This window comes from Rhodococcus sp. ACPA4 (assembly GCF_002300185.1).
GTDB classification, from domain to species: domain Bacteria; phylum Actinomycetota; class Actinomycetes; order Mycobacteriales; family Mycobacteriaceae; genus Rhodococcus_F; species Rhodococcus_F globerula.
In genome coordinates this window covers 1,094,914-1,152,584 of the sequence record NZ_NSDY01000001.1, presented here as the reverse complement: position 1 = coordinate 1,152,584, position 57,671 = coordinate 1,094,914, and the positions used below count along the sequence as shown (strand labels likewise).

The following is a 57,671-nucleotide window of genomic DNA, read 5'->3' as shown; positions in this document are numbered from 1 at the left end:
ATGCGGACGAATTCTGGGCGTTCACCGTCTACGCCCGCAGTCAGTTCGCCCTCAGCAACAGTGACGCGTTCTCAGCGTTGTCGTTGCTGCGCAGAACAGTCGCTGCCCACTCCGCGCAGTGCAACCCGACGTCCATTGCCGAGCCACTGATGCTGTCCACCGAGATGGATTTACTTCTGGCCCTCGGCGAAGGAAACCAGGCCGCGTCACTTGCAGAGGGCATCGCCGATCCTGGAAGCAACCCGTGGACCCTGGTGTCGGTCGCACGCGTCCGACAGCGTATGGGCCAGAACAAATCGGCGATCATCCTGTGCAATCAGTACCAGTGGAAGGGCGAGCCGTACCCGCGCGCACAGATGGAATCCCTTCTGGTTCAAGCAGTTGCACATTCGGAACTCGGTGAGCATCATCGTGCAATCGAGGCGTGGTCCTACGCCTGCGCTATCGCAGACCAGACCGGACTGTTGCGCCCCTTCTCGACCATCGCCGCCGAAGATATCGAGAAGCTGGAAGCGGCCGCATCCACGCAATCGAAGGCACTCGAGAAATTTACGAAAGTCTTTACCCCGGAATCGTTTCCGAAGTCCGTGCACATTGTCATCCTGACCGGTGGAGAACAACGGGTCCTCGCACTACTTGCCCTCGGCATGACCACCGTTTCGATGTCCAGGCAACTTCATGTCTCCGCCAACACGATCAAGTCGCAATTGCGTTCCCTGTACAAGAAACTCGACGCACACAATCGCGACGAGGCACTGGCGAAGGCACATGCATTACAGCTCCTCTGACGTTCGACATCGGTCGTCTCACGGACTCTGTTGTGCACCGCACCTGCAGAAACAGCACGGTCGTTGCACCTCCTCGAAAATGAGGAGTCGCAACGACCGTGCCTGACTTCTAGTGCTACTTGTCGCTTCCGTCGAATGCGTCCAGAATCCGCTGAGCAGCCAACGCCGCAGTCAACGATCCTTCGCGTACGCTTCGTTCGACATCGGCACGAATCGCGCGAACGTGCTCGTTGGCCGAAAGTCGGCGCAGCAGCTGGTCGTTCACCATCGTCCAGGTCCAGTCGACCTGTTGCTTCCGACGCTTCTCCTCGAACTGACCTGCTTCGGTCAACACCTCACGGTGCTTGGTGACAGTTCCCCAGAACTCGTCCAGGCCAAGACCTTCGAGACCGCTCATCGTGATGACGGGCGGCTTCCAGATAGCGTCGTGCGGGTAGATCAGACGAAGCGCTCCCGCAAGTTCGCGGGCAGCGCCCTGCGCCTCGCGCTCATGCTTGCCATCGGCCTTGTTGACCGCGACCAGATCTGCGAGTTCCAGAACACCCTTCTTGATGCCCTGCAACTGATCTCCGGTACGAGCGAGGGTCAGGAACGTGAAGCAGTCCACCATGTTGGCAACAGTGACTTCGGACTGCCCGACACCCACTGTCTCCACCAGGATGACGTCGAAACCAGCAGCTTCGAGAAGCACGATGGTCTCGCGGGTTGCCTTGGCAACACCCCCGAGCGTGCCGGACGTCGGTGATGGCCGGATGTACGCGTTCGGTTCGACGGTAAGCCGAGCCATGCGCGTCTTGTCGCCGAGAATCGAGCCGCCGGTGCGGGTGGACGACGGATCGACCGCCAACACCGCAACCCGATGTCCCTTGCCCAGCAAGTACATTCCGAGCGCGTCGATGAACGTCGACTTGCCGACGCCGGGAACGCCGGTGATGCCGATGCGGTGCGCTCCCCCGGCTTCGGGCAGCAACTTCAGCAGTAGTTGCTGCGCGAGCGCCCGGTGATCGTCGCGTGTGGATTCGACGAGGGTGATCGCCCGGGCGAGGCCGGCGCGCTGATTTGCGCGCACGGCCTCGGCAAGGGAATCAACAGATGGCCTAGCAGCCGGCGTCGGCGTGTCGATGGGCTGTGCCATCTTCAGTCAACCCCTTCTCAGCTGCGATCGTGGCCCAGTTGGACGGCCAGCTTCTCCAGCAATCCGCTGGCAGCGTCGGCGATGACGGTTCCGGGCGGGAAGATGGCAGCAGCGCCGGCTTCGTAGAGTTCGTCGAAGTCGCCGGGCGGGATGACTCCGCCGACCACGATCATGATGTCGGGACGACCGGCCGCAGCCAGCGCTTCCCGCAGCGCCGGCACCAAGGTGAGGTGACCGGCTGCCAACGACGACACACCGACTACGTGGACGTCGTTGTCGGCCGCCTGATTGGCGACCTCTTCGGGGGTCTGGAACAGCGGTCCGACGTCAACGTCGAATCCGATGTCCGCGAAGGCCGTGGAGATGACCTTCTGGCCACGGTCGTGACCGTCCTGGCCCATCTTCGCAACGAGGATGCGGGGACGACGTCCCTCGTCCTCGGCGAACTTCTCGACCAGTTCCATTGCCTTGCTGATGTTGCTCACCGATCCTGCCTCGTCTCGGTACACACCACTGATGGTGCGGATCTCGGCCTGGTGGCGTCCGTAAACCTTCTCGAGGGCATCGGAAATCTCGCCGACGGTAGCCATAGCGCGAGCGGCAACAACTGCGAGGGCGAGGAGATTGTTCTCCATGCCGCCTTCGGTGGATGCGGCAGCGCGGGTGAGGTTCGCGAGTGCGGCCTCGACGGCTTCCGGATCACGTTCCGCGCGAAGACGAACCAGCTTCTCGAGCTGTTCCTTGCGCACCTTGGAGTTCTCGACCTTGAGAACTTCGATGGTGTCGACCTCGTCGGGAACGTACTTGTTGACGCCGACGAGCGGCTGCCGACCGGAGTCGATGCGCGCCTGCGTGCGAGCGGCAGCTTCCTCGATACGCAGCTTCGGGATGCCTTCGTTGATGGCCTGAGCCATTCCGCCGGCTTCCTCGACCTCTTCGATGTGCTTACGTGCCCGGTTGGCGAGCTCGTTGGTGAGCCACTCGACGTAGTACGAGCCGCCCCACGGATCGATGGGCCGAACCGTACCGGACTCCTGCTGCAGCAGCAGCTGGGTGTTGCGGGCGATACGCGCGGAGAAGTCCGTCGGCAGTGCGATGGCCTCGTCGAGTGCGTTGGTGTGCAGTGACTGCGTGTGTCCCTGGGTGGCAGCCATGGCTTCGACGCAGGTACGCGGAACGTTGTTGAAGACGTCCTGCGCGGTCAGCGACCAGCCCGAGGTCTGCGAGTGGGTACGCAGCGAGAGCGACTTCGCGCTCTTGGGATCGAACTTGGCAACAAGCTCGGCCCACAGGAGGCGTCCGGCGCGGAGCTTGGCGACCTCCATGAAGAAGTTCATGCCGATGGCCCAGAAGAAGGACAGGCGCGGTGCGAACTTGTCGATGTCCATACCGGCGTCGAGGCCGGCGCGAATGTACTCGACGCCGTCAGCGAGGGTGTATGCCAGTTCCAGATCGGCCGTCGCTCCGGCTTCCTGGATGTGGTAACCCGAGATGGAGATGGAGTTGTACTTCGGCATTTCCGCACTCGAGTACGCAAAGATGTCCGAGATGATCCGCATCGAGGGCTTGGGCGGATAGATGTAGGTGTTGCGGACCATGAACTCTTTGAGGATGTCGTTCTGGATCGTTCCGGCCAGCTTGTCCGGAGTGACACCCTGCTCGCCTGCCGCAGCAACGTACAGCGCGAGAATCGGCAGCACAGCGCCGTTCATCGTCATCGAGACCGACACCTGTGAGAGGTCGATTCCGTCGAAGAGTTGACGCATGTCGAGGATGGAATCGATTGCGACACCGGCCATTCCGACGTCACCAGCAACGCGGGGGTGATCGGAGTCGTAGCCGCGGTGGGTCGCGAGGTCGAACGCGACCGACAGGCCCTTCTGACCGGCCGCGAGGTTGCGACGGTAGAACGCATTGGACTCGGCGGCAGTGGAGAAGCCGGCGTACTGGCGAATGGTCCACGGCTGGTTCACGTACATGGTCGGGTAGGGACCACGCAGGAACGGTGCAGCACCCGGGAAGCTGTCGAGCGGGTAACCGGACTCGGCGGCGGCCGCGCGGTCTGCACCGGTGTACACCGGCTTGACGTCGATACCCTCCGGCGTGGACCAGACAACCTGCTCAGCGGCGTAGTTGTTGGCGGTGGCACCCTCTTCGATGAGGGCCTGTGTCTGCTCGACCGACGGTGGTGTGGGTGCCGGAGACTGCGGGTCCTCGAGTGGGACCTCGGCGAAACTGCCGATCACGTGCTTGACCTCTCGTGTCGTCACTTGGAGCTTCCCGTCTCGATGAAGTCGAGCAGTTCGGTCAGAGCCGATACTGCGTCGATGCGGGCTGTGAGGAATCCGTCCGGACGCGAATCGCCCGCGGCATCGCCGACGGCCTTTTCCGGGCCGGCCAGCAGCACCTTGGTGATACCGGCAGCGCGCAATTCTGCGACGGCCGCTGCGGCGCTCTCGCCGTAACGCTTGTCCGTGCCACACAGCACGGCGACGGTGGCACCGGAAGCCTTGACTGCAGCGGAGATGGCTTCTGCGCCTACCTCGAGCGGGCCGGGGTTGACTGCGTCGATACCGCCCGAAGCGAGAAGGTTCGACGCAAACGTGGTGCGCACATTGTGTTCTGCAACCGAGCCCAGCGGCGCGAGCAGCGCAGTGGGGCGGGCGCCGCCGGCAGCGAGGAATGCGTCCGAGCGGTCACGAAGCGCTTCGAACGCAGCCGCGTACCGGGCGACGGACTGGCCGGGCTCGACGGCTTCGGCGGAAAGCGGTGTTTCGCCGAGGTTCGGGAACTCGTTGACACCGGTGACCGTGGTCTTGCGGTGTGCGATGTCGGAGTCACGCTTGGCCTTGGTAGCGGCGATGCGATCGGAGACGATTCCCGCTTCGAGTGCAGCCAGATATCCGCCGGCTGCTTCGATTTCCTGGAAGAACTCCCAGGCAGTCGCGGCGATCTGCTGTGTCAGGTCTTCGACATACCAGGAGCCGGCCGACGGATCGAGCACGCGGCCCAGGTGCGACTCCTCGAGGAGAAGCAACTGCGTGTTGCGCGCGATGCGTGAGGAGAAGGACTTGCTGACACCAAGGGTGCCGTCGGCCAGGGCGACGTCGAACGGAAGAACCGTCACCGCGTCTGCTCCACCGACACCGGCGCCGAATGCGGCGAGGGTGGTGCGCAGCATGTTCACCCAGGGATCACGCTGAGCCATCATCGCGGCGGACGTGACAGCGTGCTGTGGTGCGCCGCCGAAGTCGGATGCGCCGCAGACCTGAGCGATGCGGGCCCACACGAGACGTGCGGCGCGGAACTTCGCGATGGTCTGGAACTGATCGTCGGTGGCTGCGTAACGGAAAGCCAACTGCGCCAACGCAGCACCGATGGTCAGATCGCCGTCTGCGGTAAGCGCGCGGAGGTATTCGAGACCGGCTGCGACGGCCGCTCCGAGCTCCTCGGCGTCACCGGCGCCGGCATTGTGGAATGCCGTGCCGTCGACGGTGATGGCCCGCACCGATTCGGCGCGAGCGTCAGCGGCGACAGCTAGCTCGACTGCTTCTGTCAGCTCGACGTCGGCTGCGCCGGAGAAGGAACTCGTCAGAGGTGCCGTGCCGAGGTTGATGCGGATGCTTGCGCGATCGCTGACTCCGTCACCGGCTTCAGCGCGGGCATCGAGCACTGCCAGGATCGCGCGGGCGGCGGCGCTTGCTTCGGCGCCGGCATCGAGTGTGAGCGGAGCCAGATCGAGGAGCACGCCCTCGAGCGCCGCGTTCAGATCGTCGACGGAGACGCCACCGAGTCCGGCTTTGAGCCAGATCGCACTGACACCGTTCTCGAGTGCGTCGAGGATGGTCCGGTTGGTGTCTGCGGCGGAAGCGGTTCCGAACTGAGCCGAAACCAACCAGCCTGCATTGACGTCGCGATGAGCGTCGACTCCGCGGACGTACGGGAAGCTACCGGGCAGGGTCTGCTCGGGGCGCTCGTCGCGTGGGCTGTAGAGCGGTGCGACAGTGACGCCGTCGTATGTGACGGTTTCGAGCAGTTTCTGCGGCTCGGGGCCTAGTTCTGCGGCGTCGACTCGACGGGACTTGGCGAGCACTCCGGCGACGGAGCGTTGCCACTCCGCATATGCCTGCTCGACAGCCTCGGCTTCTGAAGCTAATGACACTGTGTCCGCTGCCTCTCGTTGTGCGTAAGCGTTATACCTGTTATCGGAACTGTTCATCGAATTGCTCGTTATGGCTGTGATGCTAACCCGCCTTCGGACGTGCTTATCGTGAGGATCACGTCACGTTCGCGGCGAAGGGGTCTGCTAAGGCCGCCCGACAACTTGCCTACCGGCTGGTACGGCGCGGATTGGCGTGTAGCCATGATCCTTACCTAGCGATTGTTCAGCACGTTTACGAGTTACCGGCGAGTCGGTACCACTGGGCGGGACCTCCCACGTCACCCCTACCCGAAGGGTAGTGGTTTTCATCACATCACGCTGGTAGGGGCACCCGGTTTCCGGACGACTGGGCCGCATACGTCGGGATTCCTCACGCGCACCGGTAACCTTGTGCCCTGTGATGGGGCGCCTGCTGGACCGAAGATTGATCGCGATTGCCCTGCTGGTGCTCGCACTCTTCGTGGCGGCACTCCTTGCGCCGCACCCGTCGGTATCTCAGGTCCGGGAGTGGGCGGATTCCATCGGACCGATGTTTCCGCTCGTGTTCTTTCTTGTTCATTCCCTGGTTACCGTCGCGCCCTTTCCTCGGACGGTTTTCACCCTCAGCGCCGGCGTGCTGTTCGGATCGGCGACAGGTATCGCTCTCACCGTCGCGGCAACCACGGTCAGTGCCATCCTGGCTCTGTATCTCGTCCGCGCCATCGGCCGAGAGGTGGTCTGGCAACGGATATCGAGTCCGACAATCAGGCGAGTGGACGAGCGGATCGAGAAACGCGGATGGCTGGCCGTTGGGTCCCTGCGCTTGATCGCGTTCGTCCCGTTTTCAGTGGTGAACTACTGCTGCGGCATTTCGTCGATCCGCCTGGTGCCCTACGTGATCGCCACAGTGGTGGGAATTCTGCCCGGCACGATCGGAATCGTCGTACTCGGCGATGCCCTGTCCGGCGAAGCCGACCCTCGCCTGCTTGTGCTGTCAGGAATCTGCATTGCCATTGGCATCGGAGGATTGCTGTTCGACGCCCGCAAGACATCCGTGGAACTGCACCAGCCGTCCGATGGCCAAACACTGACGGGTCAAACCCTGGAGGTTGATAGCGAGAAGTCAACTTCTAAAGATTGACATAGAGAAGTCAACCTCTTAATGTTGACTAATGTTCGTACTGACAGTCGACCAACGCGGTAGTCGCCGTGATGTCGACCGCGTCGACAAAGTCCTTCGCGATCTCGCGTCCGCCCCCCTCGTCCGAGGGTTCGAGCGGACAGCAGGCGACGAAATTCAAGCAGTCACCGACGATCCCCAACTCCTGGTGCACCTGGCGCTCGAACTACTGCGGCGCGAATACTGGAGTGTCGGAATCGGAATCGGCCCCGTCGAAGAACCACTTCCCGCCCAGACCCGCGCCGGGCGTGGTCCGGCATTCGAAGCGGCACGCATCGCCGTCGAACGTGCCAAGAAAGCCCCCGCGCGTATCTCCGTCGAGCAGGCCCCAGCCGACGGCGACCTCGCCGAACTTGCCGCGGACATCGACGGCGCCCTGACCATGCTTGGCACGATCGTGCTTCGGCAAACACCTGACGGACGTGCGGCTATCGCATTGATGGACGACGGCCTCACCCAGGTCGCCGCCGCCGAACGGCTCGGAATCACCAAGCAGGCCATGTCGAAACGCCTGCTCACCGCCGGCTGGCAAGCCGAACTTGCCGGCCGACGACTCGCACAGCGGCTACTTGTCCGAGCCCAGACCTACACTGCTCGCACCACACACTGACAGGGGCGCATTACATGGTTGTTCTGGCACTGATCGCGCTCGCAGTTGCAGCCGCAGCACCGCTGATTGCGGCTGCGCTGCCAAAACTGAGCGGCGGCCACGTCCAGGTTCCCGAATGGGTATCCGCCACCGTGGCTCTGCCTGCCCTCGGGGTTGCGGCGCTGGCCGCCAGTCGGACCACACCGGTCACGGGATTTGCGCTCGGAGCGACACTCGTCCTGTGCATTCTGGCTTCCGCAACGGCGGGTGCTCCCGTAGTTTTGGCTACGTTCAAGGTCGCGCGGCGCCAACCAGACGGCAGCCCCGCACCCAACGCGGGTCCATTGCGCGGTGGCCGCGTCATCGGAGTCCTCGAGCGCATCGCCGTCGCAGTGTCCATTCTGGCTGGTTGGCCGGAAGGTATCGCAATCGTGTTGGCGGTCAAGGGATTGGCCCGGTATCCCGAACTGCGTGAACCCCATGCCTCGGAACAGTTCATCATCGGAACATTCGCCAGCGTCCTCTGGGCGATTGCTGTCTGCGGAACAGGAAAAGCGCTGATCACATAGTTCTGGTGATCAGCGCTTTTCGAATTCATTTCAAATATTAGTGACGCGGTCCGCCGACGGGCGGCTAGTGACGCGGTCCGCCCTCCGGCGGCTGATCTTGATACGGGTACTTCTGCTGGAATTCTCCAGGTTCCGGCTCCTGCTGGAACTGTCCGGACCATTGGCTTTCACCTGGTGCCGGCAGCGCCGGGTCGGTGAACTGCGGGGCGCTTTCGCGCTGTGCGCGAACCGCTGCCGCAGGATCCTCTACCGGTGTCCGGGCCGCGATTTCCGCAGCGCGGACAGCTTCTGCGATAGCCGGGTCGGACTTTGTCTCGAACCATTCGGCTACCTCGTCGGAATCGTCCTCCGGGCTGGGCAGGTTCTCTTCCGCCGCGGGCGGTTCGTACCGGAACACGCCGTCATCGCCTGGTGCACCCAGTGTTTTTGCGAAGCCCTTGAGTGCGTCGCCGAAATCGCTCGGCACCAGCCACACTTTGTTCGCGTCACCCTGCGCCATCTGAGGCAACGTCTGAAGGTACTGGTATGCAAGCAGTTCCGGCGTCGGCTTACCCGACTTGATGGCGGCAAAGACCTTCTCGATTGCCTTGGCTTCACCTTGCGCCTGCAGATACTTGGCAGCGCGATCACCCTGCGCGCGAAGGATTTGCGACTGACGCTCGCCCTCGGCGTTGAGAACGGAGGCCTGCTTGTTGCCTTCAGCTGACAGGATCTGACTCTGCTTCGCACCCTCAGCGGTCTTGATCGCAGCTTCGCGGTGCCCCTCAGCCGTGAGAATCATGGCGCGCTTCTCGCGGTCGGCCTTCATCTGCTTTTCCATCGACTCCTGAATCGACGGCGGCGGATCGATGCTCTTGAGTTCCACTCGTGCGACCCGCAGGCCCCAGCGGCCGGTTGCTTCGTCGAGCACACCACGCAACTGACCGTTGATGGAGTCACGCGAGGTCAGCGTCTCTTCCAGCGTCATACCGCCGACGACGTTACGCAGAGTCGTCGTGGTCAACTGCTCGACCGCGGCAATGTAGTTGCTGATCTCGTACACCGCAGCCTGCGGATTGGTGACCTGGAAATACACCACGGTGTCGATGGACAACGTCAGGTTGTCCTGCGTGATCACCGGTTGCGGTGGGAAGGACACAACCCGTTCGCGCAGATCGACCTTTGCCCGCACCCGATCCGCGAAGGGGATCAGAAATGTGAGCTGACCCGACACTGTTTTCGAGTACCGACCGAGTCGCTCGATGACCGCGGCTTCCGCCTGCGGTACCAGTGCTACCGATTTCGCAACCACCAAGATCACGAAAAGCACCAAGACACCAAGAACTATAAGTGCTGCCATGTTTTTACGGTCCCCTCCAGACAACTGCTGTTGCCCCGTTGATTTCCATCACCGTCACCGTTGTCCCCGCTGGATACACGTCAGCGCTGTCGAGCGGGCGAGCTGTCCATATCTGACCGTCCAGCTTGACCTGGCCGGCATGCTCGCCGACCTCTTCGAGAACGACGGCACGTTTACCTTCGAGCGCTTGAATTCCCATCGGAGTGGGCGGCGGAGTCCCGAAGCGTCGCAACAGGAAAGGCCGAACACCGAGAATGAGCACTCCCGAGAACACGCCGAACATGACGGCGTCGACCCACACGGGAAAATCGGTGACCGAACTGACACCGGCAGTAGCAAGCGCCCCACCGGCGAGCATCAGCAGAAAGAAATCTCCTGCCAGTGCTTCCGCGCCGGCGAGCACAAGTGCCCCGACAAGCCAAAGAAGTGCAGCCACAACACCATCTAACCAGAGAGTGTGATCTGCGCCGCGCCTACGTCAGGTTCGGCTCGGTGACAAAATCGACAAGCTGTTCGACGGCTCCGATCAGCGGAGCTTCCAGATCGCGGAAGCTCTCGACCGCGTTGTAGACACGTCGCCACCCTTCCTGAGGTGTCCCCCAGCCGAGTTCGCGGCAAATCCCCGTCTTCCAGTCCTCACCGCGCGGAATCTTCGGCCAGGCAGCAATTCCGACGGACTTGGGCCGGACCGCTTCCCAGACGTCGATGTACGGATGGCCCGTCACCAACACGTTCGGGCCGAGGCCCTGCGTCAGTTGCGTTTCCTTCGAGCCGGTAACCAGGTGATCGACAAGAACACCGACTCGTCGCCCGGGACCTGGGCCGAACTCCGCAAGTCGCTCCCCCAGGTTGTCCAAGCCCTCGAGGTGTTCGACAACTACACCTTCGACGCGCAGGTCGTGTCCCCACACCCGTTCCACCAGGGCTGCGTCGTGGACACCCTCCACCCAGATCCGGCTGGGAAGTGCTGTGCGAGCGCGTAATCCTTCAACACGGGTCGATCCCGACGCGGACCTCGCCGACTTGGCAGACGTAGCCTTAGGTGCCGGTCGCACCAACGTCACGGGTGCGCCGTCGATGAGGAATGCAGCCTCACGCATCGCAAACAGTCGCTTCTGCGAACGGCCGTCCTCGAGCCGAACAAAATCACCGTCGTACGTGCGCTCGAATCCGACGACCGCGCCGCAGAATCCCGTTGCCGCATCCTCGACGACGAGGTCGCGCTCGGCCGCCACCTGGGGCACTTGACGCTTCTGGGTGCGGGCATGGCCCGCGAAGATGTCACCGTATCCGTTTCCACCGCTCACGCCGGATAACGCTAGGTGACAACGCCCAAGGGGCACAGGTTGCCACGCCGAACTAAACTCTTCTGTCATGAGTTCTCCCAGCGCAACGCTCACCGTGTGGGCAGCATCATGGCTCGCCGGCGACAGCGCCCCGGACGACGTCATCGATGCGCTCGTGGCGTGGGCGCCGATGCATTTGATCGGTGCCGCCGACGCGGATACCGCGTCGGCCCTCGGACTCGACTGGCCGGGTATCACCGACGGTGGCGCGCCGATGTTGCTCCGCGTGCTGCGACGCGCCGGGAACATCTCACCGACCGACTTACGATTGGCGCTACCTGCCCCGGGTGATGTGCGCGGTCTGCCTGCCGGTACCGGGTTCGCCGCAGCCGCGTTGGGCGCCGGTGAAGGTGTTCTGGTCGGCGCTGCGGGTTCTGCGGGAATCGGACTCGTTCCCGTGCATGAAGGTCCCGACGTTCTGCGCTGGACGGTGTACTCCGTGCCGACCGTGACGGGGCCGGCCGAGTATGTCGGTCTCGGAGAAGCCGAATATTCGATGCGCGAGGCCGTTCGCGACGCCGCCGCGGCACTGCTGTCGCTTCAGACCGTCCCCACCGGCACGCCGGGTGACGATGCCCGGGCAGCAATTGCCGATGCACTCTCCGACCTGGCGCATCACCGCTACCCCGATTCCCTTGCACCTCGGGCGCTGCGAGTCCTCGACAGCGCCGATCAGGTTGCCGCCATTTTGACTGTGGCCGAGCATGATTCGACCAACCAACCACCCAGCATCTCCGCTGTCCATACGCGAGAATCCTTGTTGCGGCCGCTGTGGGCCGCGGTGCGATCCGCCCGAACAGCAGCGGTGGCGAGTGCCTCCTCGCACCACCCGGCGGGCGAAAACTAGACAGCGACAGTCACCGATCACAACTTGCGAACGAATTTTCGACGTTTCTCAGCGAACCCGTTGCGATCACCGAACATGTCGCTCTTCATCTCCTCGAGCTCCCGCTGTTCGTACGGCGCGACCGGATCGAGTGCGAGCCGCGATCGTTTCTTCTCGAGCATCGCTTTCCGCCGATCCCCGACGAGAAGGTCTGTTGCGATCTTGTTCAGCCACGACTCGAAAAGCATCGGATCGCGAGGCCCGATGGCATCAACAAGTCCGATCTGTCGAGCCTGACCGATGCTGATGGGTTGACACTCCGAAAGCAGCCGCCGAGCCTGGTATTCACCAACCCGGACGGGAAGCGTGTACGTGTGCAATTCCGAGCCGAACAAACCCATCGTGGCGTAGTGCGGATTGAGAACTACACCGTCCCTGGCTGCGACAACGTCGGCGCCGAGCGGGAGCATGACGCCGCCGGCTCCGGCATTTCCGGTGAAGGCGGCAACGAGCACCTGGTCCACACAATTGACGATCTGGTTCGCGACCGCGTTGATGGCCTTGATGTTCGACCACGCTTCGCCGGCCTGATCGGCGGCGGCCTCGATCACATTGAGGTGAATACCGTTGCTGAATCCGCCGTAATCACCGGTCAACACCAGAACCTTGGTATCAAGTTCGATGGCCCAGCGCAGACGGTCGGCTAACCGTCGACACTGCGCAGTGCTCATCGCGCCGTTGTAGCTGCGGAAGGAGAGGTAGCCGATGTCGCCGTCCCGGTGGTAGTCGATACCCGGGTAGCGACTGTCTTGCACCTGCGGAACAAAGGTGCCTGGGCGAACCACGGCTGTCGCCGGGAGCTTGAAACCTGCCGGACCTTCAGGGCGCGCTTGGCCGATCCAGACGGTACCGGCGCCGGTGGCAACACGGATTGCCTCGTGGTGATACTCGAGAATGGTGCCGGGGTCGGCGTCGACATGCGCGTCCAGGTGCGCGTCGTAGACAAATACACGGTCGAGTCCCAATTCGGTGTTCACACCGGGAAAACCGTCCGCCGCATTGATCGCGCGCACGATGCTCGGCGCGTCCTGTGACCACGAGAAGGCGCGATCTGCTTGTTTCATGACCGGCCGCGTCGTCGCGGAGGCTACCGGCCGCGGTACCGATTCCGAGGTAAGCGGCACAAAATCCGGAGTTCCGAACCTGTCGACTACTTCCAGGATGCACTCCACCGCTGCGGCGGTAACCGCATCGTTGTAGACCGCAGATTTGGGGGCACCGGCGCACAGGTCGAAGGTTCGCCACGCCCACACCGGCCCACCGTCGAGTTCCTCGCGAGCTTGTAATGCCGTGACACCCCAGGTGCTCTCGCCATCCGCGATCGCCCAGTCCAGCGAAGAGGGACCTCGATCCCCTGGCGGTCCGGGATGGATGATGATCGTCGTCCATCTTCGCCAAATCTCTTCCGGTATATAAACTTTCAGATACGGGCAGATGATGAGATCGAAGTCGTCAGGTGCAGTGGCCACGAGCGCCGACTCCGCGTCCGACACCACTGCCGTCCGCACTCGATGGCCGGCCTCGCGCAACACCAGCGCCGCCCGCTGCGACAGCCCGTTGTCCGAGGTGACAAGAAGTAGCACCGTGCGCGTCGGCGTCGGCGACTCGCTTGGCTGGTTTCGGGCAAACAGGCCAGCAGCGACAGTGCGCAATCGCTGCCCGCTCACCCAACCGCCACGTTGCCTAGACGTTGCTGGTGGTGACATCACGTCATTCGAGGCAACCGTCAGCGACACAGCTGACGAGATCGCCCTGGGGGTCGAAACCATGAATTCCCCTGCTTGCATAGTCGGGTATCAACGGCGTAGACCAGGCTCCCCCAAGCACGACCAACGCACCGATAGGTTGAATTAGGTACTTGGGGACCATATACCTACAGTCGGTTTGTTTCAACAGCTACTATCAAGCAAACAGTTTGCCGGAACTGACGTCAGGGAGTTTTGTGGTTGATCGCAATATGCCGGTCGATTCGAATGTGCTCATCAAGCGTCGGGTACCGCAAGCCTGTGTCCTGCCCGTATCCCTGACGACGCAACCACGCCAGAACATCTCCCCAGAACCAGATGCCACCCGCCACCGAGTTGTAGGGAACCGGGAAGGGCGTCGACGCTTGCCGAACTCCGCGCACCCACTGCCCGACGGCTTGCCGCGTGACACCCGCACGATCTGCGATGTCCTGCCGGGACACCAGATCCGGATGAGTCCGCTCGGGTCGCACACCGGAGCCGGCAAGTTGGTCGACAAGAGTGATCGCGGTCGTCGCCGCCCGCATGCCTTCCGCGGTAAGAGTCAACAACTGCAGACCTTTTCGCTCCTCCACCCGTCCACCCAGGGACTTGGCGAGCATCTGTTCCTGCGAGAGTGTCAGCAAGGGAACGATAAACGTGAATTCGTAACGCTGGTACAGATCATCGGCCACTCCACCAACATAGCCGCACGCTGCACTGTTTCCAGATGGACACACCCCCAGGTGCGCGAGTCCCGCACAATAGTCAGATGATCGACGTCGACGACGCCCAGTTCGAGGACATGGTCAAACGCGCCTTGGACACCTTGCCGCCCAAACTCGGTCGCGAAATGGCCAATGTTGCGGTGACCGTTCAACTCGAAGGTGGCCCACCCGGACTGCTCGGTTTGTACCAGGGAATTCCGCTCACGAAGCGAACAACCACCTACGCCGGTGTACTTCCCGACCGCATCACCATCTACCGTCGGTCGATCTGCTCGATCTGCTCCACCGAAGACGAGGTTGTCGAGCAGGTACGACGCACAGTGATCCACGAGATCGGTCATCACTTCGGCATCGGAGATCCCCGTTTACGAGAGCTCGGTTGGTGACATCACACTCACATAGGCCACGAAAATGAGCTAGAGGTTGATAATCGCCGAATAGTCATGTCAGCTGTACCGACACGCCGCAACAACTGAACATCTACAGGAGTTCACATGGTCAACCTGATCCAGATCGCCCCGAAGAACACGCCGACCTTCGCCATGAGTCGTCAGAAGGCCGCCGAACTGTTGGGCATCTCGGTCGACAGCGTGGCCTTCCTCCTCAAGTCCCGGTACCTACCCGATTTGGATGCCGGCCGACTCATCACGATGGCAAACCAGCCGTGGATGTACACAGACGGCGACTATCCGGTCCTGCAGCAGGGCGCGTCCGAGCTTGCCCCCAAGAAGTTGGTCCCGCCGCGCAAGTACATCGGCGAGAGTGCAGCGCACTCCGACGCCGAGTGCGTGGAAGCAAACCAGGGAGTGTGGGCCGGATTCAACGTCGACCATGTTCTGGCCGCTCGTTTCCTGCCGGTCACACTGCGCAAGTTTCCGGTATCCGTCCTCCAGATCCACGAAGCAAACCGGGGCGACGAAGAGAAGGTGTCGTTTGTCGCAACGCTTGCCGGACGCGTCCGTGAACTAGGTGCGCCGTCGCTCAACTACATCGATCCGTCGCTGAGTGCCGAAGACCAGGCGATCGTCGCCGCCCTGCTGACCTCACGAAGCACGTCGACGGTGCCAGGCCCGTGCGGAAAGCTGAAGCAGCCCAACGCATAGCTCGAAGCGCTCAGCGCTTAGGCCGCTGCACTGCGGCACAACAGTTGACCGCGCAGGAAACGCCGTTGGTGGTCGAGCCGAGCAACGGCTCGACCCCGAGGCGGAGCGGCGGCTCACCGGCCAGACGTTCGGAAATGAGCGTCGGTACCAATTGAGCAAAACGTGGGTCCTGGCCCGGCGTCGCCGCCCGCACAAAATCCATTCCGAGTTCTGCGGCTTTGTCCCTGGCCTCGGTGTCGAGATCCCACACCACTTCGAGGTGGTCGGAGACAAACCCGACAGGACATACGATCACCGCGCGAACATCCTTGGTGGACAACATATCCAGATGATCGCAGATGTCAGGGTCGAGCCACGGCACCTGTGGCGGGCCGGATCGTGACTGCCACACAAGATCAAAATCATCGACGCCCACAGCGCCGGCAACCAGGCGCGAGGCTTCAGCGACCTGACGGCTGTACAGGTTGCCGCCCAACTCGGGCGGTCCGGCATTTCTGTCGGCGGCGATCGGTACCGAATGCGCCGTGAACACCAGCCGAGCGTCGTCGCGAGTCGCCTCGGGCAGAGCCGCGCGCGCCGCCCGGATTCCGTCGGCAAACGCGCCGATGACCAGGGGATGGTCGTAATACTGACGAAGTTTGGTCAATGTCGGTGCGCCGTCACCGACCGCTTCACGAGCACGGACGATGTCCTCGTGGTATTGACGGCACCCCGAGTACCCGCCCCACGCCGACGTGGCAAAGACGGCCGCGTTACGGATACCGTCGTCGCGCATCTGTGCCACAGTGTCCTCGACCATGGGGTGCCAGTTGCGGTTTCCGAAGTAGATCGGAAGATCCAGCCCCGCCGTTGCCAGTTCACCCCGGACTCGCTCGATCAAATCTCGATTGAGTGCATTGATCGGCGAGACACCACCGAAGTGCATGTAGTGCTCCACGACCGCATCAAGACGCTCAGGTGGGACTCCCCTTCCCCGCGTGACGTTTTCGAGAAAGGGTCGAACGTCCTCGGGTTTTTCGGGACCGCCGAACGACAACACGAGAAGAGCATCGAACTTGTCGTTCACACCAGCAGTCATGCCTTCAATCTTGCGCGATGCCGTTCTGCAGACAAAACCCGGGTACGCACTGTTGTAGTCGAACTAACTGCAGTAGAACTAACAAGGCGTTTCGCGTGGCGGATTGTCGCCGTCGTGCGTCCGAACTCTCGCCTCGGCATACGCGGCGAGGGTCGATTCGCCGATAGTTGCGGTGGCAGGGTGGAACTCGATGCTCACCCCATGCGCGGCGAGGAGTTCGTCGGTCCAGTAGTCGCGAATGCGCGGGTCGATCCCACTGAGGTGCAGCTGACCGCCAACCGCGTCGAGTCGACGAGCATAATCCGCGACGATGGTGAAGAACGTTGCGCTCACCGTCGTGCGCCCCCTCAGCCGCAGGATCACCACCGGCGACCTCGCACCGGCGGGATCCGGCAGATGCGCCGCAAGCGTGCGCGCTCCCGCGTAGAACAGGCTGCCGTACACGTCGAGTATCACGATCTCGTTGTCGGAGAGTTGTTTCGGTGCGCTCGCCTCGACCAGTTGGTTGCCGTCCACCCGCAGGCGGACCACCTTGAGGTCGATGGCTTCCTGGTTCAGCTGCAGGATCAGTGAGAGCGCGACCCCGATTCCCACCGCGGCTGTGACCGGCAGCAACAGCGTCGCCATCAGCGTTGTACCGAACACGACCCGGGAGGTATATCCGCTGCTCCAGATGGCCGACAGCTTGGCCGGATCCAGGGACCCGGCAGCTGCCACAATCAGGACAGCTGCGAGGGTTGGCATGGGCACTTGCCCGACCAGTCCCGCGAAGGCTGCGAGCAGGACAACCAGCCACAAGCCCGACCAGATCGCTGCCCAACGGGTACGGGCACCCGCTGTGCGATTGAGCGCAGTCTGCCCCACCGATCCTCCGACTGGCATCCCGCGGAGCAAGGATGCAGCGACGTTGCCGACACCTTGCGCGGTGAAGTCTCGATTGGCGGACGAGCGTGAGCCGTCCGGATTTGGGGCGGATTCGGCCACTCCGGCGCCTTGGACCAGCACAATGACCGCCACCGTCAGCGCGCCACTGAGCAGGGCGGGGCTCAGCACGGTCAGATCGGGAAGACCCGGGATCGGGAATCCAGTGGGGATAGTCGCGATGTCGGAAACGCGGCTCACCGAATCCCAACCCAACGCCACCACAAGAACGGTCGGCACGAGCAGCGCAACTAACGATGCGTACAACCGCAACCGGGTCTGTCCCAATGCCCACATGAGTATCAGGGCACTGACGCCCACCACCGCGGACCGCCAGTCGATCTCCCCCGGGTGCGTCAACACATTCACTGCCTTCGCGAGCGCAAACCCGCCTTCCGCGTCTACCCCCAACAGCGCCGGGATCTGACCGAACGCGATGTTGGCCGCAACCCCGAGCAGAAATGCGGTCATCACGGAATGTGAGACGAAGCGCGTGTATCTCCCCAGCCGCAAGACGGCGGCCACGATCATCACGCCACCGGCGACGAGGGTAAGCATCACCAGAGCCGCAGATCGGTCCTCATCAGGGATATCCGTCAGAGCCGACCCCGCCGCCAGTGCTGAGGCACTCGTGGTGGTGACCACCATCAGACGGGTACTGGTGGACAATCCTCCGAATACCCGGCCGGCCATGCTCGCATAAAGACCGTGCAGCGGACTCACTCCGGCGAGCACACCCGAGGCCATACCGTCAGGCACGCTACCGATCGCACCGGGAAGACCCGCGATCACATCGGCTCGGGTCATTCGCTCGCGCGGCAGCAGAGCACGTATGCGACCCAGAACTGCGCTCATGTAGCCCCGCGATACGACATATGGCGCCCTTCGTCCGGGAGGTGATTCGTGATCCCATCGTTGACCACGGGTGCACTCTCCCGCCTCATCCCGACCGGGTGAAGCGCCGCGGGCTTTCTCTTCGAGAACTCCCGCAGGATCACAGCGGCGTGAAGTTCTCCAATGCAGCCATCGCATCGAGTTGTTCGAGATAGTGCGCCAGTGATCGATGAACTGGGCGGAACGGGACCATTGTGACGCCTGCTTCGTCCATCTCGGCAAGCGTCTCTTCTACCTGATCAGGGTGCGCCGCTGGGTCCAGAGAGTCCGCACCGCAGATAACCTCGAAGCCCGCGGGACGCTCCGGAAATCCTGCCAACATTGTTCGGAGGGTCTCCATGTCCGGTGCGCCGGGCATCCACCCGTCGCCGAGCGTCACAGCCCGCCGCAACGCGCGCTTGCTGTGCCCACCGACCCAGAGCGGCACGCGCGGTTGAATCGCGTGGGGATCGATGATCAATCCGTCGAAATCGTAGAACTCGCCGTGATACTCCGGTTCGAGCTGTGACAGCGATGCACGTAGCGCGCGCATCGCGTCATCTGCGCGCGGGCCTCGTCCTTCGAACGGCACACCCAGTGCCTTGAACTCCGCCTCGACGGTCCCTACGCCCAAGCCCAGAACCACGCGCCCGCCGCTCATCCGGTCCAGAGTCCCGTATCGCTTGGCGATCTCGAGGGGATGGTGATAGCCGAGGACAAGGATGTTCGTCACAAGGCGTAGGCGCTCGGTCTTTCCCGCCAGATACGACAAGGTTGCCAGAGGATCCCAATAGCGCGTTCCGCGCCCATTGGGCAGCTGAGGCGACCATACGTCGGAGGGCATACCGATGTGTTCGCTACAGGTGACGAAATGGAAGCCGCACCGATCGGCATGCTGCGCAATCTCTGCGATTTCCTCGATCCCCGCGTCCAGTTCCCAATCCGCCGTCCGGCTTGGGATGACGCTCACGACCGGTGTACTGATGCCGATTCGCATCGATGCAACTCCTTCGACTGTGCACCGGCACGTAAGGGTAACGGCCGCTCTCGGAGCTGAACGTACCAGAAGAATGAACGCTGTTCATTGTGGTATCCAGGGCTCGTCTACCCGAGCGGTTGGGCACCTCGTTGTGCGAGCATGAGGGCCATCAGTCCGGATTCCTGACTCTGGGTGGTGATCATGTCGCGGGCGGATTGTTTGACCGGACCGTCGGCTAGAAGTTCGTCGGCCGCCTGGGCCATGACGATCCCGCCACGGTGATGACGCTCCATCAACTGCAGGAACAACACTTCCGCATCAACCCCCGTAGCTGAGGTGAGAGAGTCGAGTTCGGCCATGGTTGCCATCCCCGGCATCGACGCCTGACCGCGAGTTGCCTCTGATGTCACAACGCCATGGTGCGCAGCAAGGTCCGTCGAATTCGACGCGGTGTGCATCCATTCCATCGGAGTGCGACTACCCGGGGTCACGTTCACGAGTCGCAGCCAACCGAGCATCATCCCGATCTCGGTCCGCTGCGAATCGTCGATCTGTTGCGCGAGCCTACTCACCGCTGGATCGACATTCGTGTTCAGTCGCTGGGCGATGAACAGGGCCTGCTGGTGGTGCGCGACCATATCGTGAACAAACCCGATTTCGTTGTCGCTCAATATCTCTGCAGGCGCAGCCTGCTCCGTGAACATCAGCGGCCGCAGCGCCGCACCGAGCACAACCAGCATCACCGCAAGGCAACCGAACGCTGCGACGCGCACTACCCGCGTCGTCGTCATGAACCGACGGTCGAGTGCTGATCAGCCGGTGGCGAGTAGACGTCGGGATCCAGTTGCAACGCCATGAACCCGTTGTCCGCGCACGTCACCCACAGCTTGCTGCCGCGCCACTCCGGCGCCGAGAAGCACCAGTCCGTGGAGATGTCGCCTTGAGTGAGCATCCCGCTTCGCGCGCTGAGTGCTTGGTTCGGGTCGAATTGACCACTGAGAATCGACTGGCCGATCGCGGGCGCGCTCAATATCGGAACGCCCAAGATCGACGCCAATGCATGCGGTGAGTTTGTCAGCGCAAGATTGCCCCCCGTCTTCGCCGGCGGGTTGTAGTAGGCGATTTCCCGGACGTCGAACGGGTCGCGGACATCAAAAACCCTGATCCCGGACGATATCCACCCACACGCGAGAGCCGTGGGATTGTCCGGGCGGTCCGCTGCGCAGTAGTGCGATTCGTAAGCAAAGGCCGAACCGCCGGACGCTGACGCGAGCGAGGAGTCCTGATTCTCGGGAAGGTTGATTTCGAGCTTGATCGACGCGGCGATCTCCGGTCGGGCTGCGTCGGAGACATCGATGAGTTTGACGCCGCCCGAACCGCCCTCGTCGACGGTGAACAGATACGGTGCGCCGTCGTAGTTCACCGGAATACTGTGCTGCGTCGCCCATCCGTCGGTCCACGAAAGCTGAGAGAGCTGGCGAACCTGAGGATTGGGATCGCGTCGCTGCACCGCACTGACGTCGAGTACGTGGATGCCGCCCATATTGTTCGACAGGTACAGCTGATTCCCGTCGTCACTGACGCCGATTCCGTGGGTCGAGAGACCGATCAGGTCCTGCCACACCACCTTCGGGGTGGAGGGGTCGGTGAGGTCGACAGCGCTCACAATGCCGGGAGCGGTACCGGAAGACCAGTAGGTGTTGCCGTCCGGGGAGAACCCGCCCTCATGCGATGTAATGGGAAGGAGCATCCCCAGATTCGTTCCCGGTCCCGGATTGAGCAGTTTCGGATGAGCGCAATCGGAGATGTCGTATACCGACATCATGCCAACGCCGGTCAACAGGGGAACTCCCGTTCCCACCAAGAGTTTTCGCTGCGTGTTGACCTTGAGGCTCTCCCACGTTCCCGCGAGCATGGCAGGTTCGGTCAGCGTTGCAGTGAGTTTCGGGTTTGCCGGGTCGGAGGCATCGATAACCTGCACGCCTTGTGCGGGTCCGAGGAGATTTCCGGGGAAGAAGCTGCCGACATACGCGCAGTTCTCGAAACTGGTTGAGGTGATTCCGCCGCCGCGGCCTTCGTACCCGCCCAACCGAGAGATATTGCAGCTGTATCCCGTTCGACTGCGTCCGCTGTTACGGTCTTCAGCTGGTACATCGCCCTGCAATCCGGTTTCCGGCTGAGAATCCTCGTTACAACTCGCGCGCTCGACCGCATCGCTGCCGACGGTATGGGATTCGTACACCGTACCTGGACTGGATTCCGGCGCCGCTGCGGCGCCGACCACTGGAAGTAGCAGTACGGCCGCCGCGGCAACAATCGCGGACCTCACCGTTCGACGACCGCTCAACGGTTTCATCTTTGCCCAACCCCCTGTGTATCGGGCGTCGGCGATACACGACCGTATCCATCCCACCTACCGACGTCCTGACCGAATGTCCGGTTCCCTGGGGAAGTGTGCGTGATGCACGCCACTCTCGTCAAGAGTGAACGCGACTCTCCATCAGATACCGGAGGTCTCAGGTATTTACCAAGTCAGCGTCGAACTTCAACGAATCGTTCGGGTTGATCGGGAACGATTCGAGGTCAGGGCATGCCAGGATCTCTTTCGCGGCGGCCCGACTGCACCCCACGAGAGTCGAATCAAAATCGACCTCTGTGGCAATGCACCACGAATGGTCCTGCGGCCACACGAGATTTGCTGACGGCGTCCAGGGCTTTGCACCGATCAGGTCGGGGATAGTCGACGCTTCACGAAGGGATCCTGACAGCACAACATAGTCCCGTCCAGGGTGCCGCAGCCGCGGTCCGGAGATCAGTTCCCGGGCGAGCGAAACAACGGGTGCGGGGCGAGATTGTTTCTTTCCGGCACTGTAGATCGCCGTAGCTCCGGCATGAAAGAAGCCATTGCCCTCCCACACCGCGAAGTACGCATCGTCCGGTGAATTCGTATGGCCCGCAAGAAGATCGACAAGATGCTGATTGTCGGGCGGATCGAGTGAACCGATATCCGGCTCACCGCCGTCCCAGAGCTCGCTGCGCGGATTCACGGAATCAGGGGCGTCGATCAAACGCCACCATTGCACAAGCGGATGAACCCGCCGACCGGTTACGGCGGCAACATCACGCCAGCGGACCACGTGAGTGCCGTCGACGTCGACGGGATGGAGGACTCGAACGTACGCGTCGAAACCCGAAGGTACAACTGCTGTCAGCGCACCCGACAACCGTGGTTTGATCCAGTCACCGACCGCCACGTCGTCGACTGGTTCCATCATCGATGTCCCCCGTGTTGATGTTCCCGTGTTCGCCTTCACCTGGACGTAGCTCGTCGAGCAGGCAAAGGCGAACCGGATTCAAACTACTAACCCACCATTGCGTGGAAACCGCCGTCGACGTAAATGATCGACGCGGTTGTGCCCGGCAGCCAATCCGAGAGAACGGTGCAGACCGTCTTCGCAACGGTTTCACGATCTTCGACGTCCCAGCCGATGGGCGCCGCACTGTCCCAGCCGGTGTTGAGCTTGTCCAACTCGGCACCCGGGCCGGTGCTGTCGCCGGCAATTGCCTTGGCTGCGAGCGTCTTGATCGGGCCGGACGCAACAAGATTGGAGCGGATGCCACGAACGCCGACCTCTTTGGCGACGTACCGGTTCACGGCCTCGAGGGTTGCCTTGGAAACACCCATCCAGTTGTAGAACGGCATCGCACGCGACGGATCGAAGTCCATACCGACGATGGAACCCTTGTCGTTCAGAACCGGCAGCAGCGCCTTTGCGAGGGCACTGTACGAGTAGGCGGACACCTCGAGAGCAACGGCAACGTCACTCCACGGCGCGTCCATGAACGGGCTGCCCAGGCACGAGCGCGGGGCAAAGCCGATGGAGTGGACAACGCCGTCGATGCCCTCCGGAGCCAACTCACGGACACGATCGGCCAAAGTGGCCAGATCTTCCGGGTTCTGGACGTCGAGGGAGATGGCCGGCGGCACCGACTGCGGTAGGCGCTGAGCAATGCGGTCGATCAGACGCAGACGATCAAAACCCGTGATCAGCACCTTGGCGCCCTGCTCCTGCGCAACCTTCGCCACATGGAATGCGATGGACGAATCGGTGATGATGCCGGTAACGAGAATGGTCTTACCCTCGAGCAAGCCGCCCATGAGTTGTCCTCCTGAAGTGAGACGTACGAAGTGAAAGGAAAGTGTGGAAGCGGGGACTAGTGCCCCATACCCAGTCCACCGTCAACCGGAATGACGGCGCCGGACACGTACGCCGAATCGTCGGAGGCCAGGAAACTCACCACTGCCGCAACATCTTCCGGCTTGCCGGTGCGCTGAAGCGGAATGTGTTCGGTGGCCTTGTCTTTCACGTCGTCGCCCAGTGCTGCGGTCATGTCGGTCTCGATGAAGCCGGGGGCAACCACGTTGGCCGTGATCGAGCGGGAGCCAAGTTCACGGGTCAAGGACCGGGCGATACCGACGATGCCCGCCTTGGAGGCCGCGTAGTTGACCTGCCCGGGGCCACCGGCAAGCCCCACAACCGATCCGAGGAAGATGAAGCGTCCGAAACGCGCTCGCAGCATCGATCGTGTCGCCCGCTTCGCAACCCGGAACGTACCCGTCAGGTTTGCGTCGATAACACTGGTGAACTGATCTTCCGACATGCGCATGATCAGGGTGTCGTCGGTGACACCGGCGTTGGCGACGATGACCTCGACGGGGCCCTGATGTGCCTCGACCTCTTTGAACGCGCGGTCGATCGACTCGGAGTCGGTGACGTCGCAGACAACACCGAAAAGGCCTTCGGGTGCACCGCTGCCGCGGTGTGTGACGGCGACCTTGTGTCCGTCTGCGGCCAAACGCTGCGCGACAGCCAGGCCGATACCGCGGTTACCGCCGGTAACCAGAACCGAGCGTGGAGTGGTGACGGTCCGTTCTGACACCACTGGGGTGGAAGGGGTAGACATGGCGATCAACCTATCAATTCCAGGGCCGAGTTCCGGCAGTAGTCGGACAAACGAAAATGGTGCAGGGTCATGGCAGCCGTTGGCGAGTGACCAAGGCAACGGTCAAACCTGCGGTGGCAAACAGAACTCCGAGAATCAGCCACGGCTTGCTTGCATCGCCACGGGTGGTCTCGAATCCGATCTGCTCTTCCAGCGTGTCGTACACCGCCCGCAACTCTTCGAGGCTGGATGCGGTGAAAAAACTTCCCCCGGACAGATTCGCGATTTCCTTCAGCGACGCGTCGTCAACAGGAACCGGAATGCGATCACCCTCGATTTCGACCCGACCGTATGTCGTGCCGAACGAAATCGTCGAGATCGGAACACCTTTGTCTTTGGCCTGACGTGCTGCGGTGAATCCGCCGCGCGGGTCATCCGAATTGTCGGGGACCGTCTGCTTACCGTCGGAGAGCAAGACGATCCGTGCGGGCGGAGCCTGATCACTCCCGCCGAGAACGGCGGACAACGTGTCGATCGACTGCAGTGACGTGAAGATCGCTTCGCCGGTCGCGGTCCGCTCGCTGAGCTTGAGATTGTCGATGGCAACTTTGGTCGCGTCGCGATTTGTCGTGGGAGACACCAACACCGAAGCAGTTCCGGCAAACGCGACCAGCCCCAAGTTGATGCCAGGCGTCAAACCGTCGGCAAACGACTTGGCCGCCTCCTGAGCGGCCGCGAGACGTGTCGGTTCCACATCGGTGGCCTGCATCGACAGCGACACGTCGATCACCAGGATGACGGTTGCCCGGTTCCGCGGAACCTTCTTGTCCGCTGTGGGGCCGGCCAACGCTACCGTGAAGAACACCAACGAGATCACCATCAAGATGGCGGAAACGTGGCGCCACCGGCCCGGTCGTGACGGCGCCACCTTCTCGAGGAGATCGAAGTTGGTGAACCGCAACGTATGTCTCTGACGCTGCTTCTGCACATAGACGTAACCGGCTACCAATGCGGCGATGACGACCAGGAACAGCAGCCACCACGGCGCAGTGAATTGAGAAAGACTCACGAACGAACGCCCCCAGTTCCGGCGCCGACACCGAAGCTGTGTCGGCGTGCCGAGATGAATCGAACCACGTCGGCGATCCAGTCACGATCGGTGTGCAGTGACATGAGCGGTGCCCCGCACCGGCGCAGTGCCTGCTGAACCTCGATGCGATGCTCAGCGGCCGCGCGCGCAAAATCCGCGCGCAACTGCGGAGTGGTCGAGAACTCGCGTGTGCGACCGGATTCCGGGTCATGCAACACGACGTCACCGACATCGGGCAGTTCGAGGTCGCGCGGATCCACCACTTCGATCCCGAGCACGTCATGACGACCGGCAATGGCACGCAACGGACGTTCCCAATCCGTCGGGCCCAGGAAGTCACTGATCACGACGGCCAAGCCGCGCCGACGCTGTGGGCGTCGTAGCGCCTCGATTGCGCCCACCAGATCTCCGCGCACACCGTCCGGCGCATGGGGGGTGGTCGCGATCTTACGAAGCATCGCCTGAGCGTGGACGCGGCCTCCCCTGGCCGGAATCCGTGTCATCTGCGCCCCGGTGGAAATGATTGCGCCGACGCGATTGCCGCCCGAACTTGTCAGGTGCGTCACCGCAGCAGCGGCTGCCACAACCAAATCGCGCTTCTCACAACCTGCGGTACCGAAATCGAGGCTCGCGGACAGGTCGATCACCAACCACGTCTCGAGTTCGCGATCGGCTACCGACTGCCGCACATGTGGGTGCGTCGTACGAGCGGTGACAGACCAATCCATCTGTCGCACATCGTCACCGGGCTGATACTCGCGAGCCTCGCCGGGTTCGGAACCGGGACCGGGGATGAGCCCGAGATGATCACCGTGCAACACCCCGTCGAGCCGGCGGCGGACCGTCAACTCCAGTGTTCGCAACGCAGCGGTCAGTCGTGGGTCACGAAGTTCACCGGACTCGAACGACGGCGGTGCACCGGCATGACCGGGAAGGTGACTTTCCGTCACTGCGGGCGACTCATCGGATCAGGGCTCATGAACTGCGCGCCGTTTCCCGCGGGATTGAACTGCGGTGCGCCCTGCTGAGGTTGCTGCATCGGCTGGCCTACCGGCTGTCCCGGTACCGGTTGTGGTCCCGCGACAGTGGGCACCGGGCGCGCGGCGATCTGAGGCAGACCGACCGTCTGCAGGACCCGCGTGATGACGGCGTCCGGAGTGACCTCGTCGGCGAGTGCGTCGTACGACAACACGAGCCGGTGGCGCAACACGTCCGGGATGACCTCGACGACGTCCTGCGGGACAACGTAATCGCGGCCACGCACGAGGGCGAGCGCTCGGGAGGCTGCAATGATGCCGAGTGTTGCACGCGGCGACGCACCGTAGGCGATCCAGCCGGCAACGTCGTCGAGGCCGAATTCCCTCGGCGTACGGGTGGCCGCGATGACCCGAACCACGTAATCGACCAGCGCATGGTGGACAAAGACGGTGCTCGCGACGCGCTGGAGTCGAACCAACTCTTCGGGACCGAGAATCTGGTGGGGTTCCGGCGCGGCGACGCCCATCCGGTACACGATTTCGCGTTCTTCTTCGACGGTCGGGTAATCGACCAGGATCTTGAACAGGAAGCGGTCACGCTGCGCTTCCGGGAGGGGATACACGCCCTCGTTCTCGATCGGGTTCTGCGTCGCCATGACCAGGAACGGGTCCGGCATGTGGTAACGCTTGCCACCGATGGAGACGTGACGCTCGGCCATGACTTCGAGCAACGCAGACTGCACCTTTGCCGGTGCACGGTTGATCTCGTCGGCCAGAACGAAGTTTGCGACCACTGGTCCCAGTTCGGTGTCGAACTCTTCGCGTCCCTGTCGGTAGATACGCGTACCGATCAAGTCGGTGGGTACGAGGTCGGGGGTGAACTGCACACGGGAGAACGATCCGCCGACCACCTTCGCAAAGGTTTCGACGGCCAGCGTCTTCGCGACACCGGGAACACCCTCGAGCAGGACGTGTCCCTTGGCCAGTAGCCCGACGAGTATCCGCTCGACCAGTCGATCCTGGCCGACGATGACCCGTTTGACCTCGTAGATCGCTCGTTCCAGTGTCTGGACGTCGGTGGCGAGCGACGGAGCTGCCCCGTCGGAATTTCCACTCGCCTTGTCTACGTCGACCGATCCGATCGAATCTTCACGTGAGGTCACCAAGAATCCATCGCTTTCACCTAGAAAAGTTCCGACAGTAACGTGTTCCCCGCCAACTATTCCAGGTAGTTGCTCGTGATGCCGCAACACCACGTCAACACATGCAACGAACCGGGCATCGAAGCATGAACGGGTTCAGCCTTCTCGCGAGTTCAGGACACCAGCCGCACGGCGTACGGTGTCATTCCACCCCAGCGAACGGGGGAAACTTTCACACTGGATCCGGACTGCGGTGCTTCGAGCATCTGCCCGTCACCGAGGTACAGCGCCACATGCTGACTCGCGTTCGGACCGTAGAAGATCATGTCGCCGCGTTTCATCTCGGACGACGGAACCTGCTTGCCCGCGGTGTACTGGTAGCCGGTGTAATGCGGCAACGAGATACCGATTCCGGCAAACGCGTAGATCATCAGACCTGAGCAGTCGAACCCGATCTTGTTGAAGTCGCCGTAGCTGTCCGCGACTCCGCCGTCGCGAATACCGCGGGTCGGCCCGTTCTCGTCGCCGCCGCCCCAGGCGTACTGGATGCCGATCTGCGACATACCGCGGTCGATGACGGATTCGATTGCGGCGCTTCCGGACACCGAAGGCACTGTCGGCTTGGGAGTTGCCGGTTTCGGAGTTGTGGGCTTCGGTGTTACCACCGGAGTGTCCGAATCCGAATCGGTGCTCGTGTCCGTCGACGTCTCGTCGTCGTCATCGGGGATGACTGTCGGCGTCGGATCTTCGACGGCAGTGTGAGGGCGCTGAGCAGCAGCCAACGCAGCGGCACGGTCCTTGGCGGCCTGATCGGCGGCAGCCCTGGCGGCGGCTTCCTCAGCCGCTTGCTTGGCGGCCGCTTCGAGTGCGGCCTGATGAGCTTCTTCGGCTTTTCGCTGTTCGTCCCACGTCGCGTATGCCTGGCGCTGCCCCTGCAAACCGGCAACAGCGTTGCGCGCCGCATCGAGTTGAGCTTGCGCGGAATTGCGCTCCGCTTCGATGGACGCCTTCTTGGCTACCTGCTGGTCGAGTGCATTGCGGGCGATCGCGATTGCCTGCTCGGCAAGTGCCTGAAGATTGGCGGCAATTTCGGCGGCCGCGTCGGCGTCGAGCTTGGCTTGCCTGGTCGCCGAGTCCTTGTTCGCCTGTTCGGTCCGGGCGCGCTGCAAACCGTCGAGCACGGCGCGTTGGGTGTTCGAGAGAAGTTTGAGGACCTGCGCTCGATCGAGGACGTCGCCCGGGCCCTTGGCGTCGAGGAACGACGAGATGGACGCGGTATTGGTGCCTTGGACGTAACTCGATCGGGCGTACTTGTCGAAATCGCTCTGCGCTACGTCGATCTGTGCGCCGGCGTCCCGAAGTGCTTGTTTGGTGATGCCGACGGCTTGGGCTGCGGCATCGGCGGCGCCTCGAGCGTTCTGCAGGTCGACGAGTGTCTTGTTGACGTCTTCGCGTTTGACGGCAACTTCGTTGTCGAGTGCGGACAACTGCTCATTTGCCGCGGCAACCTGGTTGATGAGAGCGCTGACCGTGCTGACGCTCGATGAAACCTGCGAATCTGCGGACGCGATTTCGGAGTCACTGGGATTGGGCGGAGGGGGCGGGACCGACGCTCCGACACCCGGGTTTCCGACAACCAGGGCAGTGACGATGCCCGCACCGATTACCAGCTGTGCCAGGCGGGACGACGCTCGGGAAGGTTTACGACGGCCGAATCCGCCTCGTGTTACTTGGCTCACAAATAACTCTCCCTCGCGTGTACGCCACGGGCCCGCTGGGTCGCCGATCCGTGCGGGGAGGGAATGCGCAGGAAGCTATGACGCCACGTGGCGCCACCAACAAGATGCAGCGAAGTAGCTACCGCTTGTCGCTAACCCGCCGTTCGGGGGCAACGCTCGGCGCCGCCCGGTTTCGGGTGGCGTCGCGCGTAGTCCGTCGAACAACAGCCATCTTTCTGCGACACTTCTTCCCCAAAAAGTGCCAGTTGTACCGTACGACACTTGAGAGAACTTTGGAAACTTTAGCCCCAAATAACACATCGGGTATTTCACCAGGTGGATTGCTGTATCCAGACGAAAAAGCAGGTACTCACCACAAATGCTGGTGAATACCTGCTAGTCGATATTCAGGAACGTGCGCGCTGGACTAAGCAGATCCGGCGTGTCCGACGGCCAGTTCCGAAGGTTCGCTCACCTGCTCGGTGACCGCGGGTTCGGGGCTCCGACGCCATTTGACGGCAAAAGTAATTGCCGCCGCGATCGCCACAATCGCCACCAAAAGGACCGTGTACAAGGCCCACGCCGGACCCGGTTGGACAATCTCATGGGAAAAGCGATCGGCGATCGCAGCAGAACTGTCCCCGAACGAGCGATCCTGCGCGGTCTCGAGCTGTACTCGACTGATCGAATCGCTGGAACTGCCCATCCAGTCCGGACTCATCACCAAGACCGTGCCGCCCTCGGATTCGCCGACCGTCGTCGCCAGATCCCGGAGGTCGGTGTCGCGGGAAGGATTGGCGTCGAGGACGATCACGCTCAAATCGATCCCGCGCTCACGTGCGTCGGCGACGACATTCACCAGTGCAGGGACATCGGCAGCCGGTGCGGAAACCCCATTCTGCGCAACGTCGGCAACCACGTCGTCGACATCGACGTCCGATGGGACTGCGGCATGCAGAGGTAGTGCGGCGTGCAGCGGACCGCTCGCATGCAAGGGCGTGAAGACCAAATGTGTAGGAGCAGACATCTCTCATCCGGGTGCAGTTCGGTGCTCGTTCACACGCGAGTGTGCGAATGAATCCGAGGTCGTTATCGGGCGGTCTGACCGCGACGGGCCTGAATGCACCCTACTTGAGGTTGAGTGCGAAGCCCGCGAGTCTTCGACACTCCGCGCAATCCGTTGTGGGTCAGCTCACCCAGTCCACCCTGCGTTGCGCAGGTCCTGAGACTGCGTGAAGATTGTTTCGGTCAAGTTGCCCCGAAGTCTCACAGGACAAGCGTACTGTTAGACTTCAGACCGAGAGGTACCTCGCCTCGACCGAGTCCACTTCAGCTCCGATGTTCGGACAGTTCTCACGTGAACTGTGCGATTGGCGTGAGCTGTCACCGGATACGCCGAGTTGTAAGTACCTCGCTTCAGCTGCCGACACAGCCCCGTCGGTGGCGACCCTCATAGACGAGTGGAGCAGACGTGAGCACCAGTATTGATTCGTTCGGAGCAAAGGGAACCCTCGAGGTCGGTGAGAACTCTTACGAGATCTTCCGCCTCTCGGCCGTCCCCGGCACCGAGAAATTGCCTTATTCCTTGAAGGTTCTCGCCGAGAACCTTCTCCGCACCGAAGACGGTGCCAACATCACCGCGGATCACATCCGCGCCATCGCAAGCTGGGATCCCTCAGCTGAGCCGAGCATCGAAATCCAGTTCACGCCTGCCCGCGTGATCATGCAGGACTTCACCGGCGTTCCTTGCATCGTCGACCTCGCCACCATGCGTGAGGCCGTCACCACCCTCGGTGGCGACCCGAACAAGGTCAACCCGCTCTCCCCCGCCGACATGGTCATCGACCACTCGGTCATCCTCGACGTCTTCGGCCAGGCCGACGCTCTCGAGCGCAACGTCGACCTCGAATACGAGCGCAACGGCGAGCGTTACCAGTTCCTCCGTTGGGGCCAGGGAGCATTCGACGACTTCAAGGTCGTCCCCCCGGGAATGGGAATCGTTCACCAGGTCAACATCGAGTACCTGGCACCCACCGTCATGTCCCGTAACGGACAGGCATACCCCGACACCTGTGTCGGCACCGACTCGCACACCACGATGGTCAACGGCCTCGGCGTGCTCGGCTGGGGCGTCGGCGGCATCGAGGCCGAGGCAGCAATGCTCGGTCAGCCCGTCTCCATGCTCATCCCCCGCGTTGTCGGCTTCAAGCTCTCCGGTGAGATCAAGCCAGGCGTCACCGCAACCGACGTCGTGCTCACCGCCACCGAGATGCTCCGTAAGCACGGCGTCGTCGGCAAGTTCGTCGAGTTCTACGGCAAGGGTGTCGCCGAGGTTCCGCTCGCGAACCGCGCAACCCTTGGCAACATGAGCCCCGAATTCGGTTCCACCGCAGCGATCTTCCCGATCGACAGCGAAACGATCGACTACCTGCGCCTCACCGGCCGCAGCGACGAGCAGCTCGCTCTCGTCGAGTCGTACGCCAAGGAACAGGGCCTGTGGCACAACCCGGACCAGGAGCCCGTCTTCTCCGAGTACATCGAGCTCGATCTGGGAACCGTTGTTCCCTCGATCGCCGGCCCGAAGCGCCCGCAGGACCGAATTCTGTTGTCGGACTCCAAGCCTGCGTTCCGCAAGGACATCCACAACTACGTGGAAGACAACCAGCCGACCGAGCACACGCAGCTCGACGAGGCCGTCGAAGAGTCCTTCCCCGCTTCCGACCCCGCAGTGCTCTCCTTCGCTGACGACGGAGCGGTCGACGTTCTCTCGGCTGCGAACGGTGCGCATGGCCGTCCGAGCAAGCCGGTAGTCGTCAAGTCCGACGCCGGTGAATTCGTTCTGGACCACGGCGCCGTGGTTGTTGCCGGCATCACGTCCTGCACCAACACGTCCAACCCGTCGGTCATGCTCGGCGCTGCACTGCTCGCACGCAACGCCGTCGAAAAGGGCCTTGCCACCAAGCCGTGGGTCAAGACCAACATGGCTCCCGGTTCGCAGGTCGTCACCGACTACTACGAGAAGGCCGGCCTGTGGCCGTACCTCGAGAAGCTCGGCTACTACCTCGGCGGTTACGGCTGCACCACGTGCATCGGTAACACCGGCCCGCTGCCCGAGGCAGTCTCGAAGGCCATCAACGACAACGATCTCTCGGTCACCGCGGTGCTCTCGGGTAACCGTAACTTCGAGGGTCGCATCTCCCCCGACGTCAAGATGAACTACTTGGCTTCCCCGCCGCTCGTGATTGCCTACGGCCTCGCCGGAACCATGGACTTCGACTTCGAGACCGATTCGCTCGGTAACGACACCGACGGAAACCCCGTCTACCTCAAGGACATCTGGCCGTCCACGCAGGAAATCGAAGAGACGATCAAGTCCTCGATCGACCAGGACATGTTCCGCAAGTCGTACGCAACCATCTTTGCGGGCGACAGCCGCTGGCAGAACCTCGAAACACCGAAGGGCGACACCTTCGAGTGGGACGCGAACTCCACCTACGTGCGGAAGCCACCCTACTTCGACGGCATGACGATGGATCCGGCTCCGGTCAAGGACATCAAGGGCGCTCGCGTCCTCGCACTGCTCGGCGACTCGGTCACCACCGACCACATCAGCCCGGCAGGTCCGATCAAGGTCGGCACCCCCGCGGCGCAGTACCTCGACTCCCATGGCGTCGAGCGTGCGGATTACAACTCGCTCGGATCGCGTCGCGGTAACCACGAGGTCATGATTCGCGGAACGTTCGCGAACATCCGTCTGCGTAACCAGCTTCTTGATGACGTCTCGGGTGGATACACGCGCGACTTCACGCAGGAAGGCGCACCGCAGGCATTCATCTACGACGCGTCGCAGAACTACCAGGCAGCCGGCATCCCGCTGGTCGTCCTGGGCGGCAAGGAGTACGGCTCCGGATCCTCGCGTGACTGGGCTGCCAAGGGCACGAGCCTGCTCGGCGTCAAGGCCGTCATCACCGAGTCGTTCGAGCGCATCCACCGCTCCAACCTCATCGGCATGGGCGTTGTCCCGCTGCAGTTCCCGGTCGGCGAGTCCGCAGGGTCGCTCAAGCTCGACGGCACCGAGACCTTCGACATCGAAGGCGTCGAGAAGCTCAACGAGGGCGTCACCCCGAAGACCATGAAGGTCACGGCAACGCGCGAGAACGGCGAGAAGGTCGTGTTCGACGCAGTCGTACGCATCGATACCCCCGGTGAAGCGGATTACTACCGCAACGGTGGCATCTTGCAGTACGTGCTCCGCAACATGATCCGAGGCTAGTTCGCCAGCCTGCCTTTTCCGCACGGCGGACTCAGCGACCTTGCTGAGTCCGCCGTGTGCGTTTGGTATCGGTTCACGGGTGGTGCCAACTCCGAACAAAGAGTCGGCATCGTGGAGATGCGCGAGACGAGGACAAGAACGTGCCCAAGGTCAGTGAAGACCATCTCGCGGCACGGCGCAGTCAGATCCTTGACGGTGCCCGCCGCTGCTTTGCGGAATACGGCTACGACGGCGCCACAGTCAGAAGACTGGAAGATGTCACCGGGTTGTCCCGAGGCGCGATCTTTCATCACTTCAAGGACAAGGACGGACTTTTCCTCGCGTTGGCGAGCGAGGACGCGAGCCGCATGGCCGACGTCGTCGCCGAAGAGGGCCTTGTGCAGGTGATGCGCGACATGCTCGCTCAGCCCGACCAATTCGATTGGCTTGGCACACGCTTGGAAATTGCCCGGCGACTGCGGACCGATGCGGATTTCCGTGCCAAATGGTCACAGCGGTCGGCGGAACTCACCGAGGCGACCAGCGCTCGTCTGGCCTTCCAGAAATCTGCCGGGCGATTGCGTGACGACGTACCCACCGACGTACTGATCGGCTATCTCGATCTGGTGATGGACGGTCTGGTGGCCCGAATCGCGTCGGGCCACGCCGGCAACAATCTGTCGGCGGTCCTCGATCTGGTCGAGGAATCGGTGCGTCGACAGGACTGAGGGACTGCGCCCCTGTGCGCCTTTTCGGTAGTGGGAGCTACCAGAAAGGCGCACAGGCGGTTACGCCAGCTGAATCAGCTCGAGGTATTCCTGCGACCAGTGATCCTCGTTGCCGTCGGGCAGAAGGATGACGCGCTCGGGGTTGAGAGCCTCAGCCGCACCCGGATCGTGAGTCACCAGGACAACGGCGCCGGTGTAGCTGCGAAGCGCGTCCAGGACCTGCTCACGGGAGATCGGGTCGAGGTTGTTGGTGGGCTCGTCGAGCAGCAGGACGTTTGCAGCGGACGACACGAGGCCGGCCAGTGCCAGACGGGTCTTCTCACCACCGGAGAGTGTGCCTGCCGGCTGTTCGAGCTGCGGGCCCGTGAACATGAATGCACCCAGGAGCGAACGCAGTTCCTGCTCCCCCGTGTCCGGAGCGGCGTGACGGATGTTCTCCCACACCGAATCGTTGTCGTCGAGGGTGTCGTGCTCCTGCGCGAAGTAACCGATCTTGAGTCCGTGACCCGCGATCAGCTCACCTGCATCGGCTTTCTCGGCGTTCGCGAGGATGCGCAGCAGTGTCGTCTTGCCTGCACCGTTGAGTCCGAGGATGACAACGCGGGATCCGCGGTCGATCGCCAGGTCGACGCCGGTGAAGATTTCGAGTGAGCCGTACACCTTGGTGAGGTTCTTGCCCATGAGCGGAGTCTTGCCGCATGCTGCGGGCTCGGGGAAACGGATCTTCGCGACCTTGTCGGACACGCGCTCGGCATCGAGGTTGGCCATCAACTTGTCTGCGCGCTTTGCCATGTTCTGAGCGGCAACAGCCTTGGTTGCCTTGGCACCCATCTTGGCTGCCTGGATGCGCAGAGCGCCGGCCTTCTTCTCGGCGTTGGCGCGCTCGCGGCGTCGACGCTGCTCGTCGGTTGCACGGGCGTCGAGGTACTTCTTCCAGTTCATGTTGTAGATGTCGGCTTCACTGCGCACGGCGTCGAGGAACCAGACACGGTTGACGACGTCGTTGAGCAGATCAACATCGTGACTGATGACCACAAGGCCACCCTCGTGATTCTGGAGGAATCCGCGCAGCCACGTGATGGAGTCCGCGTCGAGGTGGTTGGTGGGCTCGTCGAGGAGCAGAGTCGTGTCCGAGCGCGCGCCGCTGCCATCGGACGCGGCAAAGAGAATTCGAGCCAACTCGACGCGTCGACGCTGACCACCGGACAGCGTGCTCAGTGGCTGGCCGAGGATGCGATCTTCGAGGCCGAGGCTGCTGGTGATGCGAGCAGCTTCACTCTCGGCTTCGTAGCCGCCCAGGGAGGAAAAGCGGTCTTCGAGCTGACCGTACTTCTTGACTGCCTTGTCCTGTGATTCCTGGTCGAGAACCTCGCCCATGAGAATCTGCTGCTTCTCCATGTCACGGAGCATCGTGTCGAGGCCACGGGCCGAGAGGACACGATCCTTGGCGAGCACGCTCAGGTCGCCCTCTTTGGGGTCCTGCGGCAGGTAGCCGAGGTCGCCGGTCCGGACGACCTTGCCCGCGTACGGCTCGCCCTCACCGGCGAGGAGACGCAGTGTGGTGGTCTTGCCTGCACCGTTACGACCGACCAATCCGATGCGATCACCGGGCTGAATTCGCAAGGACGGACCGGGCGCCGTGAGAAGGGTGCGGACACCGGCACGAACTTCGAGGTCAGTGGCGGTAATCAAGCAGAACTCCTCAGAACTAAAGACAACTACGGGCAAACGTGTCCTGACGGCAGACACAAGAACTTCCAATTTTACCGTGAGCTGGGGCCATCTCCGACCAGCGGCATGTGAATCCGCTAACAGTGGGAGATCTGCGATGTAGATGGAATCCTCGGGGGATGACAACCCGAACAACCGCCGCAGACGTCGTCATCGTGGGCGGCGGGCCGGCCGGGCGGGCGCTGGCGACGAGATGCGTCGCCCACAATCTGTCGGTCATTTTGATCGATCCGCACCCCACGCGAGCGTGGACGGCAACGTATGCGGCCTGGCTCGACGAGCTTCCGGCGTGGTTGCCGGACGCGGCCATTTCGAGTCGTATCGGTCGCCCGTCAGCGTGGGCGCAGCGACCCACAACGCTCGATCGCACTTACTGCGTATTGAATACATCGATACTGCAATCAATACTGTCGACCGGATCTGCGCAGGTCATAGCCGGGAGAGCCACTAATGTGACTACCCACTCCCTCACCTGCGCTGACGGGACCCGTATCGGCGCACAGGTCGTGGTCGATGCCCGTGGAACACCACCAACTCCCAGAACGGCACAGCAAACCGCCTTCGGAATCGTGGTCGATCGCGCCGCCGCGGAGCCGGCACTCGACGGCAACGCAGCCTGGTTCATGGACTGGCGACGAGACAACGGCACCGCGGAAACCGCAGAGCCGTCGTTCCTCTACGCCGTCCCCCTCGACGCCAACCGGACGCTCCTCGAGGAGACGTGTCTTGTAGGTCGACCGCCCCTACCGCTCGGCGAGCTGAAACGGCGACTGCACATTCGGCTCGGCAATCGCGGCGTCACCGTTGCGGAAGACGCCCCCGTCGAACGTGTCCGGTTCGCTGTGGAATCGCCACCGCGTCGGCGCGGTGATCCCTTCCGATTCGGCGCACGCGGCGGACTGATGCATCCCGGCACCGGGTACAGCGTCGCCACGGCTCTGAACGAAGCAGACGCTGTTGCATCCGCGATTGCCCGCGGCGACGACCCTCAGAACGCACTGTGGCCGCGAGCGGCTCGAGCTGTCGCAGCACTGCGGCGAGTAGGCCTGAGCGCACTTCTCACGCTCGAAGCCGCTGACGTCGAAACGTTCTTTGCGACGTTTTTTGCGCTGCCCGTCGAACAGCAACGGGCCTATCTGTCGGATCGCCGCGATACGGTCGCTACGGCGAAGGTCATGACGTCACTATTCGCCGCCTCACCGTGGCGGGTGAGGCGAACATTGATGGGCGCGCCGCTTTCAGCGTTGAGGTCGAAATAACGGCGGTCCAAGTAACGGTCGTTGATAGCGTCACTACATATCGCCTCACCGATCACTGGAGTTTCCTTGTTCATTCTTTATGCCGTTGTTGCTGTGATTCTGACTGCCACTCTCGCCGGATCTGCCTATCTCGACATCACGCGCGAAGAAAAACTGGTCGACACCCTGACCGGATTGGGCGTTCCCGAAGAATGGATTCCCGGACTCGGCGTCATCAAGCTCGTCGGCATCGTCGGCCTATTGGTCGGGCTTGTTGTCCCCGTGATCGGCATTGCCGCCGCCATCGGACTGATCCTGTATTTCATCGGCGCCGTCGCCGCTCACCTGCGATCGGGCGACCAGAACATCGTGCCTCCGGCGATGCTCGGGCTCCTCGCCGTTGCCGCCTTGGTGCTGCGTATCGCGTCGTCCTGACCCGCCGACGCGGTGATCGCGAACAACAATTCGACATCGCACCCATTGTTTTCTCTCGCGCAATTGCGTTGCAGCGACCATCATGGGAACCATGCGATCGATTTGGAAAGGCTCGATAGCGTTCGGTCTGGTCAATGTTCCGGTCAAGGTGTACTCCGCAACAGAAGATCACGACATCAAGTTCCACCAGGTCCACGCCAAGGACGGCGGCCGGATCAAATACAACCGCGTGTGCTCGGAGTGCGGAAACACTGTGCAATTTGCCGATATCGACAAGGCATACGACGCCGAAGACGGGACGCGCGTTGTCCTGACCGACGAGGATTTCACGAAGCTGCCGGCTGCGGAAAAGCATGAAATTCCGGTGCTCGAGTTTGTCGCGAACGAGCAGATCGACCCCATCCTTTTCGAGAAGAGTTACTTCCTCGAACCGGACTCCGCGTCACCGAAGGCATACGTCCTTCTCTCGACGGTGCTCACGGAGAGCGATCGCACTGCGCTTGTCCACTTCACACTCCGGCAGAAAACGCGTCTGGCGGCGTTGCGCGCCAGGGACGGCGTCCTGGTAATTCAGACCCTGCTGTGGCCGGACGAGGTTCGCGCTGCCGAGTTCCCCTCGCTCGACGGCGCGGAGAAGCCGAAGCCGAAGGAACTCAAGATGGCGCAGACACTGGTAGACAGCATGGCGGGCGATTTCGACCCGACCGAATTCACCGACGACTATCAGCTTCAGCTTCGCGAACTGCTCGAGAACATGATCGAGAGCGGCGGCAAGAAGGTCATCCCCGCAGCCGAGGTCGAACAAGGCGGCGAGGACGCCGACGTCGTCGATCTGGTGGCAGCACTGCAACGAAGCGTCGACGAGGCAAAATCCAACGCGTCGAAGACCAAGACCCGCAAGCGCGCCTGAGCACCTACCGCCGAATGTCCTGTTCGTCGATCAAGGCATCGAGTTCAGCGTCGACGTCGGTGCTTCGATCACCACCCGACGCAACGGCCAGTTTCACCGCGGGCCCGATCGCCGCCAGCCCGACGTCGGTGAACATGTCCGCGTGTGAGGTGGGGACCGGACGGTCCACGATCACGCCGGTTATGAACGGTCGCCACGCCGACGCAGTGCGCAGTGGGTCGACGGTGTCCGTGTGTGCCGAGAAGAACAGCAGATCACCGACGAATCTGCCGGGGCGATACCGATGTGCAAGGTGCGCCCCGGCGCAGTACTCGTCGTACAGTCGCTCGATCGTGTTGCTGGAGGCCAACGGATGATCCCCGATACTGCGACGGAGTAACACTTCCGCCGCCGCGGGAGTCAACTCCACCGCATCAGGGACCGCTATCCCCAGCCCCGCGACCAATTCCGCGAGTGTGGGTTGTGCTCCGTCCATTGAAGGATCCTCGAGCACGAAACTGTCCAACAGGACCAGTTCGGCAACGCTCTCCCCCAATGCCTGCAGCTGCACGGCAGCAGCGTGCGCGATCAGTCCCCCGATCGACCATCCGAGTAGGTGATATGGACCGTGCGGCTGGACTCGGCGGATCTCCGCGACATATCGCGCCGCAAAATCTTCGATCATCTCTGCCCGGAATTCCGGGTCCGTGAGGATCGGCGACTGCAGGCCGTACAACGGTCGGGCTGGATCGACGTACTGAGCCAACCCGCCGTAGCACCAGGCCAAGCCGATCGCGGGATGGACGCAGAACAGCGGTTCGGCTTCCCCTGAGGTTCGGATAGGCAGCAGAACCGACAGTGCTGACGCATCCGGCTCGGACGAGGCTGATGCATCCGGCTCGGACGAGTCGGCGTCGGCAAGCTTGCGGGCCAGCGCCTCCGGCGTCGGATCCGAGAACAACCACCCAACGGGAACTGCGCTCCCGGTCCTCACCTCGATCGCAGCTACCAGACGTGTTGCCATCAGCGAGTTTCCGCCGAGATCGAAGAAGCTCGAATCTGCGTGGACCATGTCGACGTCGAGTTCGAGTACGTCGGCGAATGCCGCGCACAGAGCGATCTCCGCGGAACCCTCCGGCCTGCGGCCGCCGTCGTCGTCCCACGTGGGAGTCGGGAGCGCGGAGCGATCGACCTTGCCTGCCGGCGACGTCGGGATCGAGTCGATCGTCACGAAGGCGGACGGCACCATATGCGTCGGCAACAAGCGAGCGGCATGGCGGCGCAACATTGCCGAATCGATACTTCCGCCGACGGCAGGGACTACGTACGCCACGATCCTGGAATCGCTGCCGGCCCCAACGACGGCCGCGACGGCTGCACGGACCGACGGTTCCGACGCCACGACCGTGTCGATTTCTCCCAGCTCGATACGGAACCCACGCACCTTGACCTGGTGGTCCGCACGTCCGAGGTAGTTCAACGAACCGCCGCGGTCGCTGCGCACCAGATCGCCGGTGCGGTACATCCGCGCACCTGCCTGGCCGTGCGGGTCGGCAACAAACCGTGTTGCCGTCAACGCGGGACTACCGAGATACCCCCGCGCAAGTCCGGCCCCGTTGACGTACAACTCCCCGACGAGTCGCCCGGGTACCGAGTGGAGGCGCGAATCGAGAACACGCGCGGCGACGCCCCGGATCGGGCCACCGATCGACACCGGATCCCCGACGCTCAACTCGTCGCTGATCGTGACCGCGACCGTGGCCTCGGTCGGACCGTAGGCGTTGAACATCCGTCGCCGTGGGGCCCACTGGGATACGAGCTCGGCTGAGCACGTATCGCCGCCGACGATCACTACGTCGAGCTGATCGAGTCCGCTGGGATCAACCGTCGCCAGGGCTGCGGGGGTGACAAACGCGTGCGTGACGGCGCAGCGCTGCATCACATCTCGCAGTTCGGCGCCGCCGTACACCGTCGCGGGTGCAATCACCATGGTTGCGCCTGCGCCGACGGCAAGCAGCAGTTCGAGAATCGACGCGTCGAAGCTGGGAGACGCAAAACTCAGGGTGCGGGAATCAGCGCTCACGCCGAATCGCTCGCGTTGTTCCTCCGCAAAAGCTGACAGTCCCGCGTGGGTGACCAACACGCCCTTCGGTTTTCCGGTGGAACCGGACGTGTAGATCAGGTAGGCCGGGTGATCGAGCTCAACCGACACCGGACTCACGTCTGCGCCGCCGACGGTAAGTTCGAGCGACTCGAGTGTCACCCACCGCGATGTGTCCGGCAGGTCGGCGACATAGTCACCGGCTGTCAGTCCGAGAACGGCCCCGCTGTCGCGAAGCATGTGTTCGATGCGTTCGGCCGGATACGCCGGATCTACCGGCAGGAACGCCGCGCCGGTCTTGGCTACAGCCCACACTGCGATCACGTAGTCGACGGAGCGCGGAAGTGCAATCGCGACAATCATTTCCGGGGCAGCGCCACTCGCTACCAGCACGCGGCACAGAGCGTCGGACCGGCGATCGAGTTCGCCGTACGTCAGAGCGTCGGATCCCGCCGCGTCGATCAATGCCAAAGCCAACGGATCGGACGCAGCTCGGGCAAGAAGCTGCGGCAACGTCGCGGGGTCGCCTGCTACGTCACCGCGCACAGCACTGGACTCATTCGGTCCGAGGAGGTCCACGTCGCCGACTACGACGGTCGGATCGGCAGTCACCTCGGCGACAAGCGTCTCCAACATCGTTGCAAACGACGCAGCGGTATCTGCGTCGAACAGATCCGTTGCATAGGTCAGGGACGCGGTGTACCCGGCGCCCTCTTGCGCTGTCTGTTCCACGACCGTGAATTGCAGATCGAACTTCGCGACGTCGGGCGTGATCTCCTCCGCGCGGACGCTCAGTCCGGGCAGTTTCCACGCCACCTGATGAGCGGCGTGGAAGGAGAACATCGTCTGGAACAACGGATGACGGTCGGTTGTACGCGTCGGCGCAACAACCTCCACAACCTGTTCGAAAGGAATGTCCGTGTGGGCAAATGCATCCAGGTCAACGGCGCGAACAGTGCGTAGTACGTCGACGAAGGTCGCAGCGGGATCGACAATCGTGCGCAGTCCGACGGTGTTGACGAACATTCCGACCAGATCGTCGAGAACTCGGTGGCCACGTCCGGCGACCGGCGAGCCGATCACGACGTCGCTGCTGCGACTCACGCGAGACAGCAGCACGGCGTACGCCGCGTGCAACACCATGAACGGTGTCGCTGCGTTAGATCCGGCAAGGGCTTCCACTGCGGTGCGAATGTGCGACGGCAGCGTGACGGTGACGTGCGCACCGGCCAGCGATTGAGTGAGCGGGCGCGGCCGATCGACGGGGAGATCGACCAACTCGGGTGCCCCGCGCAAGGTTTCCCGCCAGTACGACGCCTGTGCGCCGAGCACACTATCGGGGTCGTCCGCGCCGCCGAGCGCCTGGCGTTGCCACAGGGCGAAGTCGGCGTAGTGCACGTCGAGTGGTGTGAAGTGCGGAGCATGTCCGGAGCATCGTGCAATGTAGGCGGTGAACACGTCCCTCATCAAGGGCGCGACGGACCATCCGTCAGCGGCAATGTGGTGCACGACGATGACAAGAGTGTGGCGATCCGGTGCGGTCTCCATCAGTAGTGCGCGGATGGGTGCTTCGGAGGTGACGTCGAAGCCGCGAGAAGCAAATTCGGCGGCAATCGACACCGCCCCACGGGCGCCTTCCGTCTCGAATTCCACCGCGGTGACGTTGCTCTGCACCACCTGATGCGGCCCGGTATCCGAGTCGGGGAACACCGTTCGCAAGATCTCGTGACGCTCGATCACATCGAGCACCGCAGCTTCGAGAGCCGGCACGTCGAGGCTGCCGTCGAGTGAGATTGCCGCCGGAACGTTGTACGCGGGTGAGGCCGGATCGAGTTGGTTGAGGAACCAGATGCGTGATTGCGCGTACGACAGTGGAATTCGTTCGGGGCGCTTGCTGACAGTGATCGGCGGCAGCGCCAGGACCGAAGCCGTTGAATCCAGCGCAGCTGCGAGGTCTCGGATTTCTGGGTGTTCGAACAGCATGCGGACCGGAACGTGGCGGCCCAGTGATTCGCCGAGACGCGCAACCAGCCTGGTCGCGAGCAGTGAGTTGCCGCCGAGATCGAAGAAATTGTCCTGGGCGCCGATGTCCTCGGTACCGAGCAGTTCTCCGAACGCGTCGGCGACCACCAGTTCGGTTGCCGTGACCAGGGGCACCACCGTTCGCTCGATCGTGCCAAGCACCGGGGCCGGTAGTGCGGCGCGGTCCAGCTTTCCGACGGGGGTGAGTGGAACGTGGCCGATCGGAGTGATCGCCGATGGCACCATGAACGCCGGTAGGGACCGGCGCGCATGGCTCAGAAGCTCTTCCACCGCAACTGTTTCCGTCGACAGCACCACGTACGACGCCAATATCGTCTCACCGGCCGGACCGTCCACACCCACCGTGACGGCAAATTCGACGCCGGGATGGCTGCTGAGAACCGAATCGATTTCGCCGAGTTCGATGCGGAACCCACGAACTTTCACCTGATGATCGGACCGCCCGACGTAGTCGATGGTTCCGCCGGCAGTCCACCGCACCAGGTCGCCGGTCCGGTACATACGAGTTCCACTGGGACCGAATGGCGCCGCCACAAATCGCGATGCGGTCAGCGCAGGCTGATCGTGGTATCCGCGGGCCAGTCCGAGACCGGCGATGTAGAGCTCACCCGTCACACCGACCGGCACCGGATTTCCGGATCCGTCGAGAACGACAGCCGACACCCCGCGGACCGGTCCGCCGATAGTGACCGGCTCCCCCACTGCCAACGCGTCGCTGATGCACACCATGACCGTAGTTTCAGTGGGGCCGTAGCCGTTGAACAACCGACGGCCCGGCGCCCATCGCTGCACCAGTTCGGGCGGGCATGCCTCGCCGCCGACAACGATCGATTGAAGTACATCGAGCCCGGTCGGATCGACCGAGGCAAGCGCTGCCGGGGTGATGAAGGCGTGCGTGACGCCTTCACAGGCGATGAGCTCGGCCAGATCTTCACCGCCGTACACATCGGGTGAGGCAATCACCATCGTGGCGCCGGTATCGATGGCAAGCAGTAGTTCGAGGATAGAAGCGTCGAAGCTCGGTGACGAAAAATGAAGGGTCCGCGAGGAGGCAGAGATGCCGTATCGCTGCGTTTGTTCTGCGGCTAGCGCACTCAGTCCGCGGTGAGTGACGCTGACACCCTTGGGTTTACCAGTCGAGCCCGACGTGTAGATGATGTATGCAAGGTTGTCGGCTCGGATAGGTGCTGCTGGAACCACCAGTTCGCGCGAATCAGCGACAATCTCATCCATTGTCAACCACGGCACGGATCGTGGAAGCGACTCGAGCACAGATGTTGTCGTCAATCCGCGTGAAGCCCCGGAATCGGTGAGCATGTGCAGGATTCGATCCGCCGGATATCGCGGATCGACGGGAACAAACGCCGCACCGGTCAATGCCACGGCCCACAACGAAACTATCGAGTCGACGGATCTCGGAATCGCAATCGCCACAATGTCTTCGGAGCCGATTCCTTCGGTGGTCAACCGATGCGCGACCGCTGACGCACGGGAATAGAGTTCACGGTAGCGCAGGGTCACATTTCCCGATCGGAGCGCAACCGAATGTCCGGCCTCCGTTGCCTTCTGGGTGAAGATGTCCGCCAAGGTGCGCGAACCGACCCAGGCCGGCCCGCGAACCGGCATCAGCGACGCCCGCTCGTCGGCGGTGAGCAGTTCGATATCGGCGATCGTGGTACTCGGATCGGCGATTACGGCCCGCGCTACCGACTCGAACCGCGCGGCAATCCGAACTGCTGTGTCCTCGTCGAACAAAGCGTGCGCGAAACGCAGGGAGCCGGTGATCTCCGGGTTGTCGGAATCACCCGCCACGAGCGTCAGTTCGAGATCGAATTTCGCTGTCGCAGGTTCGAGTGGCTCCGCATGCAGATGGGCGCCATGCACACTCACCTGCGGAGACACAAGATTCTGGTGGTACGACAGCATGACCTGGAACACCGGATGACGCGGCGTCGACCGGTCGAGATCGAGTGCGTCCACCAGCACGTCGAAGGGCAGATCGGCGTGTTCGAATGCGGCGAGGTCGCTCTCGCGTACGGCGTCGAGCAGGTCCGTGAACGGCGCCCGGTGATCAACCGCTGTGCGCAGCGGCAGGGAGTTGACGAACATTCCGATCAGCGCATCGAGTTCGGGGCGCCCACGGCCGGCAACCGGTGTTCCGATCACCACGTCGTCGGTCGCGCCGAGGCGTGCAAGAACAAGTGCAAACATCGCGTGCAGGACCATGAACTGCGTTGTTCCGGTGTCACGGGCCAGAACGCCGATGCGCCTGCCTGCATCGGAGTCGAGGATGACCGGGACGGAACCGACCGCGGTGGTGGACTCGGATCCTCGTGGACGATCCTTGGGTAGGCGCAATTCGTCCGGCGCGCCGGCCATTGCCGCCGTCCAGAATTTCAGCTCACGAGAAACCACGCTTTCCGGATCGTGTGCATCACCGAGAACGGTGTGCTGCCACAGCGCGTAATCGGCGTACTGCACGTCCAGCGGCATAAATACCGGTGAGTCCCCCACTGCGCGAGCCGAATACGCAGCAACGAAATCCGCAGCAAAAGGGGTCAACGACCAACCGTCGAAGGCAATGTGGTGGATAACCACCACCAGACGATGCACGTCCGGGCCTTCGCGTACCAGCAGCGCCCGTAGCGGAAGGTCCGCACTCAGGTCGAAACGTCGACCTGTGAACTCGTCCACCGTGGTGTCGGCACTACCGGTGCACTGCTCCACCGCAAGATTCACGTCGGCCCGCGCGCGAATGATCTGAACGGGACCGTCAGCGTCATCGACATAAACGGTTCTCAGTGCTTCGTGACGTGCGATGACATCGGACAATGCCGCTTCGAGGGCGTCGACCGACACGTTTCCGGTAATCCGAATCGAGAACGGAATGTTGTAAGCCGGCGATGCCGGATCGAACCGGTTGACGAACCACAGTCGCTGTTGCGCGGCCGAAAGCGGCACGCGATCAGGGCGGACAACGGCCGTGAGAGCCGGGCGATCGTCCGAGGCTGCGACGCACGAAGCGAGACGCAGTGCCAGACCTTCGACGGTGGGGTTCTCGAAGATCGACCGCACCTCTACCGCAATACCCGTCGCGGCGGTCAATCGTGCGGTGACCTGCGTGGCGATCAGCGAGTTGCCACCGAGATCGAAGAAACTGTCGCTTGCTCGCACGGCGGTCACATCCAGAAGCGCTGCAAAGACTTCCGCTACTGCCTGCTCCAGACCCGGCTCCGGCGCGCGCCCGGTACCGAGGATTTCACGCGCGAGCGGCGTGGGTAGCGCCCGGCGGTCCAGCTTTCCTACCGGCGTCAGCGGTATGGCGTCGATGGCGGTGATGGACGACGGAATCATGTAGCGGGGCAAGGTTTCCCCGAGCAACCCGAACAGAGCCTCGGTGTCGCGGTTCTCGCCGTCGCGGTTCTCGTCACTGAACAGCACGTACGACGCCAGTGCGGTCCCCACGGAGGTTTCGACGGCGATTGTTGTTGCGAACTGTACAAGTGGAGATTCCATCAACGCGGCGTCGATCTCACCGAGTTCGATGCGGAATCCGCGGATCTTGAGTTGATGGTCGCTGCGCCCCACGTAGCGAAGTGTGAGGTCCTTGGTCCAACGAACGAGGTCTCCGGTTCGGTACATCCGTGCACCGTCGGTCGAATACGGATGTGCGACAAAACGATCCGATGTCAATCCGGCACGTCGATGGTAGCCGCGAGCCAGCCCCGCTCCACCGATGTACAGCTCGCCGACGCCGCCGACCGGCACCGGTTGCAGCCGCGAGTCCAGGACAACGGCGTCGACACCGCGGATGGGTCCGCCGATGGTGATCGACTCACCGGGTTCGATCTGGTCGCTGATCGCCACCATCACCGTGGTTTCGGTGGGCCCGTACCCGTTGTGCAGCCGGCGTCCCCGGCCCCAACTCTCGACGAGTTCCGGTGTGCAGACGTCGCCGCCGACAACAACACATTCAAGGTCGGAGATACCGGCGGGATCTACCGTCGCGAGTGCTGCGGGTGTGACGAAGGCATGGGTCACCGCGCTCGTTCGAAGGAACTTCCCAAGCGCCTCGCCGCCGTAGATGTCGGCCGGCGCGATCACCATCGTCGCGCCGGTGGACCCCGCGAGCAGAAGTTCGAGTACGGCACCGTCGAAGCTCGGTGACGCAAAATGTAGGGTCCGGGAATTCTCGGTGATCCGATATCGATCCTGCTGTTCCCGCGCAAGATTGGCCAGGCCGGAGTGCGTCACGACGGTGCCTTTCGGCACACCGGTCGATCCGGACGTGTAGATGATGTACGCAGCAGACGCTGGTGTGGTCGATGTGGAGTGCTCGTCGGGGCCGATCGGAGAGTCCGGATACGCCGCGACCTCCGCCGCGATGTCGGGGTCGCGAAAGTCGATCCACGCGGCGACGCTGCCACCTGCGGCAGCGTCGACTGATTTGATGCCGATGCGCGCTCCGGAGTCTTCGAGCATGTGCGCCACCCGATCTTCCGGGTACCGCGGGTCGACGGGAACGAAGACTCCACCGGATTTGGCGACTGCCCACACTGCAAGAACCGAGTCGACCGACCGCGCAACCGCCAGCGCTACCGGTACCTCGCCGCACACGCCCAGGTCCATGAGGTATCGAGCGATCCGATTGGATTCACTGTCAAGCTCGCGGTACGACAGTGCGCGCTCACCGTCGTCGACGGCAATCCGGTCGGGATATGCCTCTGCCGTGCCGCCGATAATCTGCGCTAGCGTCGCATCGGGCAACCCTGCCTGACCGCGTCGTGGCAGTACGGCGGCGCTTTCACCGTCACTGAGCGTGTGAAGATCACCGACCCGGGTTGCCGGGTCGGTAACGGCGGACTCCACGAGCGTCACGAAGTTCTCGGCCATCGCTTCGATGGTCGACGCGTCGAACAGGTCGGTGGAATAGGTGAGGGTGGCGTCGATTCCGTCTGGTCGGGAAATCCCCTCGATCTCGGCTTCGTGTCGTTCGGCGATCGTCAATTCGAGATCGAACTTGGTCAGGCCGGTATCGACCGCTCGAGCCGTCATCGAGATCCCGGCGATTTCCCCGGTGTTGGTGGTCGCAATCCGCGAGGTGATTGCCACCTGGAACACCGGATTGTGCGACGACGAACGATCGAGTTCCAGTGCGTCCACCACAACGTCGAATGGCACGTCTGCGTTGTCGAAAGCGTCGAGGTCGATACTTCTGACCTGTTCGAGGTACTCGTGGAATGTCATGCCACGGTCGATGACCGTGCGCAGAGCGAGTGTGTTGACGAACATACCGACGATGGGATCCAGAGACCTGTCCCCTCGACCCGCGACCGGCGTTCCGACGACGATGTCGTCCGTACCGCTGTACTTGGCCAGTAGCAGAGCAAAGCACGCATGCAGAGCGATGAACGGCGTGGCGCCGTGGTCTGCGGCCAGGGCCGTCAGTTTCTGATGGACGGGCGCATCAATCCTGAAGTCCACGTGCGAACCGCGCAGCGACGGCGCGATCGGGCGAGGACGATCGATCGGCAGATCAAGTTGTTCGGGTGCGTATGCGAGTTGGCGAGTCCAGAACGCAATCTGTTCGGATGCAAGCGAATTCGGGTCGGCGACTTCGCCAAGGTGCTGACGATGCCACAGGGCGTAGTCGGCGTACTGGACGGTTAGCGGTTCCCACATCGGAGCGTGGCCGGTGACCCGAGCGGCGTAGGCGCCGGTGAGATCGGCGGCCAGCGGAGCAAGTGACCAACCGTCCGCCACCATGTGATGCAGGACAACCACCAGGACATATTCGTCGGTATCGGCAACCTGGATCAGCAGGAACCGCACCGAAGATTCACGCACCAGATCAAAACCGGCCGAAGCAAATTCGAAGATCCGGTCTTCGAGCAAGCGCGGTTCGACGTCGATGGATTCCAGTGCCTCGAAACTGTCACCGGGATCAAGAATCTCCTGAACTGCCTGGTCGGCGCGTTGAGGAAACACGGTGCGCAGCGATTCGTGACGAGTGACGACATCGATCAGAGCTTGCTGCAGCGCAGCGGTGTCGACATTGCCCCGCAGCGATATCGCAAACGGAATGTTGTACGCACCCGACTCCGGTGCCACTCGCCCGAGGAACCACAGACGCTGTTGTGCGGGCGCGAGCGGTAGCGTCTGCGGACGTGGTTCAACCCGCAGGGCACCGCTGTCCGGCGTCTGAGTTGCGTGTCCTACGCTCGCGGCAATTCCGGAAACAGTCGGGTGGTCGAACAACGCCCGCAAGGGCATTCGCACGCCCGTTGCCTCGGCCACCCGGGCAACCACCGTCGTCGCGGCCAATGAGTTTCCGCCGAGATGGAAGAAGTTGTCGTCGAGCCCGAGTGGGCCACTGCCAAGAATGTCGGCAAGAACAGCGGCAACCGCAATTTCGGTCGCAGTAGTCGGTGACCGGAACGCAGCCTGGGAACCCAGGATCGGTGACGGCAGGCTGCGTCGGTCAAGTTTTCCGTTGGTGGTCAAAGGAATTGCGTCGATCACCATGAACGCGTCGGGAACCATGTACGTCGGGAGCATTCCAGCAGCATGCATTCGCAACGCCTGGTCGTCGACGGCGTCGGCTGTGGTCACATACGTGACCAGAACATCACCGGCCGGTGTGGGTGCCACCACCGTCACGGCGTCGTTTACTCCAGGCGCAGCGAGGATTACGGCGTCGATCTCACCGAGTTCTATCCGGAAACCACGAATTTTGACTTGAGCGTCATCGCGACCGAGATACTCGAGCCGGCCGGGTTCAACCCAGTGAGCCCGGTCTCCGGATCGGTACAGCCGCCCTCCGCCGGCGTTGAACGGGTCGGCGACAAACCTGCAGGCCGTCAGGTCCGGACGCCCGAGGTAACCGCGAGCGAGCTGGCCGCCGGCAACGTAGATCTCCCCCGCAACACCCACTGGGACGGGTGAGAGGTGGTCGTCGAGCAGGTAGACCCGAAGCCCGTCGATGGCGTCACCGATCTGGCTGCCGGCCGCTGAGCGTGCGTGTGTACTGCCCAGTTCGAGACGAGTGACGTGCACCGTCGTTTCGGTGATCCCGTACATGTTGACAAGAGTCGGTGCCGAGTCGCTGTGATTGTCGTACCAGCGCCCGAGGCGACGCAGGTCCAGTGCTTCACCGCCGAAGATCACGTACCGGAGCGCAGTCGGAGACACTGCACGCGTGTCCGCCTCGATGTACTGGTAGAACGCCGACGGTGTCTGATTCAGCACGGTGACGCCTTCTTCGGCGACAAGGGCACGGAAGGCATCGGGATCACGCGAAAGGTCGTGGTCGACAAGTACCAGCGTTCCGCCGTTCAGCAGCGCTCCCCACAATTCCCACACCGAGAAGTCGAAGGCAAACGAGTGGAACATCGTCCACACATCGGTGTGGTCGAACCCGAAATCACGACTTGTGTTCTCGAACAGTCGCATCACCGCTGCATGAGTTACGGGGACGCCTTTCGGCCTCCCGGTCGAGCCCGACGTGTAGATGACGTTGGCCAGGTTGTCGGCGCTGTGAAAACCCGAGAGGTCGCCGAGAGTGTCGGCGGAGAATTCGGCGGATTCGACCCCGACCACCACCGCGCCAGAAATCTCGGCGTCGGAAATGATGCACACCGGCTTCGCGTCGTCGATCACAAAACTCACCCGATCAGCCGGGTGCGCACGATCGAGTGGGAGATAAGCACCGCCGGCCTTCAACACGGCTACTACGGCGACGATCATGTCGAGCGATTTCGTCAGCATGATGCCGACCAGTGATTCGGGCCGCACACCCTCCTGGATCAGCTTGCGTGCCAGCCGGTTCGATCGCTCGTCCAGCACTCGATACGACATCCGCTCGGTGCCGCACACCACCGCAACAGCGTGTGGCAGGTTCCGCACTTGACCGGCAAGGACGTCGGTCAGTGTACGAACCGGAGTTGGCGGCCGCACCGGCCGTACGAGCGCACCTCGCTCGTCGGCTCGCAGTAGCGCAACAGCCCCCAAAGCCAAGCGAGGTGTCGTCACCAGCGCGGTCAGGATTCGGTTGAAGCGGTCTGCGAGATCCTCGGCAGCTCGCTTCGAACCGAGCCAGTCCACAACCCCGGTGACAGTCCGGTCGCCGCTGCCGTCACTGCCAGCCGGGACCGTCAGCGAGACAACAAGGTCCGGGTCGGTGGCGATGTCGGACCCGATGGGCACCCCTACTATCAGCCCGGGAAACCGTGGGTGCGCGTCGAGCGCTTCGTCGAAACACAGCATCGCCCGGAACAAAGGTCCACGCTCCACCGTGCGGCCGTCCCCGAGGGCTGCGGTGACCGATGTCAGAAGGGTGTCCGCACGATCGAATGCTTCGACGGTGACACCATCCACGATCTCGACCAATTCCGCGAGCGTCGCGGAGGTCGACGCCTCGGTTCTCAGGACCAATTGATTGGCGAACATCGATACAAAATCGTCGGGACTCGGCGAACCGTATCCACGCACCGATACCCCGATTGACACTTCTTCGGCCGAGCCGTGGCGTCGTAGCAGGCCAACCATCGCGGACTGCAGCAGCACGAACACACTCGTATCCGTCGCTGCGGCCATCGACTCGAGACACCGGAACACATCGGATTCGATCGCGACGGGCGCCTGAGATCGAATCCCGTCCGCCGACACCGGCAGCCCCAGTTCTTCTGCAGGTGTCGAAAGTTTCCGCGCCCAGTATTCGATATTTTGCGAATGGCGAACATTGTCGACCCAGCTCCGTGCCCCGTGAAAATCTATATCCGACAATCGGGTATCAGGACCAGCGGCGCAGAACAATTCGAGGAAATCGAGGAACCCACAATGGTGGGCGGTGAGGGTCTCGTCGGTATAGAGATCCGGGTTGGCCGCAAAATCGATCTGGATGTCGGTGGTGGACGGCTGGTAGACGTTGACCGATAGATCCTCCACCGGGCCCGTCGAGATCACCCGGAGTTCACCGGCGGCGGCGCCAAGAGTAATGCCGGAATGAAACAGCATCAGATTGATCAGTGGTCCGTGAAATCCTCGACCATCTGCCATGGCCCCAGTACCCGCGTTGAGATCTCGTCGCAGATCCTCGTGTCGATACTTCTGATGACGCAACGCGCCGGTGAGTTCCAGTTTCACCTCGCGGAGCACGTCACCGACGCAGTAGTTCGGGTCGACCGTCGCCCGCAGCGGTACAACGTTCGACATCATTCCGCCGGACCGTCTGGCAGCCTTTGTCGTGCGTCCGGACACGGGCAGACTCAGGACCACATCTCTGGTGCCGATCGTGCGGGCCAGGAACGCGGCCAAGGCTCCGATCACTACTGACGCGGTTGTGACGTCATGAGCGTCCGCGACGATTGCGATGGTGTTTCGCAGCGCCGCAGGCACAGTTGCCGATCGGATCCGGGCCCACGACTGCGCTGGCGCCGTATTGCGTGCAAGTGACGTCCCGGACGGCTGATCAGCCATCTTCGTGTTCCAGTACTCCCGATCGCGGTTCCATCGCGTCGAACCCAGGTAGTCGGATTCGGACTGGACCAGAGCGGGGAGCGACGCTGTTTCCTGGTCGGGAACCGGTTCGTTCCGAACGGATGCGGTGTAGATCTCGGCTGTGCGATTCATCATCGACATCGCGCCGAACCCGTCGAGAGCCACGTGATGAATGCGGCTGTACCAGTAGTAACGGTCCTCCGCAAGCACGAGAACTGCCATCCGCACCAGACGATCGACGAAGGGATCCATGGGGGTGGTGTGTTCGCGGTGCATCCAATCCTGGGCTGCCGCTTCAGGATCCGACTCTCCGCGCAGGTCCACCACGTCCAGCCGGTCATCCAGGTTCACGTCGAGCCATTGCCGTGGCGTGCCGTCCACCTCGACCAATCGGAGATACCCCGATCCGATCTCACGTCCGGTTTGCTTACTCGCCGCGGTCAGTACGGCAATGTCCAACGGTCCGTCCACATCGACGTACTGCGCAATGGTGACCGGAATTTCGGGCCTCAGCTGTTGCGCGACAAGTAAGGAAAGTTGTGAAGGGGACAGCGGGAAAGTGTCGGACATTCTTCCTCGATTGGGGCTACCTTCCACACGGATCTCCCTTGAACGAAATAGTCGTGACACACGAGCAAAAACGCACCAGTCAATAGGCCGAGCCAAGAAAGGAGCAAATGCCGAAAGCTGACAAATTGCCCACTTGAGATCTCATCGTGACTATCCGTCGCGGCGTTACCACACAGATATATGAGAGCGGATCACAAATGCGGCAAAACAGGACTATCGTCCTGCATATAATGGCGAAAAGTCCCGCGGTAAACAAACTGGCGGGTCAGATACCCTCACCATAGGGCACCAAACGTCACAGGTCTTTGTGCGCCAGATCCACGGCCTCGAGCGTCAGGCGAGAATCATCGACCATGGCGCGAAGTATCCGCTGAAACCGGAATGCAAGATCACGGGCCTCTGTCGGCGGAGCAATGCAGTTCACGTAGCCGACGGCTCGGGAACTACCCGTCTGACTCGGTAGCGAGATGTACAGTTCTGGCATGTCGGCAAGTTCGAATCCGACTGGCACCCCGCCCATCACGGCCCGGAACCGTGGATGCGTATCCATCGGCGATTGCGCAAATACCAGTGTCCTGAACAGCGGACCGTAGTCGAGTGAACGACGCTCGCCCAGCGCAGCCGCCACCGCGGACAACCGGATATCCGCGTGGATCAGCGCGTCGACAACTGCATCGTCGGTCCGCTCGATCAACCGGGTCAAACTCTCCGCGGTGTCGATGGTCAAACGAAGTACGACGTGATGGGCGTACATCGAGGCAAAGTTGTCCGGGTGCGGCGCACCATACCCTCGAAGCGGAACCCCGATCGAGACCTCCGAGGCTGAACCTCGTCGACGCAGCAATCCTGCGACGGCCGCGTGATACAACACGAACATGCTGGTGCACATCGATGCTGCCAGCGATTCGAGCCGTCGATACAGCTGTGGGGAGATGACGACCGGCGCCGAGGAACGCTCACCTGCGAGCATAGGAAGCAAACCCAACGTCGGGGCGGGTGTCGACAACGCCTCACGCCAATACTCCAAGTTACGGGCCTGCAACCCAGCTGAATCCGGTGTCGTGTCAGCTCGCGGATCGACATCCGCCACGAGGGTCGCCGCGTCGCTGGAACCGATCAAGGCAAGAAGTTCACAAAAACTGCGATGGTGCTCGGTGAGGATTTCCTCGGAATACAGATCAGGATGCGCTGCAAAATCGACCTGAATGCCGCTCGTTTCGGAGTGCGACTGGAGCGTGACCTCCAAATCTTCGACGGGGCCCACAGACTCGAGATGCAGCACACCCCGCGCGTCGCCAAGCGTGATTCCAGATGGAAACAGATTCAATGCCAGAACCGGTGCGCGAAGCGGTTGCTGGTCGCGGTAGCGGCGGTGCCGAATCGCACCCACCAATTCGACTTTGACTGCCTGCACCAATTCACCAACTCGGCAATGCGGATCGAGCATGACGCGCAACGGCACGATATTCGACGCGCATCCACCGGGCACCCGCGCACTCGACGAAGTCGGCGCCGGCGTCGGAATTCGAAGAACTACATCACGAGAACCCGTCATGCGCCCGAGATACAAGGCAAACGTCGCAATGAGCACCGTGGACAGGCTCACGCTCTCCGCGTCGGCGATGCCTTCGAGAGAGGCGATGACATGTCGCGGCACAGTTCCGGTTCGGACGCTGGGCAACGCCACAGCCGTCGCGGTTTCAGCCGCCAGCGACGTTCGGGTCGGCGCACCCGCAAGTGTTGCGTCCCAATACTTCTGATCCTGGATCCAGCGTTTCGACACACGGTAGCCGACCTCGGTGTCGACTGCGGTACGAGGCGAATGTGGCGAATCCGGAGCCGTGTTCCGCACGGCCGCGGTGTAGATCTCGGCCGCGCGAATCATCATCGACCGCCCGCCCGCAACATCGAGCGCGATGCGATGCACTCGGGCGTACCAAATGCAGTGCTCGTCACCCAGAACGAGAATGGCCCACTGTGTCAGTTGCTCGGTCGACGGGTCCATCGGCCGAGCCGATTCGCGCTGCATCCAGTTCCGGGCCACGGTGTGTGGATCCGATTCGGTTCGAAGGTCTACCACGTCGAACGAATTCGCGCCCCGCTTGCCACCATGACTCATGACAACACCCTGCGCCGGTAGGAGTGATCGGCATCCGAATTCACGGCTGGCGAGTGAACTAGCAGCTTTCAGGGTGTCGACGTCCAGTTTTCCTGCGACGTCCACGTAGTGGCTGACCGTCAGTGGAACGTCGGGCCGAGAATGCTGCGCCTCGAGAAGTTCCTGCTGCTGCGGCGAAAGAACCGTAAGTTGACCCTGACGAGATGACCGGCGATCGCGCGAGGTTCCGAGAGCACGGTGTCTATCGGAACTGCCTTTCACGCGGATCTCCCTTGGGATGTTCGGTACGAAAACGGCAAAATGCCTTCGCTGGTAAATATCGCGCGAACACATAACTCCGTTACCGGACATAACGCCTAACGCCGGCACCTTGGTCAGGTACCGGCGTCAGAGGGGAAAAGCATCAGTGGATCAGACTGTGAAACCCAAAGCTCGAAGCTGTTCGCGTCCGTCTTCGGTGATCTTGTCCGGGCCCCACGGCGGCAGCCACACCCAGTTGATCTTCATGTCGGTACACAGGTCGCTGCGAACCAACGCGCCGCGAGCCTGATCCTCGATCACATCGGTCAGCGGGCACGCCGCCGACGTCAGCGTCATGTCGATCGTGACAACGCCGTCGTCCTCGAAGATCCCGTACACAAGACCGAGGTCGACGACATTGATTCCCAGTTCGGGGTCGACAACGTCGCGCATGGCTTCTTCGAGTTCGTCGAGTCGTTCCGGGGAGGGCAGTGTTCCGGAACCCTGCGCGCCACCGAATTCCGCAGTGGAATCGGGATTGGGGTTCACCGGAGCGGTGGCCTCGGACTCCTGTGTTGCTTGTGTCTCGGTCATGATCCCTGTCCTCTAGTCGTGTCGACCAAATCACTGCTGTTGTCTCGAGCATTCACGGCACCACCGTCAACAATCTGGACAACTGCATCCTTGAACGCCATCCATCCGAGCAACGCGCACTTCACACGTGCCGGGTACTTCGAAACTCCCACAAAGGCAATGCCGTCACCGAGAACGTCTTCGTCGCCCTCGATCTTGCCGCGACTGCTGACCATCTCGTTGAAAGCTGCCACGGTCTCGAGCGCATCCGTGACCTTCATGCCGATGACAAGGTCGTTGAGCACCGACGTCGACGCCTGGCTGATCGAACAGCCCTGACCGTCGTACGACACGTCAGCGACGGTGTCGTCGTCCGCGATGTGCACGCGCAGTGTTACTTCGTCGCCACAGGTCGGGTTGACGTGATGAACCTCGGCGCCGAACGGCTCACGAAGACCGCGACCGTGCGGATGTTTGTAGTGATCGAGGATCACTTCCTGATACATCTGCTCCATACGCATGATTCAGTTCAACTCCCCTGCAACACCGAAAAATTCCTGGGCACGCTTGATCGCCGCAACCAGCACGTCGATTTCCTCAGCGGTGTTGTAGAGGGCAAACGACGCACGGGCCGTAGCCGCGACCCCGAGGCGGCGGTGCAGTGGCCAGGCGCAATGGTGTCCGACGCGGATGGCTACACCCTCGTCGTCGAGAATCTGACCGAGATCGTGGGCATGGATGCCGTCGACGACAAACGAGATTGCGCCGCCGCGGTTTTCAGCGGTCTGCGGACCCACGATGCGTAGGCCGTCGATTGTCGAGAGCTTCGCGAGTGCGGCTTCGATCAGCGCATGCTCGTGTGCGGCAATCGCATCCATTCCGACATCGCTGAGATAGCGCACCGCAGCACCGAGACCGATAACCTGCGAGACCATCTGCGTTCCTGCCTCGAACCGCTGTGGCGCCGGCGCATACGTGCTGGCCTCCATCGTGACGGTTTCGATCATCGATCCGCCCGTGATGAACGGAGGCATCGCGGCCAGCAACTCGGCCTTGCCGTACAGAACACCGATACCGGTGGGGCCGAGCATCTTGTGACCCGAGAATGCCGCGTAGTCGACATCGAGTGCATGGAAGTCGACTGCCATATGCGGAACCGACTGGCACGCATCGAGAACCACCAGAGCGCCGACCGCGCGGGCCCGCCGAACCAATTCCTCGACGGGCGCGATCGCGCCTGTCACGTTGGACTGATGAGTGAAGGCAACAACCTTGACGGCGTCGGTCAATTCGAGCGAATCGAGATCGATCCGGCCGTCGTCCGTGACCGCGTACCACTTCAACGTAGCGCCGGTGCGCCGCGCAAGTTCCTGCCACGGAACAAGATTGGCGTGATGCTCGAGTTCGGTGATGACGATTTCGTCGCCAGGCCCGACGTGCCGATCGAAGCGGTCGTCACCGAGAACGTATGTCACCAGGTTCAGCGCTTCGGTGGCGTTCTTGGTGAAGACGAGTTCGTCGGAATCAGCCCCGACGAACTCCGCGATCAAAGCTCGCGCGTCCTCGTAGGCGTCGGTAGCCTCTTCGGCCAGCTGATGAGCACCCCGGTGAACCGCTGCGTTGCACGTGGTGAGAAATTCCCGCTCGGCGTCGAGCACCTGGAGTGGCCGTTGCGACGTGGCACCGGAATCCAAGTACACCAAAGGTTTTCCGTCGCGCACCGTACGTCCCAGGATAGGGAAATCTTCCCGAATCCTGGTGACGTCGAGCTCGCGCACCGAGGTGGTCATCGCGCTTATGCTCCCTGGGTTGCTGAAGCGTCCGCTGTGAAACGAACGTAGCCGTTGGTCTCGAGCTCATCGGCCAATTCCGGTCCGCCGGACTCGACGATGCGGCCACCGACAAAGACGTGAACGAAATCGGGAGCGATGTAGCGCAGGATGCGCGTGTAGTGCGTGATCAGCAGAACGCCGCCGTTCTCGCGCTCCTTGTAGCGGTTGACGC

The 57,671-nt window shown here is 62.4% G+C and carries 40 protein-coding genes (2 of these 40 only partly in view); 12 read left to right on the top strand and 28 right to left on the bottom strand.

Annotation, left to right across the window (positions count from 1 at the left end):
- Nucleotides 1-788 carry the final stretch of a LuxR C-terminal-related transcriptional regulator gene (locus tag CJ178_RS05355; RefSeq protein WP_095886295.1) on the top strand. 1,837 nt of this gene lie to the left of the window's left edge, so only the last 788 of its 2,625 coding nucleotides appear in the window; the start codon falls outside the window, past its left edge; its stop codon occupies nucleotides 786-788.
- Nucleotides 789-903: 115 nt separating this feature from the next.
- Here CJ178_RS05355 and meaB read toward each other — a convergent pair whose 3' ends face one another.
- Genes meaB through mutA form a run of 3 tightly spaced genes read right to left on the bottom strand, consistent with a single transcriptional unit; the run spans nucleotide 904 to nucleotide 6,085 of the window.
- Nucleotides 904-1,923 carry a methylmalonyl Co-A mutase-associated GTPase MeaB gene (gene meaB, locus CJ178_RS05350; RefSeq protein ID WP_051730336.1) on the bottom strand — a complete coding sequence of 340 codons (1,020 nt, stop codon included), beginning with the start codon at nucleotides 1,921-1,923 and terminating at the stop codon, nucleotides 904-906.
- 17 nt (nucleotides 1,924-1,940) lie between these two features.
- Nucleotides 1,941-4,193, bottom strand: coding sequence for a methylmalonyl-CoA mutase (scpA, locus tag CJ178_RS05345; protein WP_033232065.1), 2,253 nt, complete (start codon nucleotides 4,191-4,193; stop codon nucleotides 1,941-1,943).
- Nucleotides 4,190-6,085 (bottom strand): methylmalonyl-CoA mutase small subunit, encoded by a 1,896-nt coding sequence (mutA, locus tag CJ178_RS05340; protein ID WP_095886294.1) that lies wholly within the window; start codon nucleotides 6,083-6,085, stop codon nucleotides 4,190-4,192. Before mutA ends, scpA begins: the two co-directional genes overlap by 4 nt.
- A 400-nt stretch (nucleotides 6,086-6,485) precedes the next feature.
- Between mutA and CJ178_RS05335 the strand changes: the two genes are divergently transcribed.
- Genes CJ178_RS05335 through CJ178_RS05325 form a run of 3 tightly spaced genes read left to right on the top strand, consistent with a single transcriptional unit; the run spans nucleotide 6,486 to nucleotide 8,402 of the window.
- A complete protein-coding gene (locus CJ178_RS05335; protein ID WP_095886293.1) occupies nucleotides 6,486-7,205 on the top strand; it encodes a TVP38/TMEM64 family protein in 720 nt (239 codons plus the stop codon).
- 31 nt (nucleotides 7,206-7,236) lie between these two features.
- Nucleotides 7,237-7,854: a hypothetical protein gene (locus CJ178_RS05330; RefSeq protein ID WP_095886292.1), complete on the top strand. Its 618-nt coding sequence runs from the start codon at nucleotides 7,237-7,239 to the stop codon at nucleotides 7,852-7,854.
- A 14-nt stretch (nucleotides 7,855-7,868) separates the two neighbouring features.
- The gene (locus CJ178_RS05325) at nucleotides 7,869-8,402 is read left to right on the top strand and encodes a hypothetical protein (protein ID WP_095886291.1); all 534 of its coding nucleotides are present in this window, start codon (nucleotides 7,869-7,871) and stop codon (nucleotides 8,400-8,402) included.
- Between the two features lie 64 nt (nucleotides 8,403-8,466).
- Here the strand turns inward: CJ178_RS05325 and CJ178_RS05320 are convergent, their stop codons facing one another.
- From CJ178_RS05320 to CJ178_RS05310, 3 genes are read right to left on the bottom strand one after another with little or no spacing between them, the layout of a single operon-like run.
- Nucleotides 8,467-9,741 carry an SPFH domain-containing protein gene (locus CJ178_RS05320; RefSeq protein WP_045067726.1) on the bottom strand — a complete coding sequence of 425 codons (1,275 nt, stop codon included), beginning with the start codon at nucleotides 9,739-9,741 and terminating at the stop codon, nucleotides 8,467-8,469.
- A gap of 4 nt (nucleotides 9,742-9,745) precedes the next feature.
- On the bottom strand, nucleotides 9,746-10,177 hold the full coding sequence (locus tag CJ178_RS05315; protein WP_033232071.1) for an NfeD family protein: 432 nt from the start codon (nucleotides 10,175-10,177) through the stop codon (nucleotides 9,746-9,748).
- 37 nt (nucleotides 10,178-10,214) lie between these two features.
- Nucleotides 10,215-11,048, bottom strand: coding sequence for a DUF3097 domain-containing protein (locus CJ178_RS05310; RefSeq protein WP_092807988.1), 834 nt, complete (start codon nucleotides 11,046-11,048; stop codon nucleotides 10,215-10,217).
- A gap of 67 nt (nucleotides 11,049-11,115) precedes the next feature.
- Here CJ178_RS05310 and CJ178_RS05305 point away from each other — a divergent pair, with 67 nt between their 5' ends.
- The gene (locus tag CJ178_RS05305; protein ID WP_095886290.1) at nucleotides 11,116-11,934 is read left to right on the top strand and encodes a hypothetical protein; all 819 of its coding nucleotides are present in this window, start codon (nucleotides 11,116-11,118) and stop codon (nucleotides 11,932-11,934) included.
- Nucleotides 11,935-11,951: 17 nt separating this feature from the next.
- Here the strand turns inward: CJ178_RS05305 and CJ178_RS05300 are convergent, their stop codons facing one another.
- Both CJ178_RS05300 and CJ178_RS05295 read right to left on the bottom strand, forming a co-directional pair.
- Complete coding sequence (locus tag CJ178_RS05300) at nucleotides 11,952-13,742, bottom strand: enoyl-CoA hydratase-related protein (protein WP_095887843.1); 1,791 nt, start codon at nucleotides 13,740-13,742, stop codon at nucleotides 11,952-11,954.
- Nucleotides 13,743-13,903: 161 nt separating this feature from the next.
- Entirely contained in the window at nucleotides 13,904-14,392 is a 489-nt protein-coding gene (locus CJ178_RS05295; RefSeq protein WP_033232075.1) for a transcriptional regulator, read from the bottom strand.
- A 77-nt stretch (nucleotides 14,393-14,469) separates the two neighbouring features.
- Here CJ178_RS05295 and CJ178_RS05290 point away from each other — a divergent pair, with 77 nt between their 5' ends.
- Nucleotides 14,470-14,811, top strand: a complete 342-nt coding sequence (locus CJ178_RS05290) for a metallopeptidase family protein (protein ID WP_033232076.1) — start codon at nucleotides 14,470-14,472, stop codon at nucleotides 14,809-14,811.
- Between the two features lie 108 nt (nucleotides 14,812-14,919).
- Nucleotides 14,920-15,528: a hypothetical protein gene (locus CJ178_RS05285; RefSeq protein WP_033232077.1), complete on the top strand. Its 609-nt coding sequence runs from the start codon at nucleotides 14,920-14,922 to the stop codon at nucleotides 15,526-15,528.
- Nucleotides 15,529-15,538: 10 nt separating this feature from the next.
- Here CJ178_RS05285 and CJ178_RS05280 read toward each other — a convergent pair whose 3' ends face one another.
- The 13 genes from CJ178_RS05280 to CJ178_RS05220 all read right to left on the bottom strand — a co-directional run bounded on the left by CJ178_RS05280 (nucleotide 15,539) and on the right by CJ178_RS05220 (nucleotide 30,277).
- Nucleotides 15,539-16,606 carry a ferrochelatase gene (locus tag CJ178_RS05280; protein ID WP_095886289.1) on the bottom strand — a complete coding sequence of 356 codons (1,068 nt, stop codon included), beginning with the start codon at nucleotides 16,604-16,606 and terminating at the stop codon, nucleotides 15,539-15,541.
- A 78-nt stretch (nucleotides 16,607-16,684) separates the two neighbouring features.
- Nucleotides 16,685-18,382 carry a SulP family inorganic anion transporter gene (locus tag CJ178_RS05275; RefSeq protein ID WP_095886288.1) on the bottom strand — a complete coding sequence of 566 codons (1,698 nt, stop codon included), beginning with the start codon at nucleotides 18,380-18,382 and terminating at the stop codon, nucleotides 16,685-16,687.
- Nucleotides 18,383-18,521: 139 nt separating this feature from the next.
- Nucleotides 18,522-19,397, bottom strand: coding sequence for an LLM class F420-dependent oxidoreductase (locus tag CJ178_RS05270; RefSeq protein WP_095886287.1), 876 nt, complete (start codon nucleotides 19,395-19,397; stop codon nucleotides 18,522-18,524).
- A 107-nt stretch (nucleotides 19,398-19,504) separates the two neighbouring features.
- Complete coding sequence (locus tag CJ178_RS05265) at nucleotides 19,505-20,170, bottom strand: DUF305 domain-containing protein (RefSeq protein WP_095886286.1); 666 nt, start codon at nucleotides 20,168-20,170, stop codon at nucleotides 19,505-19,507.
- A complete protein-coding gene (locus CJ178_RS05260) occupies nucleotides 20,167-21,735 on the bottom strand; it encodes an LVIVD repeat-containing protein (RefSeq protein WP_095886285.1) in 1,569 nt (522 codons plus the stop codon). Before CJ178_RS05260 ends, CJ178_RS05265 begins: the two co-directional genes overlap by 4 nt.
- A 160-nt stretch (nucleotides 21,736-21,895) precedes the next feature.
- Complete coding sequence (locus CJ178_RS05255; protein WP_095886284.1) at nucleotides 21,896-22,651, bottom strand: hypothetical protein; 756 nt, start codon at nucleotides 22,649-22,651, stop codon at nucleotides 21,896-21,898.
- A gap of 89 nt (nucleotides 22,652-22,740) precedes the next feature.
- The gene (inhA, locus tag CJ178_RS05250) at nucleotides 22,741-23,538 is read right to left on the bottom strand and encodes an NADH-dependent enoyl-ACP reductase InhA (RefSeq protein ID WP_095886283.1); all 798 of its coding nucleotides are present in this window, start codon (nucleotides 23,536-23,538) and stop codon (nucleotides 22,741-22,743) included.
- 56 nt (nucleotides 23,539-23,594) lie between these two features.
- Nucleotides 23,595-24,344 carry a 3-oxoacyl-ACP reductase FabG1 gene (gene fabG1 / locus CJ178_RS05245; RefSeq protein ID WP_045067715.1) on the bottom strand — a complete coding sequence of 250 codons (750 nt, stop codon included), beginning with the start codon at nucleotides 24,342-24,344 and terminating at the stop codon, nucleotides 23,595-23,597.
- Nucleotides 24,345-24,411: 67 nt separating this feature from the next.
- A complete protein-coding gene (locus CJ178_RS05240) occupies nucleotides 24,412-25,392 on the bottom strand; it encodes a VWA domain-containing protein (RefSeq protein WP_033232085.1) in 981 nt (326 codons plus the stop codon).
- The gene (locus tag CJ178_RS05235) at nucleotides 25,389-26,363 is read right to left on the bottom strand and encodes a DUF58 domain-containing protein (protein WP_092808006.1); all 975 of its coding nucleotides are present in this window, start codon (nucleotides 26,361-26,363) and stop codon (nucleotides 25,389-25,391) included. The genes CJ178_RS05240 and CJ178_RS05235 overlap by 4 nt, the downstream gene beginning before the upstream one ends.
- The gene (locus tag CJ178_RS05230; RefSeq protein ID WP_257013347.1) at nucleotides 26,360-27,532 is read right to left on the bottom strand and encodes an AAA family ATPase; all 1,173 of its coding nucleotides are present in this window, start codon (nucleotides 27,530-27,532) and stop codon (nucleotides 26,360-26,362) included. The genes CJ178_RS05235 and CJ178_RS05230 overlap by 4 nt, the downstream gene beginning before the upstream one ends.
- A gap of 173 nt (nucleotides 27,533-27,705) precedes the next feature.
- On the bottom strand, nucleotides 27,706-29,271 hold the full coding sequence (locus tag CJ178_RS05225; protein ID WP_033232088.1) for an NlpC/P60 family protein: 1,566 nt from the start codon (nucleotides 29,269-29,271) through the stop codon (nucleotides 27,706-27,708).
- 406 nt (nucleotides 29,272-29,677) lie between these two features.
- Nucleotides 29,678-30,277: an Rv1476 family membrane protein gene (locus CJ178_RS05220; RefSeq protein ID WP_095886282.1), complete on the bottom strand. Its 600-nt coding sequence runs from the start codon at nucleotides 30,275-30,277 to the stop codon at nucleotides 29,678-29,680.
- A gap of 444 nt (nucleotides 30,278-30,721) precedes the next feature.
- Here CJ178_RS05220 and acnA point away from each other — a divergent pair, with 444 nt between their 5' ends.
- The gene (gene acnA, locus CJ178_RS05215) at nucleotides 30,722-33,523 is read left to right on the top strand and encodes an aconitate hydratase AcnA (protein WP_033232089.1); all 2,802 of its coding nucleotides are present in this window, start codon (nucleotides 30,722-30,724) and stop codon (nucleotides 33,521-33,523) included.
- 140 nt (nucleotides 33,524-33,663) lie between these two features.
- The gene (locus CJ178_RS05210) at nucleotides 33,664-34,230 is read left to right on the top strand and encodes a TetR/AcrR family transcriptional regulator (RefSeq protein ID WP_033232090.1); all 567 of its coding nucleotides are present in this window, start codon (nucleotides 33,664-33,666) and stop codon (nucleotides 34,228-34,230) included.
- Nucleotides 34,231-34,290: 60 nt separating this feature from the next.
- Here CJ178_RS05210 and CJ178_RS05205 read toward each other — a convergent pair whose 3' ends face one another.
- On the bottom strand, nucleotides 34,291-35,922 hold the full coding sequence (locus CJ178_RS05205; RefSeq protein ID WP_033232091.1) for an ABC-F family ATP-binding cassette domain-containing protein: 1,632 nt from the start codon (nucleotides 35,920-35,922) through the stop codon (nucleotides 34,291-34,293).
- Between the two features lie 158 nt (nucleotides 35,923-36,080).
- On the opposite strand from CJ178_RS05205, the gene CJ178_RS05200 reads away from it, so the two are divergent.
- The 3 genes from CJ178_RS05200 (at nucleotide 36,081) to ku (ending at nucleotide 38,544) form a co-directional block, all read left to right on the top strand.
- On the top strand, nucleotides 36,081-37,220 hold the full coding sequence (locus CJ178_RS05200; protein WP_095886281.1) for a lycopene cyclase family protein: 1,140 nt from the start codon (nucleotides 36,081-36,083) through the stop codon (nucleotides 37,218-37,220).
- Nucleotides 37,221-37,286: 66 nt separating this feature from the next.
- On the top strand, nucleotides 37,287-37,634 hold the full coding sequence (locus tag CJ178_RS05195) for a DoxX family protein (protein WP_033232093.1): 348 nt from the start codon (nucleotides 37,287-37,289) through the stop codon (nucleotides 37,632-37,634).
- Between the two features lie 91 nt (nucleotides 37,635-37,725).
- The gene (ku, locus tag CJ178_RS05190) at nucleotides 37,726-38,544 is read left to right on the top strand and encodes a non-homologous end joining protein Ku (RefSeq protein ID WP_172935502.1); all 819 of its coding nucleotides are present in this window, start codon (nucleotides 37,726-37,728) and stop codon (nucleotides 38,542-38,544) included.
- Between the two features lie 4 nt (nucleotides 38,545-38,548).
- On the opposite strand, the gene CJ178_RS05185 is transcribed toward ku, so the two are convergent.
- The 6 genes from CJ178_RS05185 to sufC all read right to left on the bottom strand — a co-directional run.
- Nucleotides 38,549-52,735 carry a non-ribosomal peptide synthetase gene (locus CJ178_RS05185; RefSeq protein WP_257013007.1) on the bottom strand — a complete coding sequence of 4,729 codons (14,187 nt, stop codon included), beginning with the start codon at nucleotides 52,733-52,735 and terminating at the stop codon, nucleotides 38,549-38,551.
- A 295-nt stretch (nucleotides 52,736-53,030) separates the two neighbouring features.
- Nucleotides 53,031-55,115 (bottom strand): condensation domain-containing protein, encoded by a 2,085-nt coding sequence (locus tag CJ178_RS05180; RefSeq protein WP_179300720.1) that lies wholly within the window; start codon nucleotides 55,113-55,115, stop codon nucleotides 53,031-53,033.
- A gap of 150 nt (nucleotides 55,116-55,265) precedes the next feature.
- The gene (locus CJ178_RS05175) at nucleotides 55,266-55,688 is read right to left on the bottom strand and encodes a metal-sulfur cluster assembly factor (RefSeq protein ID WP_033232097.1); all 423 of its coding nucleotides are present in this window, start codon (nucleotides 55,686-55,688) and stop codon (nucleotides 55,266-55,268) included.
- The gene (gene sufU / locus CJ178_RS05170; RefSeq protein WP_033232098.1) at nucleotides 55,685-56,188 is read right to left on the bottom strand and encodes a Fe-S cluster assembly sulfur transfer protein SufU; all 504 of its coding nucleotides are present in this window, start codon (nucleotides 56,186-56,188) and stop codon (nucleotides 55,685-55,687) included. Before sufU ends, CJ178_RS05175 begins: the two co-directional genes overlap by 4 nt.
- A 3-nt stretch (nucleotides 56,189-56,191) precedes the next feature.
- Nucleotides 56,192-57,457, bottom strand: a complete 1,266-nt coding sequence (locus CJ178_RS05165; protein ID WP_095886278.1) for a cysteine desulfurase — start codon at nucleotides 57,455-57,457, stop codon at nucleotides 56,192-56,194.
- Between the two features lie 5 nt (nucleotides 57,458-57,462).
- Nucleotides 57,463-57,671: the end of a Fe-S cluster assembly ATPase SufC gene (gene sufC, locus CJ178_RS05160; protein WP_033232100.1), read on the bottom strand. It continues 607 nt past the right edge of the window; the window shows 209 of its 816 coding nt (coding positions 608-816); the start codon falls outside the window, past its right edge — the gene reads right to left on this strand; it ends in the stop codon at nucleotides 57,463-57,465.

Excerpts from the sequence above, each read along its gene's own strand:
- meaB (WP_051730336.1), bottom strand. The coding sequence starts at position 1,923 with ATGGCACAGCCCATCGACACGCCGACGCCGGCTGCTAGGCCATCTGTT.
- CJ178_RS05335 (WP_095886293.1), top strand. The coding sequence starts at position 6,486 with ATGGGGCGCCTGCTGGACCGAAGATTGATCGCGATTGCCCTGCTGGTG.
- CJ178_RS05330 (WP_095886292.1), top strand. The coding sequence starts at position 7,237 with ATGTTCGTACTGACAGTCGACCAACGCGGTAGTCGCCGTGATGTCGAC.
- CJ178_RS05325 (WP_095886291.1), top strand. The coding sequence starts at position 7,869 with ATGGTTGTTCTGGCACTGATCGCGCTCGCAGTTGCAGCCGCAGCACCG.
- CJ178_RS05320 (WP_045067726.1), bottom strand. The coding sequence starts at position 9,741 with ATGGCAGCACTTATAGTTCTTGGTGTCTTGGTGCTTTTCGTGATCTTG.
- CJ178_RS05305 (WP_095886290.1), top strand. The coding sequence starts at position 11,116 with ATGAGTTCTCCCAGCGCAACGCTCACCGTGTGGGCAGCATCATGGCTC.
- CJ178_RS05300 (WP_095887843.1), bottom strand. The coding sequence starts at position 13,742 with ATGGTTTCGACCCCCAGGGCGATCTCGTCAGCTGTGTCGCTGACGGTT.
- CJ178_RS05290 (WP_033232076.1), top strand. The coding sequence starts at position 14,470 with ATGATCGACGTCGACGACGCCCAGTTCGAGGACATGGTCAAACGCGCC.
- CJ178_RS05285 (WP_033232077.1), top strand. The coding sequence starts at position 14,920 with ATGGTCAACCTGATCCAGATCGCCCCGAAGAACACGCCGACCTTCGCC.
- CJ178_RS05280 (WP_095886289.1), bottom strand. The coding sequence starts at position 16,606 with ATGACTGCTGGTGTGAACGACAAGTTCGATGCTCTTCTCGTGTTGTCG.
- CJ178_RS05275 (WP_095886288.1), bottom strand. The coding sequence starts at position 18,382 with ATGAGCGCAGTTCTGGGTCGCATACGTGCTCTGCTGCCGCGCGAGCGA.
- CJ178_RS05270 (WP_095886287.1), bottom strand. The coding sequence starts at position 19,397 with ATGCGAATCGGCATCAGTACACCGGTCGTGAGCGTCATCCCAAGCCGG.
- CJ178_RS05265 (WP_095886286.1), bottom strand. The coding sequence starts at position 20,170 with ATGACGACGACGCGGGTAGTGCGCGTCGCAGCGTTCGGTTGCCTTGCG.
- CJ178_RS05260 (WP_095886285.1), bottom strand. The coding sequence starts at position 21,735 with ATGAAACCGTTGAGCGGTCGTCGAACGGTGAGGTCCGCGATTGTTGCC.
- CJ178_RS05255 (WP_095886284.1), bottom strand. The coding sequence starts at position 22,651 with ATGGAACCAGTCGACGACGTGGCGGTCGGTGACTGGATCAAACCACGG.
- inhA (WP_095886283.1), bottom strand. The coding sequence starts at position 23,538 with ATGGGCGGCTTGCTCGAGGGTAAGACCATTCTCGTTACCGGCATCATC.
- fabG1 (WP_045067715.1), bottom strand. The coding sequence starts at position 24,344 with ATGTCTACCCCTTCCACCCCAGTGGTGTCAGAACGGACCGTCACCACT.
- CJ178_RS05220 (WP_095886282.1), bottom strand. The coding sequence starts at position 30,277 with ATGTCTGCTCCTACACATTTGGTCTTCACGCCCTTGCATGCGAGCGGT.
- CJ178_RS05200 (WP_095886281.1), top strand. The coding sequence starts at position 36,081 with ATGACAACCCGAACAACCGCCGCAGACGTCGTCATCGTGGGCGGCGGG.
- ku (WP_172935502.1), top strand. The coding sequence starts at position 37,726 with ATGCGATCGATTTGGAAAGGCTCGATAGCGTTCGGTCTGGTCAATGTT.
- CJ178_RS05185 (WP_257013007.1), bottom strand. The coding sequence starts at position 52,735 with ATGTCCGACACTTTCCCGCTGTCCCCTTCACAACTTTCCTTACTTGTC.
- CJ178_RS05175 (WP_033232097.1), bottom strand. The coding sequence starts at position 55,688 with ATGACCGAGACACAAGCAACACAGGAGTCCGAGGCCACCGCTCCGGTG.
- sufU (WP_033232098.1), bottom strand. The coding sequence starts at position 56,188 with ATGCGTATGGAGCAGATGTATCAGGAAGTGATCCTCGATCACTACAAA.
- CJ178_RS05165 (WP_095886278.1), bottom strand. The coding sequence starts at position 57,457 with ATGACCACCTCGGTGCGCGAGCTCGACGTCACCAGGATTCGGGAAGAT.